Source organism: Leptothoe spongobia TAU-MAC 1115 (assembly GCF_018739885.1).
Taxonomy (GTDB): Bacteria; Cyanobacteriota; Cyanobacteriia; order Phormidesmidales; family Phormidesmidaceae; genus Leptothoe; species Leptothoe spongobia.
On record NZ_JADOES010000025.1, the window covers coordinates 1 to 57671 of the forward strand.

The 57671-nt window shown below is 48.6% G+C and carries 51 protein-coding genes (1 of these 51 running past the window's edge); 29 read left to right on the plus strand and 22 right to left on the minus strand.

Going from position 1 to position 57671, the window contains the following annotated elements:
• Positions 1-319 precede the first annotated feature (319 nt).
• Together IXB50_RS13180 and IXB50_RS13185 are read left to right on the plus strand one after the other, a co-directional pair.
• Positions 320-1519, plus strand: a complete 1200-nt coding sequence (locus tag IXB50_RS13180) for a glycosyltransferase family 4 protein (RefSeq protein ID WP_215609443.1) — start codon at positions 320-322, stop codon at positions 1517-1519.
• A complete protein-coding gene (locus IXB50_RS13185) occupies positions 1516-2493 on the plus strand; it encodes a lysylphosphatidylglycerol synthase transmembrane domain-containing protein (protein ID WP_246564481.1) in 978 nt (325 codons plus the stop codon). Before IXB50_RS13180 ends, IXB50_RS13185 begins: the two co-directional genes overlap by 4 nt.
• A 34-nt stretch (positions 2494-2527) precedes the next feature.
• Here the strand turns inward: IXB50_RS13185 and gcvP are convergent, their stop codons facing one another.
• Positions 2528-5443: an aminomethyl-transferring glycine dehydrogenase gene (gene gcvP, locus IXB50_RS13190; RefSeq protein WP_215609445.1), complete on the minus strand. Its 2916-nt coding sequence runs from the start codon at positions 5441-5443 to the stop codon at positions 2528-2530.
• A 299-nt stretch (positions 5444-5742) separates the two neighbouring features.
• Positions 5743-6135, minus strand: a complete 393-nt coding sequence (gene gcvH / locus IXB50_RS13195) for a glycine cleavage system protein GcvH (RefSeq protein WP_215609446.1) — start codon at positions 6133-6135, stop codon at positions 5743-5745.
• A gap of 280 nt (positions 6136-6415) precedes the next feature.
• Here gcvH and IXB50_RS13200 point away from each other — a divergent pair, with 280 nt between their 5' ends.
• Entirely contained in the window at positions 6416-7258 is an 843-nt protein-coding gene (locus IXB50_RS13200) for a M15 family metallopeptidase (RefSeq protein WP_246564483.1), read from the plus strand.
• Positions 7259-7338: 80 nt separating this feature from the next.
• On the opposite strand, the gene IXB50_RS13205 is transcribed toward IXB50_RS13200, so the two are convergent.
• The 6 genes from IXB50_RS13205 to IXB50_RS13230 form a co-directional block, all read right to left on the minus strand.
• On the minus strand, positions 7339-7626 hold the full coding sequence (locus IXB50_RS13205; protein ID WP_215609447.1) for a hypothetical protein: 288 nt from the start codon (positions 7624-7626) through the stop codon (positions 7339-7341).
• 87 nt (positions 7627-7713) lie between these two features.
• Complete coding sequence (locus IXB50_RS13210) at positions 7714-8652, minus strand: cation diffusion facilitator family transporter (RefSeq protein ID WP_215609448.1); 939 nt, start codon at positions 8650-8652, stop codon at positions 7714-7716.
• A 94-nt stretch (positions 8653-8746) separates the two neighbouring features.
• Positions 8747-9373, minus strand: coding sequence for a Uma2 family endonuclease (locus IXB50_RS13215; protein WP_215609449.1), 627 nt, complete (start codon positions 9371-9373; stop codon positions 8747-8749).
• Between the two features lie 8 nt (positions 9374-9381).
• Complete coding sequence (locus tag IXB50_RS13220) at positions 9382-9786, minus strand: hypothetical protein (protein WP_215609450.1); 405 nt, start codon at positions 9784-9786, stop codon at positions 9382-9384.
• Positions 9787-9790: 4 nt separating this feature from the next.
• Positions 9791-10843 carry an ABC transporter permease gene (locus IXB50_RS13225; protein ID WP_215609451.1) on the minus strand — a complete coding sequence of 351 codons (1053 nt, stop codon included), beginning with the start codon at positions 10841-10843 and terminating at the stop codon, positions 9791-9793.
• 98 nt (positions 10844-10941) lie between these two features.
• The gene (locus IXB50_RS13230; protein WP_215609452.1) at positions 10942-11469 is read right to left on the minus strand and encodes an adenine phosphoribosyltransferase; all 528 of its coding nucleotides are present in this window, start codon (positions 11467-11469) and stop codon (positions 10942-10944) included.
• Positions 11470-11626: 157 nt separating this feature from the next.
• Between IXB50_RS13230 and IXB50_RS13235 the strand changes: the two genes are divergently transcribed.
• Positions 11627-12577, plus strand: coding sequence for a M23 family metallopeptidase (locus tag IXB50_RS13235; protein ID WP_215609453.1), 951 nt, complete (start codon positions 11627-11629; stop codon positions 12575-12577).
• Positions 12578-12654: 77 nt separating this feature from the next.
• Here IXB50_RS13235 and IXB50_RS13240 read toward each other — a convergent pair whose 3' ends face one another.
• Complete coding sequence (locus tag IXB50_RS13240) at positions 12655-13149, minus strand: BAR domain-containing protein (RefSeq protein WP_215609454.1); 495 nt, start codon at positions 13147-13149, stop codon at positions 12655-12657.
• A 325-nt stretch (positions 13150-13474) separates the two neighbouring features.
• On the opposite strand from IXB50_RS13240, the gene IXB50_RS13245 reads away from it, so the two are divergent.
• Positions 13475-14032 carry a pentapeptide repeat-containing protein gene (locus IXB50_RS13245; protein WP_215609455.1) on the plus strand — a complete coding sequence of 186 codons (558 nt, stop codon included), beginning with the start codon at positions 13475-13477 and terminating at the stop codon, positions 14030-14032.
• Positions 14033-14058: 26 nt separating this feature from the next.
• On the opposite strand, the gene IXB50_RS13250 is transcribed toward IXB50_RS13245, so the two are convergent.
• Positions 14059-14775, minus strand: coding sequence for a 4'-phosphopantetheinyl transferase family protein (locus tag IXB50_RS13250; protein ID WP_215609456.1), 717 nt, complete (start codon positions 14773-14775; stop codon positions 14059-14061).
• Positions 14776-15272: 497 nt separating this feature from the next.
• Here IXB50_RS13250 and IXB50_RS13255 point away from each other — a divergent pair, with 497 nt between their 5' ends.
• The 9 genes from IXB50_RS13255 to IXB50_RS13295 all read left to right on the plus strand — a co-directional run bounded on the left by IXB50_RS13255 (position 15273) and on the right by IXB50_RS13295 (position 28691).
• Positions 15273-17093 (plus strand): fatty acyl-AMP ligase, encoded by a 1821-nt coding sequence (locus tag IXB50_RS13255; RefSeq protein ID WP_215609457.1) that lies wholly within the window; start codon positions 15273-15275, stop codon positions 17091-17093.
• Positions 17094-17171: 78 nt separating this feature from the next.
• Entirely contained in the window at positions 17172-18980 is a 1809-nt protein-coding gene (locus tag IXB50_RS13260; RefSeq protein ID WP_215609458.1) for an acyl-CoA dehydrogenase family protein, read from the plus strand.
• Complete coding sequence (locus tag IXB50_RS13265; RefSeq protein ID WP_215609459.1) at positions 18949-19236, plus strand: acyl carrier protein; 288 nt, start codon at positions 18949-18951, stop codon at positions 19234-19236. The genes IXB50_RS13260 and IXB50_RS13265 overlap by 32 nt, the downstream gene beginning before the upstream one ends.
• Before the next feature lie 153 nt (positions 19237-19389).
• Positions 19390-20853, plus strand: coding sequence for an MBOAT family O-acyltransferase (locus IXB50_RS13270; RefSeq protein ID WP_215609460.1), 1464 nt, complete (start codon positions 19390-19392; stop codon positions 20851-20853).
• A gap of 40 nt (positions 20854-20893) precedes the next feature.
• Entirely contained in the window at positions 20894-21835 is a 942-nt protein-coding gene (locus IXB50_RS13275; protein WP_215609461.1) for a hypothetical protein, read from the plus strand.
• Positions 21832-23037: an NAD(P)/FAD-dependent oxidoreductase gene (locus IXB50_RS13280; protein WP_215609462.1), complete on the plus strand. Its 1206-nt coding sequence runs from the start codon at positions 21832-21834 to the stop codon at positions 23035-23037. Before IXB50_RS13275 ends, IXB50_RS13280 begins: the two co-directional genes overlap by 4 nt.
• A 74-nt stretch (positions 23038-23111) precedes the next feature.
• Positions 23112-24923, plus strand: a complete 1812-nt coding sequence (locus tag IXB50_RS13285; RefSeq protein WP_215609463.1) for a DCC1-like thiol-disulfide oxidoreductase family protein — start codon at positions 23112-23114, stop codon at positions 24921-24923.
• Between the two features lie 110 nt (positions 24924-25033).
• Positions 25034-26320 carry a proton extrusion protein PcxA gene (locus IXB50_RS13290; RefSeq protein WP_215609464.1) on the plus strand — a complete coding sequence of 429 codons (1287 nt, stop codon included), beginning with the start codon at positions 25034-25036 and terminating at the stop codon, positions 26318-26320.
• 184 nt (positions 26321-26504) lie between these two features.
• Entirely contained in the window at positions 26505-28691 is a 2187-nt protein-coding gene (locus IXB50_RS13295) for a serine/threonine-protein kinase (RefSeq protein WP_215609465.1), read from the plus strand.
• Positions 28692-28764: 73 nt separating this feature from the next.
• Here IXB50_RS13295 and IXB50_RS13300 read toward each other — a convergent pair whose 3' ends face one another.
• Entirely contained in the window at positions 28765-29607 is an 843-nt protein-coding gene (locus tag IXB50_RS13300; protein WP_215609466.1) for a DNA adenine methylase, read from the minus strand.
• 130 nt (positions 29608-29737) lie between these two features.
• Here IXB50_RS13300 and IXB50_RS13305 point away from each other — a divergent pair, with 130 nt between their 5' ends.
• From IXB50_RS13305 to IXB50_RS13330, 6 genes are all read left to right on the plus strand, one after another.
• Positions 29738-29935 (plus strand): DUF751 family protein, encoded by a 198-nt coding sequence (locus tag IXB50_RS13305; protein WP_215609467.1) that lies wholly within the window; start codon positions 29738-29740, stop codon positions 29933-29935.
• Positions 29936-29977: 42 nt separating this feature from the next.
• Complete coding sequence (gene rbfA / locus IXB50_RS13310) at positions 29978-30400, plus strand: 30S ribosome-binding factor RbfA (RefSeq protein WP_215609468.1); 423 nt, start codon at positions 29978-29980, stop codon at positions 30398-30400.
• A 6-nt stretch (positions 30401-30406) separates the two neighbouring features.
• Entirely contained in the window at positions 30407-32044 is a 1638-nt protein-coding gene (locus tag IXB50_RS13315) for a glycoside hydrolase family 3 N-terminal domain-containing protein (RefSeq protein WP_215609469.1), read from the plus strand.
• A 240-nt stretch (positions 32045-32284) separates the two neighbouring features.
• Positions 32285-32428, plus strand: a complete 144-nt coding sequence (locus IXB50_RS13320) for a hypothetical protein (protein WP_215609470.1) — start codon at positions 32285-32287, stop codon at positions 32426-32428.
• A gap of 256 nt (positions 32429-32684) precedes the next feature.
• Positions 32685-32855: a photosystem II assembly protein Psb34 gene (psb34, locus tag IXB50_RS13325; protein ID WP_215609471.1), complete on the plus strand. Its 171-nt coding sequence runs from the start codon at positions 32685-32687 to the stop codon at positions 32853-32855.
• Between the two features lie 72 nt (positions 32856-32927).
• Complete coding sequence (locus IXB50_RS13330) at positions 32928-33158, plus strand: photosystem II protein, Psb35-related (protein ID WP_215609472.1); 231 nt, start codon at positions 32928-32930, stop codon at positions 33156-33158.
• 138 nt (positions 33159-33296) lie between these two features.
• On the opposite strand, the gene sppA is transcribed toward IXB50_RS13330, so the two are convergent.
• Positions 33297-35123, minus strand: a complete 1827-nt coding sequence (gene sppA / locus IXB50_RS13335; protein ID WP_215609473.1) for a signal peptide peptidase SppA — start codon at positions 35121-35123, stop codon at positions 33297-33299.
• A 36-nt stretch (positions 35124-35159) separates the two neighbouring features.
• Positions 35160-36221, minus strand: coding sequence for a type 2 isopentenyl-diphosphate Delta-isomerase (gene fni, locus IXB50_RS13340; protein WP_215609474.1), 1062 nt, complete (start codon positions 36219-36221; stop codon positions 35160-35162).
• Positions 36222-36989: 768 nt separating this feature from the next.
• Here fni and IXB50_RS13345 point away from each other — a divergent pair.
• The 3 genes from IXB50_RS13345 (at position 36990) to IXB50_RS13355 (ending at position 42387) form a co-directional block, all read left to right on the plus strand.
• Positions 36990-38450, plus strand: coding sequence for a carbohydrate porin (locus IXB50_RS13345; RefSeq protein WP_215609475.1), 1461 nt, complete (start codon positions 36990-36992; stop codon positions 38448-38450).
• Positions 38451-38532: 82 nt separating this feature from the next.
• Positions 38533-40794 (plus strand): tetratricopeptide repeat protein, encoded by a 2262-nt coding sequence (locus IXB50_RS13350; protein WP_215609476.1) that lies wholly within the window; start codon positions 38533-38535, stop codon positions 40792-40794.
• 303 nt (positions 40795-41097) lie between these two features.
• A complete protein-coding gene (locus IXB50_RS13355) occupies positions 41098-42387 on the plus strand; it encodes a glycosyl hydrolase family 8 (protein WP_215609477.1) in 1290 nt (429 codons plus the stop codon).
• 15 nt (positions 42388-42402) lie between these two features.
• On the opposite strand, the gene pyrR is transcribed toward IXB50_RS13355, so the two are convergent.
• On the minus strand, positions 42403-42942 hold the full coding sequence (gene pyrR, locus IXB50_RS13360; RefSeq protein WP_215609499.1) for a bifunctional pyr operon transcriptional regulator/uracil phosphoribosyltransferase PyrR: 540 nt from the start codon (positions 42940-42942) through the stop codon (positions 42403-42405).
• Positions 42943-43004: 62 nt separating this feature from the next.
• Positions 43005-43436 (minus strand): Rrf2 family transcriptional regulator, encoded by a 432-nt coding sequence (locus tag IXB50_RS13365; RefSeq protein WP_215609478.1) that lies wholly within the window; start codon positions 43434-43436, stop codon positions 43005-43007.
• Between the two features lie 583 nt (positions 43437-44019).
• On the opposite strand from IXB50_RS13365, the gene IXB50_RS13370 reads away from it, so the two are divergent.
• Positions 44020-44427: an AbrB family transcriptional regulator gene (locus tag IXB50_RS13370; protein WP_215609479.1), complete on the plus strand. Its 408-nt coding sequence runs from the start codon at positions 44020-44022 to the stop codon at positions 44425-44427.
• A gap of 59 nt (positions 44428-44486) precedes the next feature.
• The gene (locus tag IXB50_RS13375; RefSeq protein ID WP_215609480.1) at positions 44487-46004 is read left to right on the plus strand and encodes a hypothetical protein; all 1518 of its coding nucleotides are present in this window, start codon (positions 44487-44489) and stop codon (positions 46002-46004) included.
• Here IXB50_RS13375 and IXB50_RS13380 read toward each other — a convergent pair.
• Positions 45976-47298, minus strand: coding sequence for a GAF domain-containing sensor histidine kinase (locus IXB50_RS13380; protein WP_215609481.1), 1323 nt, complete (start codon positions 47296-47298; stop codon positions 45976-45978). The genes IXB50_RS13375 and IXB50_RS13380 overlap by 29 nt on opposite strands.
• A gap of 288 nt (positions 47299-47586) precedes the next feature.
• On the opposite strand from IXB50_RS13380, the gene IXB50_RS13385 reads away from it, so the two are divergent.
• Positions 47587-47892, plus strand: coding sequence for a DUF3155 domain-containing protein (locus tag IXB50_RS13385; RefSeq protein ID WP_036018428.1), 306 nt, complete (start codon positions 47587-47589; stop codon positions 47890-47892).
• A 215-nt stretch (positions 47893-48107) separates the two neighbouring features.
• Here IXB50_RS13385 and IXB50_RS13390 read toward each other — a convergent pair whose 3' ends face one another.
• The 4 genes from IXB50_RS13390 to ntcA all read right to left on the minus strand — a co-directional run bounded on the left by IXB50_RS13390 (position 48108) and on the right by ntcA (position 51761).
• Positions 48108-48626 carry a cofactor assembly of complex C subunit B gene (locus tag IXB50_RS13390; protein WP_215609482.1) on the minus strand — a complete coding sequence of 173 codons (519 nt, stop codon included), beginning with the start codon at positions 48624-48626 and terminating at the stop codon, positions 48108-48110.
• A 133-nt stretch (positions 48627-48759) separates the two neighbouring features.
• A complete protein-coding gene (locus tag IXB50_RS13395; protein WP_006515159.1) occupies positions 48760-49137 on the minus strand; it encodes a PadR family transcriptional regulator in 378 nt (125 codons plus the stop codon).
• Positions 49138-49579: 442 nt separating this feature from the next.
• Positions 49580-50980 (minus strand): DUF3084 domain-containing protein, encoded by a 1401-nt coding sequence (locus IXB50_RS13400; protein ID WP_215609483.1) that lies wholly within the window; start codon positions 50978-50980, stop codon positions 49580-49582.
• Positions 50981-51095: 115 nt separating this feature from the next.
• Positions 51096-51761, minus strand: a complete 666-nt coding sequence (ntcA, locus tag IXB50_RS13405) for a global nitrogen regulator NtcA (RefSeq protein WP_326520794.1) — start codon at positions 51759-51761, stop codon at positions 51096-51098.
• 429 nt (positions 51762-52190) lie between these two features.
• On the opposite strand from ntcA, the gene fabI reads away from it, so the two are divergent.
• From fabI to IXB50_RS13420, 3 genes are all read left to right on the plus strand, one after another.
• Complete coding sequence (gene fabI, locus IXB50_RS13410; RefSeq protein WP_215609500.1) at positions 52191-52967, plus strand: enoyl-ACP reductase FabI; 777 nt, start codon at positions 52191-52193, stop codon at positions 52965-52967.
• Positions 52968-53004: 37 nt separating this feature from the next.
• Positions 53005-53454 (plus strand): SRPBCC family protein, encoded by a 450-nt coding sequence (locus IXB50_RS13415; protein ID WP_215609485.1) that lies wholly within the window; start codon positions 53005-53007, stop codon positions 53452-53454.
• A 129-nt stretch (positions 53455-53583) separates the two neighbouring features.
• Entirely contained in the window at positions 53584-55968 is a 2385-nt protein-coding gene (locus IXB50_RS13420; RefSeq protein ID WP_215609486.1) for a hypothetical protein, read from the plus strand.
• A 58-nt stretch (positions 55969-56026) separates the two neighbouring features.
• On the opposite strand, the gene IXB50_RS13425 is transcribed toward IXB50_RS13420, so the two are convergent.
• Together IXB50_RS13425 and IXB50_RS13430 are read right to left on the minus strand one after the other, a co-directional pair.
• On the minus strand, positions 56027-56470 hold the full coding sequence (locus tag IXB50_RS13425) for an ATP-binding protein (RefSeq protein ID WP_215609487.1): 444 nt from the start codon (positions 56468-56470) through the stop codon (positions 56027-56029).
• Positions 56471-56473: 3 nt separating this feature from the next.
• On the minus strand, positions 56474-57671 hold the 3' portion of the coding sequence (locus IXB50_RS13430) for a SpoIIE family protein phosphatase (protein ID WP_215609488.1). Its footprint extends 473 nt past the window's final position; 1198 of the gene's 1671 nt are visible here — the last part of the coding sequence; its start codon lies beyond the right edge, outside the window; the stop codon is at positions 56474-56476.

A 57671-nucleotide genomic window follows, 5' to 3' on the forward strand; every position in this document is an offset into this window, starting at 1 on the left:
AGAGCACTAAGACCATTCGTATCACTTCATGTCTTTGCTGTCTTGTCAATGCGTAAGTCCTAGAGTTGATGGTTTTGTTGCAAGGAATCCATTATCTGGGCAAGCTTCGATTACCGACTTTAACCATGCATGTCCAAGCTTTTTCATTGTTGATTTAGAATATAAATCGATCTGTAAAAATGCCATATATCAGCATTTCTCGGACGGAATCATAGTTCGGATCAGCAATGGCCAACATGTAACTCAGGGCTTCTTCTAGAGAAAAACTACAGTTCTGGATGTGGACTAGGTTAATTCATTGCCGTTAAGCTAGCCATCAATGTCTCTGCGCGACAAACATATTCTTGTCCTCAGTTCAGTATATCCCCTCTCTCCGGATGGCAACCACGGTGCGTTCATCCGGGAAACAATTTTACGATTACGGCCAACGGGGGCTACGTTTAGCGTTTTTGCCCCTGCCTATGAAGGTAGTCAATCTTACGAGCTGGAAGGGGTAAAGGTTTATCGCTTTCGCTATTTTTGGAAACGGTTTGAAAATCTGGTACGGGATGGGGCCCCGACCAAATTAAAGCGGCAACCGCTCAATCTGGTTCCAGCCATGTGCTATGTGCTGTTGGGAGCATGGCAGCTATTTTGGCTATGCCGCAAGCTTCGTCCTGATATACTGCACGTTCACTGGCCATTTCCCCACGGGGTAATGGCCTGGCCTGCTAGTAAGATTTTTAATGTCCCCATGATTTTTAGTTTTCATGGGGGAGAGTTGCTGTTGGCAAGACGGTTTGGGTTTGTTGCCCACGCCTTACGGTGGCTCTTACCACAGACGACGGGGGCCACGGTAAATTCCTCCTTTACTAAGGGATTAGTTGAAAAACTAAGCCCTTCTTCAAACCCTTCTCCAGTCCAGGTGATTCCCTATGGTTTAACCGTAGAAGCAAAGGCCGTACCACCTCGACCGCCTCAGCAAGACCCAACTCTTTTATTTGTTGGTCGTTTAGATGAACGCAAGGGGGTGTCCTACCTGTTAGAGGCGCTGGCAAGCTTGAGACAAACTCGTCCTGTTCGTCTACGGATTGTAGGCGCAGGCATTTTAGAAACTGAGCTAAAGGATTACTGTCACCAACTAAACCTTGACCACTGTACTGATTTTCTAGGATTTGTTACCAAAAAAGAGTTGGTGAATGAATACGCTAGCTGTGATGTGTTTGTGCTACCTGCCATTGTCGATAGCAAAGGCGATACCGAGGGGTTAGGCATTGTCATGATCGAGGCCTTAGCCCATGGAAAACCAGTAGTCGCGACTGCGGTGGGTGGTATTCCTGATGTCATTAAGCCTGAAGAAACAGGGTGCTTAGTCCCTGAGAAAAATCCAGTAGCCCTGGCAAATGCGATTTCAGAACTGCTAGATCGACCTGATTGGGCGGCTCAGCTGGGACGGCAAGGCCTGGCTGACATTCAAGTACGGTTTGGCTGGTCTCGAATTGTTGAGCTTTGGCGTCAAGTTTACTTGCAAGCCCAATGAAACCGCTTACTGTTGTCAAAATCACTGTCAGTCTTATCCTGATTGCCCTGATTGTCACCCAGGTTGATTTTGTCGAGGCTGGACAACATATACAAACTCTTTCCTGGCCCTTTGTTGCTTTTGCCTTGCTGTTTTATACGGGTTTGCAGTGGCTCAGCTGCTGGCGTTGGCAGATGGTACTGAAGTCTCAGGGCTATCAGGTGCGTCTTCGCCCCTTGATGTCTAGCTATTTTGCTGGCATGTGGCTCAACATATTTTTACCTGGCTCTCTTGGGGGAGATGTCTATCGAGTTTACCAGGTCAGCCAACGAACTCAAGATTCTGAAGCTGCCTTAGTGTCTGTTTTTCTAGAACGCTTTACTGGATTGGCAGCGCTATCAGCCATCGCAGTAATGGGATTACCTCCTGCGTTTCAGTTAGTAGGTCGTTGGGACATTATTGCCTTGTTTTTAGGGGCCGTGGGGGCATTGGTCGGTGCAGTTTTACTGATTATGAGCCCACGGTTGTTGCAGTGGGCTGAACCTTGGCTGATGCGGTTAAGTCTGGGTGCGATCGCAGCCAGATTCACAAAAATTCAGACCCTGCTGCACCAGTTTGCCAAGGATCGCTCAGCGCTAGTCTCTTCAATGGGACTGTCTTTTATATTGCAACTAGGTATTGTTATCTATCATTTTCTCATTGCTCAACAGCTAGCTATCTCCATCTCGTTTTTGGCACTGGTGGTCTTTATTCCCATTGTGGTAGTGATTACCCTATTGCCCATCTCCCTAGGAGGGCTAGGTCTAAAAGAAGGCCTTTGGATCTATCTATTTAGTCGCGTCGGCCTGAGTTCAGAAGAAGCACTACTGCTTTCTTTAACCGTTACCTTACTAGGCTGGTTGCTGAGTATCCCTGGCGGCATAATTTTGCTGCTTGACTCAGCTGGCTACCAGCATGTGAGGGCTGCCAGAACAGAGAGTAACTCCTCCCCATAGGGGTTGGTTCTACATTGGCTCACCTATGGATGGCTTAGTCGGCTTCGTAGGCATCCATGGGTAGGCAGGAGCAGACGAGGTTGCGATCGCCATACGCTTGATCAATTCGATTTACCGTCGGCCAGAACTTCCGGTCCTTTGTCCATTGGGTTGGGTGCACCGCCTGTTCCCGGCTGTAGGGTCGTTCCCACTCAGCCGTCAGATCCACTGTCGTATGGGGCGCATTTACCAACGGATTATTATCCTGGGGTAGCTCTCCCGCCTCGATTTGACGAATCTCATCGCGAATGGCAATCATCGCATCACAGAAGCGATCTAGCTCAGCCAACGACTCACTCTCGGTAGGCTCTACCATAATGGTGCCCGCCACCGGCCAGGACATGGTGGGTGGATGGAAACCAAAGTCAATCATGCGTTTGGCGATATCATCCACATTCACATTGGCCGATTTCTTAAAGCCGCGCAGGTCCACAATGCACTCATGGGCCACCAAGCCCGCATTGCCCTTGTAGAGAATGTCGTAATGTCCTTCCAGGCGCTTGGCAATGTAATTAGCGCTAAGAATAGCGGTTTTAGTGGCATGGGTGAGTCCAGCCGCCCCCATCATCTGGATATACATCCAAGAAATTGGCAGGATACTGGCGCTACCCCAGGGCGCGGCAGATACTGCACCGACGGACTGCTCTGTACCCAACGTAGGCGTCAAGTTATGACCGGGTAAAAAGGGTACCAAATGTTTTTGTACACCAATGGGACCAACGCCAGGGCCGCCCCCACCATGGGGAATACAGAAGGTTTTGTGTAGGTTCAGGTGACACACATCAGCGCCAATGTCACCAGGGCTACACAGACCGACCTGGGCATTCATGTTGGCACCGTCCATATACACCTGACCGCCATGCTGATGAATGAGGTTACACACCGACCGGATGGTTTCTTCAAATACGCCATGGGTGGATGGGTAGGTGATCATCAGAGCGGCTAGATTGTCGCTGTGCTTTTCAGCTTTGGCAGTCAGGTCAGCGATGTCAATATTGCCATCGTCGTCGCACTTGACACCTACTACTTTCATTCCCGCCATGACGGCACTAGCCGGGTTAGTCCCATGGGCTGATTGGGGAATCAGACAAATCCTACGGTGGTCGTCCCCCCGTGTCTGGTGATACTGACGAATGACTAGCAGTCCGGCGTATTCTCCTTGAGAACCGGCATTGGGCTGGAGAGAAATGCCGGCAAAGCCCGTAATTTCTGATAGCCAGGTTTCTAGCTGCTCAAACAGTGCCTGATAACCCTTGGCCTGATCCAGGGGAGCAAAGGGATGAATCTGACCAAACTCAGGCCACGTGACTGGTACCATCTCAGCGGTGGCATTGAGCTTCATGGTGCAGGACCCGAGGGGAATCATGGCTGAGGCCAGGGACAGATCCTTCATTTGCAGCGCATACATGTAGCGCAGCATCTCGGTTTCGGAATGGTAGCTGTTGAAGACGGGATGGGTGAGGTAGTCGCTGGTGCGGGCAAGCGTTGCTGGAATGGTGGTCTCGGATTTGAGCAGCTCTAATGCTGGCATGGGTAAGTCGCCTGCAAATACCTGGAGCAGTTGAATTACGGTCTCAGGAGTGGCGGTTTCATCCAGGGCAATGCCGATGGTAGTGGCATCGATGCGGCGGAGGTTGATGCCTTGGCTGAGGGCGCGATCGCAAATCTCACCAGCCTGATCCCCTGCTTCTATGGCCAGAGTGTCAAAAAATGGCGTTTCCGGTACACCAAACCCTAGCTTATTCAGCCCTGATGCCAGTACTACTGTTAGCTGATGGACACGGGTGGCAATGGCCTTCAGACCCGCTGGGCCATGGTAAACGGCATACATGCTGGCCATCACTGCTAGCAGCACCTGGGCCGTACAAATATTACTTGTGGCTGAGTCGCGACGAATGTGCTGCTCGCGGGTCTGGAGCGTCAGCCGGAGAGCGGGTCTACCCTTGCTGTCTTTGGAAACACCCACAAGGCGACCGGGTAGCTTCCGAGCATAGGCTGTCTTGGTGGCAAAGTAGGCGGCATGGGGACCACCGTATCCCAGGGGGACGCCAAATCGCTGGGTATTACCCACAGCGATATCTGCGCCCATCTCACCGGGCGTCTTGAGTAATGTCAGACTCAGTAGATCGGCGGCCACCGTTACCAGGGCACCGGCTGCGTGGGCAGCGGCGATTACCTCGGTGTAGTCGGTGATGGCACCAGTGCTGGCCGGATATTGCAGCATCAGGCCAAATAGGGGCTGGCTAAAGTCGGGCCGCTTACCCACCACCACGTTAATTCCCAGGGGCAGGGCACGGGTTTGAATCACTTCAATGGTCTGGGGATGGCAGTCCGCCGATACCCAGAATGTCTTAGCCTTCTTAGCATCCTTGCTTTTGCAGACGCCCAAACTCAGGGTCATGGCTTCGGCGGCAGCGGTGCCTTCATCCAAGAGTGACGAGTTGGCGATTTCCAATCCGGTCAGGTCACTGACCATGGTCTGATAATTGAGCAGGGCTTCTAAACGCCCCTGGGAAATCTCGGGCTGGTAGGGAGTGTATTGGGTATACCAACCGGGGTTCTCTAGAATATTGCGTTGGATTACAGGTGGGGTGATGCAGCCGTAGTAGCCCAGACCAATGTAGCTGGTGAGCACCTGGTTTTGGTCTGCGATCGCACGAATACTCTGCAGTGCCTCGTGCTCGTTCATCCCTTCGCCCAGGGACAACGCTTGGGGTAGTCGAATCTCAGCCGGGACTGCCGTATCGATTAATCCTTCCAGGATGTCGTATCCCATTACCGACAGCATGTGGTCAATGTCTGTTTTAGTCAAACCGATGTGCCGCTCAGGAAAGTCATTGGGGGTGGCTAAATCCTTGGCCCAGTTGACGGAAGGGTTTGCAGACATCGGTTGAGACTGTTTGTAAGACATTGAGAACTCCGATAAGTAGATCTACGTATGTAGGTACGACAGTAAGCCGCTGGCAATCGTTCCCAGTGAGACTGGCAATACGTTCCCAGTCTCACTGGTAATACGTTTCCGGCGAAACTGGCAATACGTCCCCAGTGAAACTGGCAATACGTCCCCAGCCAAAAAAGCAAAAACCATCAGATTAAGATTCTGATGGCTTTAGTTAATTATTGTTACCTATTTTCTTCAGTATTTCACTAAGAATTCGTAAGCAGATTTGAAAACGCTTACCTACAGAGGCTTTGGCTAATGATTAATCACTACACCCCTTCTACCTGTTCAGCGTATTCCTCTGCCGTCATCATATCTTCATCCAATTTATCGAGATCATCAGCCTTGACCCTAATCAACCAGCCATCGCCATAGGGATCGTCCCCAATCTGCTCTGGAGCATCTAGGAGCTGGTCATTACGTTCAAGGACCTCACCATCCACAGGGGATTTCAAGTCTTCAACCGCCTTCACGGACTCGATGGTGCCAAATTTTTCACCAGCTTCAACGTTATCGCCTAGCTCTGGCAGTTCTAAGAACACCACATCACCCAGTTGGTCAATGGCAAACTCGGTGATGCCGATGGTGATAATGTCACCATCGATCTTGAGATACTCGTGGGTATCGGTGTACTGCAAATTGTCAGGATATTCAAAGGCCATGGGGGTTCCTCAGCACGTCCATAACTTGTGAAACGCCAATCATTAAACGCCTAATGCTTGCGATCGCAAGCTTCAGGCATGCTGCTCCCTGATTGGATAGCATTTATTGATGAAAGTTTGCCACGGAAGTTGGCTCAATAGATAGGGGTTGATAGACTTTCTTCTGTTTTTTTCTATGTTTTTCCAGGAATTTTCGGCTGGACTTGCCTCAAAAAAACATTGATGCCATACTCTAGCCGCAGAACAAATGACCGTACCCGTTCTGATCCCTGGTATACCCATGGCAAATTTTATTGATGATATTCCAGAAGCTCGGCGTGAAACACTGGTGGCTAGGGCCGAGCCAGTGCAGCGGACATCGTCTAGCTTTGTGCCTTGGCTGCTATTGATATTGGCTATCTTGGGTTTAGGCGGGGGCGTCGGATTTTGGTGGTTGCGCATGGGGGGGGCTAATACATCTGTAGCCGCTGAGCCTGAAGCGGCTAGTACGGAAACGTCATCCACCGCATCAGAGGCCGAGGGCGCAGCGGCAGCGGCAGTTGTCACGAGTGGCCCAGCAGTCACTCCAGTCAGTAGTGAGCCAGCGAGTAATGAGCTAGTCAGTAGTGAGCCAGATGTATACAATGACCTCTTGGGGCACCGTCCGTACGAAATTACTGACGAAAGTAGTCTGGTGACTATTTCTACGAATGCGATGGTTCGTCTCAAGCCTGAGGCAGCCGAAAAGGTAGAAATAATGATAGCGGAAGCCAGAGCTGTAGGTGTGAGTTTAGATGTGATTTCTGGGTTTCGTTCCTTAGAAGACCAGAAATACCTTTTCTTTGAGCTCAAGGCAGAACGTGGTCAGACGACTCAAACTCGTGCTGAGGTCAGCGCGCCTCCTGGATATAGTGAGCATCACACTGGCTATGTGGTGGATTTTATAGATACTTCCCAGCCTGCTACTGAGCTTAATGCGGCTTTTGAAACCACCCAGGCATTTCGTTGGTTAGAACAGAATGCAGCCTACTATGGGTTTGAAATGTCTTTCCCCAAGGACAATGAGCAAAATGTAGCCTACGAGCCCTGGCACTGGCGCTATGTAGGCAACCAAGAAAGTCTAGAAATGTTTTATCAAAACTAGACTCTCATCGGGCTGTAACCGTTAGGGTTGGGAACAACATTGGCTTTTGTCGTCATTAATGTGACCCATGCTATAAGTTGTTACTGCTTCCTTAAAAAATCCACCTGGGGTACGAGCGGATCGCTAACCACGCCAACACCCTCATAGCCCCAACGATCCAGCATTTGTTTGAGTTGCTGACCGCTGATGGGCTCCACTGCAAAGCGGTTGGCCACTTCAGTCGCATGCTGATTGACATAGCTCAGGGCTTCATAATCAGCATTAAACAACATCAGAAAACCCTTTGAATTTTCTGTATTACGTGGCTTGGCGGCCAGGTACTGACCATCTTGGGTGGAACGTAAAAGATAATAGGACTTGGTGAACATGACACCGAATATAGCGTTATTTCTAAGCTAAAAAAATTCTTTAAATGATCATATCCCTGTTGTGCACCTTAACTACTCTAATTACTGTCAGTCTGCAGGCATAGTGGCGCGATGAATCCAATTTCTATCGCACGTCACAATCAAATCCATGGCTAGGTAGGGGAAAGCATTTTGCAATTGTTGGTAAAGCTGTTCCCGCATTTTATCAACATGGGCCACGCCATAGTCTTTTGCCTGTTGTTCACTGACTTTGACATATACCTGTACATAGATCAGGCGTCCTGTCATTAAAGGTCGCAGGTGATAGTCTTCATGGGGTAAAGGCTGCAGTACATTGCCAACAATATCGTTTACCTGTTGCCGTAGTGAATCAGCTGGAGCTTGTCCCATAATTTGAGCCCAGTTGTCGCGCACAGTTTGTATGGGAATTGGCAAGACAAATAGTACTAACAAAATAACTAATGCTGGGTCAGCATAGGGGACAAGACTCTCTAAGGAGCTATGCTGCAAAAACAGAATCAAGCCAAAAGCGACAGCCACGGCCCCACTGATCAATCCGTCGATCAGCCAGTTTTTGGCATCCACATCCAGGATAGGGGAATGACTAGCTTGGGCATAGCGGTATTGCTGCCAGGCGAGGATAAGGCAGCCAGTGGAGGCTGCGATCGCATACCAAATCGCTACCCCCGCCTCAATCGGTCGTCCCCCATTCAACATCGACTCCGCCGACGAAAACAGCGCAAATATCGCCACAATAGCAATCACCAAACCCTTCCCCAGATTTAGCAACGGCTCAAACATTGCATAGCCAAAGGGAAACTCCTTATCTTCGGGTAGATAAAGTAAGCGAGCTACCCGTAGCGACAGCAGCGAAATCGCCAAGTGAATGGCCGAAAACACCCCATCAAACAAAATTGCCTCAGATGAGCTGATCACCGCAAACACTAGCCCCAGCAGCACCATACCCGCATTGCCAAAGATGGTGAGTTTGAGCGCCCGTTGTTCTAATTCCTGTTGGTGTGTCATCGGTGATCACCGTAGCGACAACCCTATCACCGTAGTGAACCCCCAAGACAGTAGTCAATTTTTATACCCCTAAAGCGTGGTTCTGATGGAGGACTCATAGGGACCGCTTTAATTGTTTAATAGCAACGCTAGTACCCTGCTCATAAGCTTGCTGCCAGCATTGGTTCACTAACTCTGGTACAGATAATTCTGGAAAGAAACGACTTTGCGAAACGGATTCATAACCATTGTCGTTGAGTCGATAAATCTGTAGGACTTTATTTTTCCAAATCCAAACCTCTAGAATTCGGTAAGGCAGATAATCTTCAGCCGCTGTGAAGCTAGTTACGTCTACCTCAACGACTAAGTCTGGTGGCGGATCTGTCTGCCAATCAATGCGCCATTTGCCAACGACCGCTTGCCAGTTATCTATATAAAAACAATAATCTGGTTCAATTCCCCCTTCTTCAGGTAAATCAATTGTGATGGGGGTGAAAGCTTCATAATCTTGCTCCCTATGCTCCAACAGTACTGTCACAATCTGATCAAGTATGTGGGCATCGCGGCCATGCACTGGCAATGGGGCCATCAATAAGATTTCTCCATCACGATATTTTATCCGCGGAATAGACGAATCTCCCCGCTGCTGAGCCAATCGCTGGTAGTCTTCCCAGCTGCCTGGCATCCGCATGACCGTACCTGGTCGTAGTTGAATTTTTTCTGGAGAAACGACAGCGTACATAGGTTGGCTCAATATCGTTCGTTGAACTCGCGGAATACATACATGTTAATAGCAGCTACTACAAAGCAGATGATGAAGATCAATACGCGGATGCCGTAAATCGGTTCATTCATCAGTTGGCCATCCTCAAAGATCGGGGTAAATGAAGGTTCTATCTTGGCCATGATGAACCCGGCGACAAAGGCGGTAATGGTGGATGTAGCCTGGGAGAGATTTTTTAACTCATTGCTAGTGTTAGGAGCGACTAAAAAACCGATCAGCCAGCCACCTGCCCAGCCGGAGACGGCAATCAGTACAGTTTGAGCAAAGCCTGGATCGTTTAGTTCGCCGTGGACGCGGTGAGCCAACCAGATCACAATCCCAAAAACAATAAACCCGACCAAGAGACCGCTATAGGAGCGAAAGGGTTGCATAGATCTAGTTCATTTTCGATAGCTTAATGCGCGGATCCACAAAGGATAGTGCCAAATCCGCGAGTAAGTTACCGATGATCAGCATGGTGGCTCCCATCATCAGACTGGCCATGATCAAATACAAGTCCTGAGACTGTACTGCCTGCAGCGTAAGTCTTCCCAGCCCTGGCCAGCCAAAGAAATATTCAGTAATAAAGGCACCGCTGAGTAGGCTGGCAAATTCAAATCCCAGTAATGTGATTAATGGGTTAATCGCATTACGCAGGGCATGGGTATAAATTACCCGATTCTCAGGCAATCCCTTAGCGCGAGCGGTACGAATGTAGTCCTGTCGGAGTACATCTAACATTTGTCCCCGCATGAGCCGCTGCAATCCGGCAAAGCTGGTAATGCTGAGGGCCAATGTCGGCAAGATCATATGCCAGCCTATATCAAGTATTTTGCCGAGCCAGGTGAGGTCATCATGGTTAATGCTGGTACGCCCTCCCACTGGGAACAGGGGAGCCGTCAGCTGGGCAAAAAATAACAACAACAAGCCGGTAATCAAAGCAGGAAAACCCTGGCCAATGTAGCTCAGGACTCTCAGGACTCGGTCGGCAACTTTGTTGTGGTTGATCGCCCCAATAATTCCTAGGGGAATTGCAATGGCCCAGGTAACAAGAATTGAGGCGATGGACAGGAGTAGTGTGTTGGGAATTCTTTCAGCTAGGACCTCTACCGCCGGACGTTGGTAGGCAAAACTCTCACCAAAATTGAGTTTAGTCACTACCTGATATAGCCACCGTAAGTACTGCTCCCCAATGGATTTATTCAGGCCAAACTGTTCTTCAAACTGCTGGATGGTTTCAGGAGAAATCTGTGGATTTTGTCGCTGGGCATCGAGAAAGTCGCCAGGGGCCAGCTGGATAATAAAGAAACTAAAGGCTGATGCTAAAAGCAGCGTCAGTAATGCCTGCAGAATTCGTTTGAGAACATACAGCGTAGTCTCACTGGTGAGAACCATCTGCAGTGTCTGTAAAGGAGAACGAGATTGGTTGGACGTTGGTTCTGCAGTCATGGGTGAGAAAACAGTTGGAGGCGGTCAGTTAGGGGCGATCAGGCGCAAAATATTGTTGTAGAGGTATTGCCTGCAATGCCTCTACAACAGAGGGTATCTCAGTATGACAGTAGCGTCGTGACCGGAACGTCGTCAGGTAACTTTTTGCGACCGTTTAAATCACTGAGTTCAATCACAAAGCTAAAGCCTGCGATGGTAGCTCCGGTTTTTTGAACCAGTTGAGCGGCGGCGGCGGCGGTTCCCCCTGTAGCTAGCAGATCATCGACGATTAGGGGGCGATGGCCGATACTGAGGGCATCTTGATGTACTTCCAGACTATCTTGACCATATTCGAGGTCGTAGGATACTTGATGTACGGCGGCGGGGAGTTTGCCCGGTTTGCGTACGGGTACGAAGCTGAGGCCTAGCTGGTAGGCAAGGGGCATGCCAAAGATAAAGCCTCTAGACTCGATACCGACGATGCAGTCTGGCTGGTGGGCGACTACTTGTTCTGCCATCAGGTCAATGCTGGCTTTTAATCCATCGGCGTTTTGTAGCAAAGTCGTAATGTCGCGGAATAGGATACCGGGTTTGGGAAAGTCAGGTATCTCGCGGATCAAGTTCCGGATATCTGCGGTGGATTTCACGGCTAGGACTGATGCAGGACGGCCTTATTCTATACCCTGCAGCCCTGTTGTTGTGGTTCTACACTTTGGTACTAACGAACGTGTCAGTTTTGTCTTGTCTTCTGGCCGGATTCCAGTAGGATAGGGGGCAGAAAATGTTCCTAATGGCCGACTGCCTGTGAATGACGTTACTCAGTCGCAAACAGCAATTCCCACCAAACGCCGATGTACCGTCACCGTATCCGCACGGGCGTGGCATGGTTCCAAGGCAGCGGCGCAGGCAGTGGGCTGTGGCAGCATTTCTGAACTACTTGAAAAGATAGGTACTGGCGAATTGGCGGTCGTTGTGGCCGATGAAGTTGGGCCACCACTCCAAGATGAGCCCATAGGATTTGACACCAAGAGTGTGGCGGAGTCATCAACGGCGCGAACAGTTACGGCTTGGCCATTGGACTCGGTGGATGAGCGCACGCCCGTGACTGCAGGCTCAAATGCTTCCCCCCAAACTACCCGCAAAGGTCTGTCTCAATTGCTAGGCAAGGTGCCTAAAGTTGTCCTGACAGCAGCCTGTGCATCACTTATTTTGCTGCCGCTTCTATATGTGTTAGACCTACGTCTTTCTGGGTCTAATACGAAGAAAGCGTCGATTGATTTAGAGAAGGCAATTACCTTGACAACGGGGGATACGGTGGCAGGGTATGACGTCACCGACCATATGCGCATTCGCCCTGTGCATCCGGTGACAGGCGCAGTCAATGTGCCCCATAACGGTGTGGATTTGGCCACTCCTTCTGGCACTCCGGTTTATGCCGTAGGCGTGACGGGTGATCAGGTGACCGTAGACTGCTGGTGGGATGTGGATGGCGGTGGCTGGGTGGCAGACCAGACGACAGAGTCCTATCCGCAACTGGTGTTTCAGTCTCTACATTTGCTGGAAAATGAGTGCCGCTCGGGCACCTTTACCAGTGGCGATGTGATTGCCCTGACTGGCAATAGTGGCCTGGGCTCAGGCGAACACTATGACTTTCGAGTAAAGCTAGATGGTCGCTATATTGATCCACCCAAGCAGTTGGTGGAAGCGGCTATCACAGGTAAGAAATTGACCCTGAATGGGATGTTAGATGAATAAGGAGCCAGAAGTCAGAATTCAGTAGACAGAAGCTATTGTCCGTTTCTCCTGACCCTTGGCCCCTGACTCCTATTTTCTTAAATCAACGGCTGATCAGGGCTACACACCGTAGACCAAAATTCGATGTCCGTACGGGATTCGAGTACGCCGATCAGCTGGCTACGATAGCCGGTCAGACGCTCTTTCTCTAATCCCTCAGCATAGGGAATTAGTTCGTCAACGGTGGCCGTAACACAGACCCAGTCTTTGGTTTCAGCGGCTAGGTTTAAACGCGCTTGCAGGGTATCGACCTCTGCTTGGATGGCAGCAAGGCGATCTCGTTCGATATAGTACTCCATGTTTGCGATCGCATTAATCGCATACTCATCCTTAGGGCGTTCTTCCAAGGCCCGCCGAAAATTCACCAGAGCCGTTTGATAATCAAACTCATTAGCATAGGTATAGCCCAGGTTCATGGCGTTGGTATAAGCATCTTCAGTTTCAGCTTGTGCCTCGGTCTGTGCCAGCACAACTGTCCCCGGTAGGACCATGGCTAATCCTAAAAGTGAGCCCAATAACCACTGCTTTCCCATAGATCGCTTCAGAGACCTCTAATCTTTTCGCTATTGTTACCACGGATTGCTGCAACTCAGAGCCCAGGTTGCCCCTAAAGGAACTCTGATAAAAACCACCAGAATTAGTTGAGCATCGCTAAGAGCACTGTAAGAGCACTGAATTAACAGGCTACCCAGGCTTATAGGTCAATGTTTCATGTTCGGTTGAACCTGTCATCGCCAGAACCCATCTTGCCAACGGCAGGATTGATTGTTACATTAGTTCATATTAATATAAGTTTACAAAAGACTGAGCTTAGTCAATCATCAGCGTAAGGCACTGTGGGATGAGCTATCTCGGTCGATGTGGCCCTCTATCTCGACCCTGGCGGTTGAGGAAACATTTGTGGAAGCATCTCAGTTAATTAGACGATATGCCGTCGGTCAGCGCCAGTTTGAGCGAGCGGATTTACGGGCGGCCCAGTTGCCTGAGGCTGACTTAAAGCAGGTTTGTTTGAACTATTCTGATCTGACCTGGGCAAATTTGAGTCAAGCCAGTTTGCAGCAGGCTGAGTTGTCGGGAGCCATGATCTGGCGGGCTCATCTAAGCTGGATTAATTTAAGTCGCGCCGATTTACGGCGTGCTTTGGTGTTACGTAGTTGTCTAGCCTTTGCGGATTTATCAGATGCATCGTTGCAGCAGGCTGACCTACGTCTCAGTGATTTTAGCCAGGCCAATTTGCGTGGAGCTAATTTGCAAGGGGCAAAGCTCTGCTTTGCAGATTTAAGTGGTGCTGATTTGTCCCATGCAAATTTAAATGGTGCTGATTTGACGGGTGCGATTTTGCATGGTGTTAACTGGCACGATGTTCGTTTGGAGGGCACAATTTCGCACCCGACGATACCGTCTGCCTTGGTCTGAGTTGGGTGAATACCTGCAGTGGATCCTTACAACTGGTGTAATCGTATCTGAGTAATCTCTAATGGCATCACCACAGCAGCTGTATAACCTTCACAGGGGATAAACACCTGTAGTTGCCATGGCTGGTTTGGTACCTTGAGCTGAGGATACGGGGTAAAGCTAACTTCAATTGCTGTGAGCGACTCGCTAATTCCCTGACCAGTCGCCTTGAGATAGGCCTCCTTGCAGGTCCAGTATTTTAAGAAGGCGTTGCTTTGCTGATTGAGTGGTATCTGAGCTAGATTCTCTTGCTCGTAGGGGGCAAGACAACGTTTGATCAGTCCTTCTAGACGATCCATCGGGCGAAGCAGTTCGATATCCAGGCCGATGCCTTGTCTGGCCACGCCACATAGGGCATATTCTCCAGAGTGGGACAGATTGAACTGGAGTGAGCCGTTATTTCGCAAATAGGGTTTCCCATAGGGACCATAGTCAAAGGCAAGGTCAACCGGTCTTTGTTGTGAGTAAAGAGCTAAAATCTGCCGCAGACTGCTACGAGCTACGGCAAATTTTCGCTGATCATCTGCAAATCGGTAGCGCTTAAAACGAGTCAGCTCATCTTCAGACAGTGTATCCAGCTGTATGGGTTGTGCTAGCGGAATACGCCATAGGTCTAAGGTGGTTTGGTTCAGGGTTTGGTAGCAGTCTGCTGAGGCTGGGATCCAATCCCTACAGTCAAGATGAGCGTCTATTTCTTGCGCCATAGCTTTGGGGATCTATAATCTCGGGTAATACCACGGTGGTAGTGGGTAGCCTAACGATGTCAACTTAATTGCTAGATAGCAAGCATCCTTATCCCTGACTTCAAGTCTGAGATTCTAAACCACGTCCAAGTTGAAACCTGGAGTTTCTCCCACGGTAAAACGACCGTTCTGGACGTGGACAAGGTTTATATCAAGTGCCTTTGCTCGCTATCAGTTCAGCGATTTTTACAAAGAAATCAATTATTTTGTTTTTTTAGTGAAGCTCCACGAATGATAGAAAAATCTCAGGTTGGCCTGTGCCAACATACATGAAATAGCTTGTATCAAATTTTATGAATATTACCCTCTAGCTTAGTTTGAGTTTTGAGGGGCTAAGGGATTGGGGCAACAGTGTTTCCAGATGTTTATTAGAAATCAATCGTAAACGTCAGTGCTGAGTAAGGCCCATCGGGGGTCATTTTTTATACGTACCAACTTAAGTATTTAATATCGCTGTTATGGTGCAATCTTTACCTCATGTCGCCACACAGTTTTCTACCCTAGTTGAATTACTGCGATATCGGGCTCAACATCAGTCAAATGATTTAGCCTACTGCTTTTTGGAGGATGGCAAGCGAGAGGGGCTGAGCTATACCTACGCAGAGTTGGATCACCAGGCGCGGGCAATTGCGATTCAATTGCGGCATGCCAGGGGAGAACGAGCTTTGCTGCTATACCCCCAGGGGGCAGAAGTTGTCGCTGCATTCTGTGGCTGTATGTACTCTGGGGTGATTGCGATTCCGGTGCCGCCGCCTGATGCCGGGAGAATGAAGCGTACATTACCTCGTCTTAGGGAAATTATTAAAGATGCTGAGGCCAGCTTAGTCCTTAGTACGGGACGCATTATTGAGCTGATTCGTAGCTCGGGGCTGGAGTTTCCTGAATTTGATTCGATGCGCTGGATTGATACTACTCAGGTAGATCAGTCCCTGGCTGATCAGTGGCAGGATCCACAGTTAGACAAAGATGTCCTGGCTTATCTGCAGTACACCTCTGGATCCACATCGACGCCTAAAGGGGTAATGCTGAGTCATTACAATCTGATTCACCATTCGGCCTATTTGCAACGTGCCTGTGGTTACGGTACTGATAGTGCCACCGTTACCTGGATGCCCTACTTCCATGACTATGGTTTGGTGGAGGGCTTGATTCAACCCATGTATATTGGTGCCCCTTGCTACATCATGGCTCCGCTGGCTTTTGTTAAGCGTCCGCTGCGTTGGCTCCAAGCTATTGGCAAGTATGGGGCCACCCATTCCCAGGCACCCAACTTTGCTTACGATCTTTGTGTTCGTCGCATTCGTGAGTCCCAGAAAGAAGGGTTGGATCTAAGGGGTTGGCAGAGTGCGGGAAATGCTGCTGAACCCATTAATCCAAGAGTGATGCGGGAGTTTTACGAGGCCTTTAAGGACTGTGGCTTTGCTTGGGAGACCTTTTCGCCAGCCTATGGCTTGGCCGAAGCTACCTTATTGGCTTCAAGTACCCCAGTGGGGGTGGCTCCGATCATTGTGCCGTTGGATGCCGCTACCTTAGAGCAGGGGCGGGTAAAACTAGCTGATGCCGATAGCATTACTGTTCGTGAAACTGTGAGCTGTGGTGAGCTGGTATGTGAGACCAATGTGGTGATCGTTAATCCTGATACCTGCGAGGCTTGCGAGTCAGACACAATTGGTGAAGTGTGGATCGCGGATGCGGGGGTAGCTCATGGCTACTGGCAACGGGATGAGGCTACACGTGATACCTTTGCTGCTTATGTGAAAGGAGGTGAAGGGCCATTTCTGCGTACGGGTGACCTGGGCTTTTTGCAAGATGGTCAGCTGTATATCACTGGCCGGATTAAGGATTTGATTATTATCCGGGGGACCAACCACTATCCCCAAGATATTGAATGGACTGTGCAGAATGTGAGCCCGGCTCTACGCCCTGATTACGGTGCCTGTTTCTCTATTATTGAGGATGGTGAGGAGCGGCTGGTGGTAGTGCAGGAAGTGGAACGTTCTCGGCAGAAAGAGCTTGATCCAGCTGAGACCATTGCTGAAATTCGTCAGGCTATCTCTGAGGCCCATGAGTTGCAGGTGTATGCCATTGCTCTAGTTAAGTCGGGCAATGTTCTCAAAACATCCAGCGGTAAAATCCAGCGTCGCGCCTGCCGTAATCGCTTTATGGCAGCAGAGTTGGACGTCATTGCTGACTGGAGTGAAAATCCGAGTTTAATGGCTGAGGTGCGAGGATTGCACCAGGAGGTTGAGTCTCTAGCAAAACAGTTAGAGACCACTTAGTCCTGGTATCAACCGCCCATTGTCAATACTGATGATCAATTAGTCCGACTTAAACACCCTGCTTAAATTTATCGCGCTATGGAAAAGCTCAAGCAATATTGGCTTGCTCAACAGCTAGAAACTGACCTGGGGGATCCGCGCGATCCCACCCAGCGGATGTCTTTTGCTCAGACAGCGGCGATTGATGAATCGGAAGAATTCCCCGATGCTGAGATTGCCTGGTTGTACGACTACAACTTGCAGGACTATTACGTACCTACTAGTAGTGGCGGTAAGTTTACGTCTTTTGAGGAGTTTGTCTCCTTTGTGCGGGTGATGTCCCGTCGGGATTTGAATATTGCGATCGCATTCACCACCATGTTCTGGTCATTTTTGACCTGGATGGCTGGTACCGACGAGCAAAAGGAAACCCTATCCCGCCAGATGCGTGACGAGCACCTCACCATGTGCTTGGCTTACTCTGAGAAAGAGCATGGTAGTGACTTAGTCGGCGGTGGTGTCACGGCTACTAAGGTGGATGGCGGTTATCTCCTCAATGGCGAAAAGTGGCCCATTAACCGCGCCACTATTTCCGGACTGACCTATGTGCTGGCCCGCACCAACCCTGAGGGTGGTAACCGGGGACTGTCCCTATTTATGGTGGACAAAAGCCAGCTTGACCCTAAGAGCTATTACAACCTGCCAAAAATCAAAACCCACGGTATTCGAGCGGCAGATATGAGTGGCATTGGCTTTAGCGACTGCTTTATCCCCGACAGCATGTTGCTTGGTCCCGAAGGCCATGGTCTAGAGCTAGCTCTAGAAGGTTTTCAAATCACCCGTGCCCTATGTGCGGCATTTTCCCAAGGCGCGGCGGACACCTGTCTACGTACCACCTTGAACTTTGCCTTGAACCGTCAGGTCTATGGCAAGACGGTGGTGGATATGCCCCATGCGCGGCGCACCCTCACCCATGCCTTTCTCGATATTCTCACCTGCGATTGTGTGAATATAGCCGCCGCCCGAGGGTTTCATGTGGTGCCTGAGCAATTCAGCGTTTGGTCAGCGGTGGATAAGTACTTTGTGCCCGTTACCCTAGAGCAAATGATGAGTGATATCTCTGTGGTGCTGGGGGCGCGGTTCTATATGCGCGATGAGCATGACCATGGCGTCTTCCAGAAGATGTTGCGCGATAGCTCGATCATTAGCGTTTTTGACGGTAGTTCCGTCGTCAATCTCCATGCTCTGATTTTGCAGCGGCGGCAACTGGCTAAGACCCGTAAACGACTCAAGCCTGAGAAAATGGCCGCAATTCAGCAGCGCCTGGCCAATAGCTTTTCCTTGGACTCTGCTCTCCCGGAATTTGCTCCCCAAAAGCTGGAGCTCTTTAGTAGGGGAGCTGACGATATTCCCCAGGGATTACCCCTGCTGATTGAGGAGCTGAAGGCGATGCATGTCGACGGTGCTCAGTCCGTAATAATTGAGGTAATTGATCTGGCCGAAATAATTTTGGCTCAGCTCAACGTTCAAGATGAGGTGATCGCCCACAGTGCTTTTGAGCATGGCCATGGGCAGTCCTACGAAAGTTTTGAGTTGGCAAAACAATATTGCCGACTCCATGCAGCCGCTGCCTGTATTTACATGTGGCGCTACAACCGACAGAGTTTAGGGGGATTTTTCAGTCAGGGCGAGTGGCTTGTGCTCTGTATACATAGGCTACTTTCCCACTTTGACGTGTCCCTCAAAACCGTGCCCTTGGAATACTACGAAAACGTGTTCCAAGAGCTTCTACGGCTTGATCATGAGGACAAAATGTTCTCCATTGTTCCCTTTCAACTGGCCCGGTCCACATCCACACCCGAGATAACTGAAAATCATGCAACAGCTTCAAACCTCCAACTCATCTAGTGCTGTCTCTCCTGCGATGGCGATTCGGCAGTGGTTGATTAGTCAGTTGGCTGAGGTTCTTTCCCTTGACCCCAGTACCATTGAGGCTCAACAGCCCTTAACTCGTTATGGTTTAGATTCGATTGACGCCGTCACCCTAGTCGGTGACTTAGAAGACTGGCTTGATTTGGAACTGCCCTCTACGCTGCTATGGGATTATCCAACGGTAGAAAAGGCTGCTAACTATCTGGTAGAAGAGTTTGATGTCTCGGTGTAGGCACGCTCCATCGATAGCCTGATGTAGCTCAGTACCAGATGACCATTGTTGATTTGGAGCATGGATCGAGCGGTCAATTAGGCCATAAATCTGAACTGGAGCGATGAAACTATACCGGGGATTAGCAACGCTCCAAATTAAAGGGGGCAACCGTTGAATTTTTCTGAGTTTTCATTTTGGTGGGTTTTGCTGCTGGTGAGCGTGCCGTTTTTTGCGGTGCGCTACGGTGCTAAGTCCCTAGGCCGTTGGCCAGACAGATGTGACAGTATCGGTTTAGCCGCCCTTTCCCTAGTTTTATTTGTCAATGCAGATAAGACGAGTTTTATTGTCTTTCTGTTTGAGATTATTTTTAATTACCTGATGGTCAAGTGGATGCTTGGCCGTGAGGGAAAACAGGCCCAGTGGATTGCCACAGCCTTGATTATTTTTGATGTAGCGGTCCTCGCCTATTTCAAATATCTAACTTTCTTTATAGAGGATGTTATTGGCCTCACCGGCGGGGTGAGTCCTGACTGGAAAGCTGGGTTTCCGCTGCCTATTTTCCAGTCCATCCCACCGGGGGTGTCGTTTTACACCTTCCAGATGGTGGCCTTTGTGGTCGATTCCCTCAAGGCCCGCCGCAAGCGTCCCATCAAGTTTTTGGACTATGTCAATTTTGTCGCCTTTTTCCCACAAATTGTGGCCGGTCCCATTGAGCGTCGGGCCTCGCTGTTGCCCCAAATGCAAGGGTTTAAGTTTAAGTTCACCGCTGCTAACTTTGACCTGGGGCTGCGGTGGCTATCCCTAGGGCTATTTATGAAACTGGTGCTGGGGGATAACCTGTTTCCCTTTATCAAGGACCTCAGCCCGGTGGCGGACAACGCCTGGCTGGTTTGGTTTAATGCGTTTTTGTTTACCCTGCGCATTTACTTTGATTTTGCGGGCTATAGCTTCATGGCGGTGGGCATTGCTCGCGTGCTGGGCATTCGCCTCACTATTAACTTTCTGGCTCCCTACACCTCCCAGAGCATCAACGAGTTCTGGCGCAGGTGGCATGTATCCCTGAGTACCTGGTTTCGGGACTATGTGTTTTTACCCCTGATGGGCAAGCGCAAGAGCTGGGCTGCATTTTACTTATTTCTCACCTTTACCCTGTCGGGTTTTTGGCATGGGGCGGCCTGGAATTTCTTGATTTGGGGGGCCTACCATGGGGCGCTGTTGCTGCTGCTGCGTTATGCGGGGCGACCCTTTAGTCGGGCCATGGGCAAGTATGTCAAACGGCCTCAAATCCTGTCCTGGGCCATGACCTTTGGGGCGGTGGTATTGGGGTGTTTATTTTTTATGGAGACCAATGTCAATGTGCTGTTGACCAAGCTGACCACCTTGGTCAGCCCTGGGGCTTACTCCCTGGGCAACTTGATGGGGGCTTTTGGTCAGTTTAGTGCCAATGAACTCGTGGCCTTGGGGTGGGTCATGCTGCTGGCGGGGATATTTTTGCTGCTTGAGCATATTGCTATATGGCAAGAACGTTCAGAATATGATCTACTGCTAAATCCCTGGGTGTCGCGGGCACTGTTGGGATTGACCATTTTGCTGTCGGCAAATATTCCATCAGAATTTATTTACTTTGAGTTTTAACGGGCAGGCTTAGGCGAAGAGCGTAGGTGTACATAGGACTATGCAGGGATCAACGGAACAAAAGGCGGGCCAAAAAATAAAACTCTGGACCTGGCTGGTGGCTGCAGGGGTGGCCTGGACTGCTGGGTTTGTGTACAACGTTCATCTGGGGGGAGAGCCTCGCTGGCTTAAGGATCTCTACCAAAAGAAAGCGGTCGCTGCCGAGGCCATTGAGGAACCTAAGCTACTGGTAACAGGGGGCTCTGGTGCCCATTACACCATTAATTCTGAGATTATTGCTGAGGCGATTGAGCGACCAGTGGTAAATCTAGGGATCGATGGTCCGGTGGGGTTGGATGTGATTTTGCCAACGGCGTTGCAGCATGTGGACCCTGGCGATATTGTGCTGTTGGTGCCTGAATATTTGATTTTGCTGGATGAAGATGGTCTGGGGGAGCGGTCAGGGCCTTTTGCGATCGCCACCGGTCAGGGGCTTAACCAAGTTCCCCCAAAACAACTGGTTCGTGACTGGATTGGAATAGGTGTACCGTCTCTGCGAGCCCTGGTCAAATCTACTAGTGATCTGATCCAGCTGGGTAAGTTTAGTGGTTACTATGACGACCCTTTGACGGTAGCCGGTGACCCCACTGTTGATAAACAGCGTCAGGGAGACTGGTGGCAATTGTCCATTAGACAATCGGTGACGGCCCATTCCATCAAACGGATTGAGCAGTTTCGTTCGGAGGTAGAGGCCCAGGGCGGAGAGCTAATTCTGTCGCTTCCCTGGGTGTATGGGGATAACACTGACACCACCAAAGCAAATATTCGTAAGACTGCTGAGGACTTAGAAGACATTGCACCGCTGCTCTACGATGCGGAGACGCTTAATATTCAATCGGATGTAACGATATTTGCCGATACCCACTATCATCTGACCACAGAGGGGCGGGTAGTGCGATCTCAACAGCTAGCCCAGCAATTGCAGGAGATATTATTGCCATGACCCTGTCTCCTCCACGACCCTTGGTGCCTGTTCCATTAACGGATTATGCCCCCAGAATTGTCATTGTGGGTGGTGGCTTTGGCGGTCTGTATACAGCGCTCTACCTGCAAAAATATCGTCATCTCAAGAACTGTTCCATCACTCTGATTGAACCCCGTGAGCGGTTTCTGTTTACCCCTCTGCTGTATGAAGTCCTCACCGAAGAATTGCTGTTATGGGAGGTGGCTCCTCCTTATAAACAGTTATTAGCGCGAACCAATATCCGGTGGCAAAGAGACTGGACTGATCACATTGACTTGGAGCAGCAGCGGATTACCCTGCGCCAGGGGAACAGCATTTCCTACGATTTTTTGGTTGTTGCGACCGGAGCAAAGACTCGACCGCTGCCAATTCCGGGTATTGACGAACATGCGCTTACGTTCCGTAGCCTGGACGATGTGGTCACGGTCAAAGCCCGATTAGATCAGCTGGCTCAGGCACCTCATCCCGTAGCCGTGACGGTGATTGGGGCCGGAGCCAGTGGTGTGGAACTGGCGACCAAGGTGGCCGATCGTCTGGGGAAAAAGGTGCAGGTACGTCTGGTGGATCGCGGCGATCAAATTCTCAGACCCTTTCCCAGGGGCCTACAACGCAAAGCCATGCATGCCCTGATGCAGCGCAATGTGGAGCTGTTACTGCAAACCGAAATTAATGCCGTGGGTCCGAAGTCGGTACGTTTAGACGATGTGGAGCTTCCCAGTCACCTGACGCTTTGGGCTACGGGGACAGAGCCAGTGCCCTGGTTGGGGTCACCGGTAAATACTAACGACCATGGACAGGTTTGGGTACGTCCTACGCTACAGCTAGGGGACTATTTTAATGTCTTTGTAGTTGGGGATGTGGCGGTGCAAAAACAGGCTATCCCGAATACGGCCCAGGCAGCCTATCAAGCGGCTGCCTCCGTTGCTAAGAATCTAGCAAGGATTATTCGGCAGCGACAACCGCAGGGATTTCACTATCTTCACCTGGGGGATATGTTGACCCTGGGTAAGGGAACAGGTGGTGTCTGGAGTTTTGGCATTAGCATCGGGGGCAAACTAGGTGGGATTATCCGTCGAGCTGTGTATATCCATCGGTTACCGACCAATCATCATCGTCTTAAGGTTGCCCGTCGTGCTTTAGGGCAAATTGGTCGTTCGATTTGGCCTTTTAAGCAGCCATAATTCGTTCAATAATCCTTTAATTGGTGGGCTATGCCCGCCCTCCTCGTTGTCCATGCATTCTCCATCCTTTTGCCATGGTTGCCCACTGGTTTGAGCCCCTTGAACGTCGTTATGGTCTTGACTTAAGGTCGTTGGCGCTATTGCGGGTGGGACTGGCGTTAGTCATCCTCGCCGATTTGTGGTGTCGTTGGGGAGATTTACTGGCACATTACAGTGACCAAGGGGTAGTGCCGCGCAGTTTGTTAGGGGAGCTGTGGCAGCCTGGCTATTGGTCAATTCATGCCCTAAGTGGGGCGGTGTGGTGGCAAGGCGTGTGTTTTGCGATCGCTACCTTCAGCGCCCTCCTGATGCTAATTGGCTACCGCACCCGCTGGGCCACAGTGTTGGCCTGGGTAATGGTAATTTCTCTACACAATCGCAATCCCCTGATAGTCTTTGCCGCTGATGATGTCCTACGGGCAATTCTGTTCTGGGCCATGTTTTTACCCTTGGGTAGCAGCTACTCCGTCGATCAGGCTTTAAATACATCGTCCATCCCCCAGCCCCAACGCATCCTGACCGGAGCTACCCTGGGGCTGATGGTCCAGCAGTGCTACATTTACATGTTCTCGGCCCTGTTCAAAACCACCAGTCAGGACTGGTGGCCCGATGGCACTGCCGTTTACTACTCACTCAGCTTTGATCAATACGTCACCCCCCTGGGGAGTTTTTTGCTGCATCTGGGGCCATTGCTGACGGTCTTTACCCTGGTCACACTGGTTTTGGAATGGTTGGGACCGTTACTGCTATGGAGTCCGATTAAGACTGATCTCTGCCGGATGGTGGCCGTTGTCGTATTTATTCTGCTGCATCTGGGCTTTGGGCTTACTCTAAATCTAGGTATTTTTCCGACGCTGAGCTGTGTTACCTGGCTAGCGTTTATTCCCACCTCTGTCTGGGATCGTTGGGCCAAACGTGCCTTTACCCCTAAACAGCTGGGGCTAAAAATTTACTACGACGCTGACTGTGGTTTTTGTAAAAAAGTTGTCCATCTGTTGCGTACATTTCTAGTTCTACCGAGCCGAGTCCCCTTACAAATCGCCCAGGGCGATCCAGTCATCCAAACTGCGATGGAAACCCACAACTCTTGGGTGATTGTGGATTGGCAGGGAGGCCACCATTACAAGTGGCAGGGCATTGCCTATGTGGTGAGCCTGTCCCCCGTATGCCGTCCCTTGGCCAAGGTGTTGCGCTGGTCGCCGCTCATGGCATTCGGCACTCGCATTTATGAAATCATTGCCAATAATCGTCGGTTTGCCGGTAACTTTACTAAGCCCTTCAATTACCAGTCCTTTACCGTCCGTCCTACCAGTGTTTTAAGCCTGGTGACGTTATTTGTGCTGCTGTTGATTACCCTTTGGAATCTACGTAGTATCACCTCACACTATGCGTTTGTGGATAATCAGCAGCTGGCACCGCTACGCCGCGTGACCAATAGTCGTACTCTACAGAAACTGGCTCCTTTAGGGCAGGCTACCCGACTCGATCAATCCTGGAGTATTTTCTCCCCTGGCCCTCCCAAAGATGATGGCTGGTATGTGGGCATTGGGACTACGGCTGATGGCGAGCGGGTCAATAGTTTGCAACCCCGACGTGACATTAGCTTTGAGAAACCTAGCCTCAAGCAGCGTAGACGGCTCTACGGCAATATGCAATGGCGGACCTATTTCATCAACCTTGGTCGCCAGCGAGGACGGCTTAGCTGGGACAGCTTTGGTCAGTATTTGTGCGTAATCAATGATGATGTCGTCGCGACACAGCTGACGTTGATGGATGAGCGCACCGTTGCTCCTGGAGAAACCCAGTCAGTTAGCCCACAGCTGGTTTTCGAGCATAAGTGTCCATAGTTTCTGTCAGTCAGGAAAGAAGCAGACTCTGTCAGTCGGCCCAATTTCGAATGGGACTTTCTTGGAGTTGATACTATAGTTCTGGCATTCCAGAGCACCTACTTATCTCCATGCAGCTTCGGGCATTTTTTCGCAACGCAGGGCAGTGGCTTTTTAAGTCACCTGACCAATCACTTGAGCAAGCCTACGAAGCGGCGTTGACGATCAAGAAAATAGAAGACGATTACTTCGACGGTAAACCTATAGACCAGGATAATAGCGACTATGGGGATAGTGCCTATCGCTATATTCAGAGTGAGGTTGAGCGCAACATTATCCTGATCAAGCAACGGATGGCAGACTTTGAAGCTGCCCGTTCCAATTTGCCCCAAGGGCGGCAAATGGAAGTACAGTCCTATGATGATCAGCAGGATGAATATACGCTGGATCTGATTGACCAGTCTGCCATCATTTTTAAGAAACTACGGTTTATTGATGAGATTTTAGACCGTTATGATGCGCTATCCAGTACGCTCGCTGCCTTAGGGACGGCTCCAAAGGGGCCCCAAAATAGCTCGAAAAATGGATCTGGCAAACCTGATAAAAGTCGTGCTGGCTTAGCCGCTCGTAGTGGTGTATTGCCCCGCTCAATTCTGCGTACGGTTGATCGAGTCAAGCAGGATCTTGATCCCAAGGCCGAAGGTGATGTCCTCAAGAGTTTTCGTAAATCCCAAGGTAAAACTAAAATCGCCCTGCGTTTTATTTTGCTATTGGTGATCATCCCCTTGCTGACGCAGCAATTGACCAAGCATTTTGTCGTGGGTCCAGTGGTGGACTGTGTACGCCAAACGACAGATGCTGAGGTGTTTCTCAATGATGAAATGGAAGAAGAAGCTCTCCATGAGCTGCAAAAGTTTGAAGAGCGACTGAGATTCGAAGTGATTTTGGGCAAAGTAGCTGCCCTGAGCGAAACCCAGTTAAAAGAACGTGTACTAGATAAGGCCTTAGATATTGAAGAGGAATATCGCGAACGCAGTGCTGATTCAGTTAAAAATGTGTTTGCCGATATTTTTGCAGTGTTGGCCTTTTCCTTGCTGCTGAGCACTTGTAAACGCCAAGTCGCTACCCTTAAAGCTTTTATCGATGAGATTGTTTATGGTCTTAGCGATAGTGCCAAGGCCTTTATCATTATTCTTTTTACAGATATGTTTGTGGGATTCCACTCGCCCCACGGATGGGAAGTTTTACTGGAAGGTATGTCGCGACATTTAGGCTTTCCGGCCAATCGCGATTTTATTTTCCTGTTCATTGCCACTTTCCCGGTGATTTTAGACACGGTGTTTAAGTATTGGATTTTCCGCTATCTCAATCGGATTTCTCCATCTGCTGTGGCGACCTATAAAAATATGAACGAATAGGAAAATCCGTGTAGGGACCTTCCATAGAAGGTCCCTACGGGGGGTGTTTATAAGAAAAATTGACAGGAGTGGTTGCATCCGGTAAAAAAACCACTACACTGACCAATTAGTCCCGGTACTTGGTAGGGGTACTCGCCCCGATAAACCGTTTAGTGGGGCGCACACACCTGTCAAGGAGCCATCAATGAGCACACCCTGGGAATCTGGCACCCCACTAGGTGCACGTTACAACGTATTGCGAGAGCTAGGGGAAGGGGGGTTCGGTCGTACCTATTTGGCCGAAGATTTGCATCGCTTTAAAGAGCCCTGCGTGCTAAAGGAATTTGTCCCCCAAATTGAGGACTCAAACCTATTGGCTAAGGCTCAGGAATTGTTTGAACGGGAGGCAAAAATCCTTTATCAGCTTGAACATTCGCAGATTCCCAAATTTCGTGAGCTGATGCGGGAGGGGGGCAAACTTTTTCTAGTCCAAGACTATGTGGAAGGGCCAACTTACCGGGGATTGCTGCAAAGTCGTCAAGACTATAACGGGCATTTTAGTGAGACTGAGATTACCCAGCTGCTTTATCAACTGCTGCCAGTCCTGGAGTATATCCATAGCTTGGATATTATTCATCGTGATATTTCCCCTGAGAATTTGATTCTTCGTGCGCAGGATGGGCTACCGGTGCTGATTGATTTTGGTAGTGTGAAGCAAATTGCCGCCACCGTTGAGCAGGAACTGTCAGCTCCATCAAGCAAGACACGTATCGGTAAGGTTGGTTACGTACCTCCAGAGCAGTTTCATTCGGGTACGGTTGATGCTACTAGCGATCTCTATGGGTTGGCTGCAACGCTAGTGGTTTTAGCTACGGGTAGAGAGCCTCAGGATTTGACTGATATGTATGATAACTCTTGGAATTGGGAGCGCTTTGTCAGTCTGGGCGAACCGATCAACCAAGTGCTTAAACAGATGTTGGCTCCTTCTCCAGTCCAGCGTTACCCATCAGCTGCTGCAGTCATGCAGGCTCTACAAGGAGACGTGGCTGGGATGATGGCGGCGGATAATGATAATGATCCCTCTGTTGTACCGGTCACGCCGCCTATCTATGTCAGTGACAATGGTGGAGCGGCTATGGGCAATGATGTTGAGGTCTATCCGACGACCGAGGCGACTCAGGTTGCAGCTCCCGACCCAGAGTCTACTACCTTAACGTCTACGAGTATTAGCCCTACTAGGCAAGATGGTAAATCGAGCCTTTTGCAGGCGTTGATTGGGCTCTTGGTGGTGTTGGGTCTGAGCAGTCTATTGATGGCCTTATTGTTTGGTCTGGGGATACGGCGACCACAATGGCCCTTTGGCCAAAGTCCGTCGGCAACCGATCCCATTCAGGAGCCGGTTGTAGGACTGACTCCTGATGAAGTGGCGCGCAAAGAGGCGTTGCTGCAGCGACGTGAATCCTTGGGGGTTAATGAAGCTTGGCTCAATCAGTGGATTAATCAGCGCTTTTACGAACAGTATCCGAACTTAAAAGGACGTCCTCTCACATCAGCGGTTGAGGATGCTCCCCTACGTTTACGTTGGGATAATGAGGCGATGGATGCGCTGGATACCCTGCAGCTACATTTGAGTACGCCTGCGCGGCGGGGGCTGGCTGCCTATGGAGCCGACGATCGAGAAAGCTGGCGTAAAACGGTGAATCGTCTCAATGTCAGTAGTCGTGCGTTAGATGATTTGGCCGATGCCAAATTTGCCACTATATTCCCCCAGGAACAGCGAGACGATATTTTAGATGAGCCCCTTGGTCAAGTCTGGTACGCCCTGGCCCAAGATAGTGTGGAAGATTTGACCAGTGGAAAAACCCTTGAATCCGTTGAATTTGAGACAGGAGCCTTTAGTAAGCGCATGACTGGGCAGCTGGCCTCAGGACAGGGGCGAGTCTTTATTCTCAAGCTGCAAGAAGGTCAAAACCTACGAATTAACTTACAGACGCCTGAAAATAGCACTCTGATGTCTCTTTATCTGCCGGTACCGTCGCAAAAAGAGCCTTTTTTGTTATCTGATTCATCAGAAACGACATGGTCAGGCCAGTTGACTCAATCGGGATATTACGAAATTGCGATCGTATCCAAATCCCCAAATCCCATTAATTATGCCCTCAGTGTTGCTGTAGACAATATTCGCAATACGCCTAAAGAGGAAACGACTGACCCGCCAGAAGGTGATTCTGGGGAAGATGATACAGAGACGCCAACGGACAGCGAAACACCTACAAACGAGACGGAGACGCCTACTGATAATGGGGCTGGGTCGGCTTCTGAGGAAGACAATCAACAGGGAACGACCGAGGAGCCATCAGACGGTGTTAACTTTGGTACTCCGTCGTCATAGCAGTTGGTGTTGAGCGCCCCTTGCTTACCTTTATGGCAAAGGGCTGAAGCACCTTGGTGAGTGCCAGCACGCTTCAATAGTTCATAACTAAAATCTCATCCACTTTGCCGCGTTTGGTTGCCTTTGAATTAATCGCTCGGGTGGCACTAACGCGGACGTGGCGATAGTCCTGATAAAGGTCCTGAATAAACTCTGTATAGGCATTGCTGAGGAGCACTTTGCAACCTCGCCTGGTGAGGTCATCAACAACTGCCTTTAACCGTTGTTGCTCGGTACGATCAAACCCATTCCTGTCATATCCTGTAAACGATGAGGTGGTGGACACGGGATCGTAGGGAGGGTCAAAATAGACAAAGTCATTGTGGCCTGCATTGGTAACGGATGCGGCAAAGTCTGCTTGCTGGATGGTGACATTGGCCTGATTTAGGTATTTGCTGACGTTTCTTAAAACGGTTTCATCAGCAATGGTGGGATTTTTGTAACGACCAAAGGGGGCATTAAACTGGCCCTTGGAGTTCACCCGAAAAAGGCCGTTGTAGCAGGTTTTGTTAAGAAAAATAATGCGGGCCGCCCGCTGTACCTTGGTTTTATCAGCAAATGTTGCTTCTCGATCCCAGCCGCGTACTTCGTAGAAGTATGTCTTTTCATTGCGATGCTGCTGGAGGGTTTCAATCAACTTATCTACAGATTCCTTGACCACCTGGTAGCAGTTGATCAGTTCGGAGTTGCGATCGCAAATCGTAGCCTTACCAGGTTGCAAAGTCAGTAAAAGCGCCCCACCTCCAATAAATGGCTCATAATAATGAGCAGAGCGAGATGGTACATACTTAAGCAGTTCAGGCACCAACTGCCGTTTGCCCCCAGCCCATTTCAAAAATGGGCGTAATGGTAGAGATGGGGAAGATAGTTGGACCATAAACTCTTAAGAATTTTCCCCTCAGGAGAACCGAGCACCTACGGTAGGATGTATAAGGCTTTTAATACTCTGTTTAAAACAAAGGGCTACTGCTGAGCCGACAAAAATTTAGACGATGCAAGTTTAGACGATGCAAGAATTTTTTTCCAATGTGTCGCGGTATCCCCGCTACTTTATTACATTTACCCTCGGTGTACTGTACAGCGTTGTTAAGCCTCTACTGCCGCTGTTCGAAAATCGCACCACTGCCATTGCTCTGGTGAGTGCTGTGGTAGCCGGCTTTATCTGTTTAAGCTTTATCCTGCGAGCAATGTTGGGATTGGCGTAGGGTGGGCATTGCCCACCACCATGAATTAACAAGGAGAAGACGATGGCAACAAGTCGTCGAGTGGCGCGGGTATCAGCGTCAATTAAACGTGAAATTAGTCAGATGCTCTTAACGGACATCAAAGACGAGCGAGTCGGTGGTGGCATGGTCAGCGTTACCGCTGTAGATGTTGCTGGTGACCTGCAACATGCCAAAGTCTTTGTCAGCATCTATGGCACTGACGAAGTCAAGGCCGAAACCATGGCAGGACTGGCGGCAGCTACGCCCTATGTCAAAGGCACCTTAGGACGACGCTTACGGCTACGGCGAACGCCTGAAATTATTTTCAAAGAAGATGTTTCATTTGAGCAGGGGACCCAGGTACTGAACTTGCTCAGTAAGTTGAAACATGATCGTAGCGACGTTGATGAAGATGGAATTCCGACTGTAGTACCCAGTGCCATTGAGGATGAAGATGGCGTGTAGGCTCTAATGCTAAAGCCCATCTTGCCCGATCCAGATAGTCTGTCCCTATCGCAGCTAGTGGCCCAGATGATAGTGGTGCGTACCACTGGGCATTTGTTTGATCACGAAATTGAATATCCAGCTTGGGAAGCGACCCACACCCAGATGGAAGAATACATTACCGATTTGGGTGTAGGTGGTGTAATCTTGCTCGGTGGTAGTGCGGCTGAAATATCCTTACGCTGTCAGACTCTCCAGACGATGGCAGAGGTTCCGCTTCTGATCGCGGCAGATATTGAAGAAGGTGTGGGTCAGCGCTTTAGCGGTGCCACTTGGTTTCCGCCGCCAATGGCATTGGGAGAAATTGCTCGCACGGATTTAGACTTGGCGAAAACCTATGCTTACCAATTTGGGCGGTGTACGGCCCTTGAAGCGATGGCCATTGGCCTGAACTGGGTGTTGGCTCCGGTGGTGGATGTGAATAATAATCCAGCCAATCCGGTGATTAATGTGCGGGCATTTGGGGAAACACCGGAGATTGTGACTCAGCTGACCCAGGCATTTATCCAAGGGGCGCAGAAATATCCGGTACTGACGACGGCAAAACATTTTCCGGGGCATGGGGATACATCCATAGATTCCCACCTGAGCTTGCCGGTCATAGAACACGATTTAGGCAGGATTGATCGGGTGGAGTTGCGGCCATTTAAAGGGGCGATTTCCCCTGGGAAGGGTAAGTCTGTGGATAGTGTGATGACGGCTCACATTTGTCTGAGTGCTTTAGATAAGCAGTATCCTGCGACGTTATCGAAGCCGATTTTGACTGGGCTCTTGCGGCAGGAGCTAGGGTTTGATGGGCTGATTGTCACCGATGCGTTGGTGATGGGGGCGATTACGGAGACCTATGGTCCCTATGAGGCGGCTGTATTAGCAGTCGAAGCGGGTACTGATGTGGTGTTGATGCCTGCGGATGTGGAAGGTTGCATTCAGGCGATTTGTGAAGCGGTGCGGGTGGGGCGCTTAGACAAGGACCAGATTCGGGCTTCGGTGGAGCAGATTTGGCGAGCGAAGCATAAGGTATCAGGACCATTGGGCACTGGGCCGACCTGTCATGATTGGGAACCTGCGGAGCCGGTGACCCAAGTACAGCAGTTGGCACAGCCAGAGACGTTAGAGCTGGCGAGGACTATTTTACAGGTGTCTAGTCGGCAGGGGGAGACTGGGTTTAAGCCAAAGGAACAGGGACAAAATGTGATTTTGGTGGATGATGTTTTGAGTGCTCGGCAGTTTTTGCCGAGGACGGCCCCGGCAATTACTGAGCCGATGGGGTGGGGGTATGAGCGGATGCTATTGGATAGTCGGTCGTCGCAGTTGCCGAGGACGGGGTTGCCGACGTTGGTGCAATTGTTTGTGCGGGATAATCCATTTCGGCGGGGTGAGCCGGTGGTGCAGTTGGCTCGCAAGTATTTGGAGATGCTGGCAGGGGATTTGCAGGCGGTGGTTGTGTATGGCAGTCCTTATTTGTTGGAGAAGTTGTCGCTGACGGATGATGTGCCCTGGGTGTTTAGCTATGGTCAGATGCCGATGGCACAGTCGTTGGCGTTGGAGACTCTTTTAGGTGAGGCGGTTGCTATTGATGCGGTAGATCGGAGTTTTACGGATTAGTGGATTGGATCGTCTCATTGGTCAGATATCTACCAAATAAAAAATAGGCTAAACCCTTGACGATTTTCTTGAAAATGGTAACAATGGATACAGAAATAAGACGTTCGTGACCCGTTTATTGTTTGTTTTTTCAATGAGTGGGCTCATGGAAGTAGGCAACAGTGCTCTTAGGCACTGCAATCCGAAGGAACGCACCTCAATTTCTAAACACACTTACGTTGTATTGAGGAAGTTAATCCCATGACATTACATCCCGTAACGCCCCTAACCTCTGTTCAAAACAAAGGACGACTGTTGAACCAGTCCCATCGACAGCAGTCCCGCAATCGTCAGCGTTCCATGCTGATGCGCACCATTCAACAGGTTGCCCCCGCCCAAATTTAATCACTGTTATCTCTCCTTTCTTTAAACCTGCAGGGGCCTGATCAATTGATCAGGCCCCTGCAGGTTTAAAGAGTTCTTGCCACTCTGTGTGTCCTGTGGATAGGCCCCATGGCGAGGCATAGAGAGTCCTATGGCTAAGCATAGAGATAATTCGCATGGTAAATATACCTAATTTGTCAAGTAAGTTTGCAATTCGTAATATTATGCGTTACATTAATTTACATAAAGACCCACTCATAAAAAAGGACATCAAATCATGTACACCACCACCGACGAAACAGGCCGGCTCAACAACTACTCCACTGAGCCCGAGATGTATCTAGCTTCCTATCCCGCGCCTGAGCAGCAGCGTCGTTATATGCTCCAAGGTGGTATCGCCACATTGCTTATTAGCGCTTTGATGCTTACAGCCCTAGCCGTTAGCTAGTTCATCTAGATCGTATCGACAGTCGACGCGTGTTCACTTCGCGACACATTTTAAAAATAAGGAGACAAAACAATGTTTGGTATCTTATTGGCCGTAATCCTTGTTGGTTGGGTTGCAGCATCCATCATTGGTACCCAAGCCTACTTTTTCGGAGAGCAGTCTAAGCCTATTCACGAACGCAACTGGAACTCTGAAGGCTTCGACAATCTTGCCAAGCTGGTAACCGGTCGGGAGACTGATTTCAACGAGCGTATTTATCCCTTTAGCGGTGACGCTTATACCAGCAAAATTGCTAACAGCTAGTTACCTTAGTTTCAGGTATTAGCTACAAACAAGTTCGAAGGGCATTGGTTGCTAGGGGAATTCCTGGGCTAATGCTCTTTTTATGTCAATTCTTACGGCTCCAACGTTAGCGCCAAAGGCATTGTCAGGTTTTGCGGTTTATTCAATTTCTGTTGTGAACGGCAGTCGCATATACATACCCTGAGGATCGTTGAGGGTTTTTAGCAGACTCAACTCTTCTCGTAGTTTCATTGCTTCTTGGGAAATGGGATCCTGAGCCCAGGGCAATTTTGCAACAATACCTGCGCCAAAGAGGCTATCGAGAATTTGTTCTTCCAGGCTAGGGGGCTTAGGTAGTTCTTCCACCTGCCAATCTTCTAGTTCGGCGGCGGCAGCGGCAGCGTTAATGGCCTCATTGAGGCCGCCCATTTGGTCAACTAGATTGGCGCTTGCGGCATCGGTCCCCGACCATACCCGGCCTTGGGCCACCTGATTGATCGTTTCCTTGGGTGTTTCGCGTCCTTCGGCGACCAGGGTTAAAAAGCGATCGTACAAAGTATTGACAAACCCCTGTTGGAGCTTCAGTTCTGCTTCACTTTGGGGGCGACTGACGGTATCGATATCGGCTAGCTTGGCGGTTTTGATAACATCCCAGGTAACGCCGTTACGATTGGCGATTTCTTTGAAGTTTAGCCGTAGACCGTACACACCGATGGAGCCTGTAACTGTGGCGGGAGTGGCAAAGATCTGGTCGCCAGGAGCTGAAATCATATAGCCTCCGGAAGCGGCATAATTGCCCATGGAGACGATGACGGGCTTCTCTGCGGCTAAAAGTTCTACCTCACGGGCAATGATTTCAGAGGCAATGGCACTCCCCCCCGGACTATTCACCCTTAGCACCACGGCTTGAATATCCTCATCATTACGGGCCTGACGCAATGTCTCTGATAGACCACCAGAGGTGATCAATCCAGGGGGGGAGCCCTCACCATCAACGATTTCGCCATTGGCATAGATAACGGCAACGGTGTCTTTGCTGCCAAAGATATTGGTATCTAAGGTTTGGCTATAGCGATAAAGGCTGATCTGAGTAAAATCATCCTCATCTTCATCCCATTTTTCATCGGTTTGGTCTGTCAGTTCCCGTAGCTCAGACAGCACATCATCATAAAAGGCAATATTATCAATCAGTCCAGCAGACTTGGCTTCGGCGGCAGGGAGCAATCCTTGATTCTCAGCAATGGCTTGAATGGCGTCTGGGTTTTTGCCTCTTGCCTCACTGGTTGTGGTTAAAAATTCTTGCCATAGGTCAGTCAACAATGCTTGGGTCTGCTGCTTTTCCTCGGGACTGCTGGTGGTACGGGTGAAGGGTTCAATGGCGGATTTGTAGCGACCTGCCCGCAGGACTTGTACACCTATGCCATATTTACTGAGGGCTCCGGCTAGAAACTGAATCTCTGCTCGAAAGCCGTTAAGCTCCATTACGCCTGCTGGATTGAGATACAGGGAATCTGCCACAGATGCTAGATAATAGTCCCGCTCACTCCAAATGGCGTTGTTGGCGAGTACTGGTTTACCTGAGTCGGTTTTAAATTTTTCTAGGGCTGCTCGTACCTCTTTGAGGGTGGCAAATCCGGCATTGGTGTTGCCGGTGAGGTAAATGCCGGTGATATTGTCATCGGTGGCAGCTGCTTCTAGGGCTTGGAGAGCGCTGTGTAGAGAAATGGCTCGATAGGTGTTGCCATAGAGGGTTTCTTCTAACACCACACTAGGCCCAGAATAGGGAACCGCATCAACAATATCGGTGGCCAGATCAAACACTAAAACTGAATTTTTTTTGACTTCAGGTTCAGTTTCGGTGGCAGCTGAGTTAATAAAAAAGCCTGCCAGCCCTAATGCACCCACACCGAGTAGGGCGACTAAGCTGAATAGACCAACTAGGGTGCCCAGTGCACTGGCAGCCGCATATTTAAGAAAGTCTCGCATGGTGTGGGTGGAGAAAGATGGGTGGTTGATTCTAGTTTAAGGTATATGCTGGAGTACCTGGGCCTGCTTGAGGTCCTTAAGGTTTCCTTGGCCAGTACAGAATAGAGCAGTCTTGAGTTCGGCAATCAGGATATCGCTCAGGGTGTCGAGGGCGGCCTCAGAATGATCGGCGGCTTTGAGAAAAGGTAAAGCCATGCCAGCAATATCTGCGCCGAGGGCTAGGGTTTTGGCGACATCTAAACCGTTACGTAGACCGCCGGATGCAATCAGGGGTATTTTGGGTGCGATCGCACGTATGCCAACAATACACTCAGCCGTCGGCATGCCCCAATCCGAAAACGTTTGCCCCAAACGTCGCTGTTTGACATCTTCAGCTCGTTCACTTTCCACCCGTGCCCAGGATGTCCCCCCAGCTCCGGCGGTATCGATGGCTGAGATACCTATATTAATTAGCTTTTGAGCCAGATCACCTGAGATGCCATTACCGACTTCCTTGGCAATGATCGGTATCGGTAACTGAGCACAGAGGGTTTCAATCTTGGCCATCAGGCCGCTAAAGTCTGTATCCCCTCGGGTTTGGACACATTCTTGTAGCGGATTTAGGTGCAAAATCAGTGCATCGGCCTCTAGCCAGTCCACCACCCGTTGACAGTGCTCCAGACCATAGCTGTAGTTTAATTGTACGGCACCCAGGTTAGCGAATAGCAAGGCATTAGGGGCATAGTGCCGCACATTAAATGTGTTTGCCAATTCAGGTCTTTCGACGGCCACTCGCTGGGAACCCACCCCCATGGCTAACCCAAACTTCTGAGCTGTGACCGCCAAACGCTGGTTGATCAAGCGCGCCTGTTCTGTACCACCTGTCATTGAGGAAATTAGCAAAGGGGTGCGTAGAGCTTTGTCCAGAAACGTAGTGCTAATATCCACCTGGTCGTAGCTCAGCTCAGGTAGCCCACAGTGGATAAAGCGATAGTTTTCCAGACCAGTGGTGATCTGACGGCATTGGACATCATCTTCCAGGCAAATACGTAGATGGTCCGCTTTGCGATCCTGGATGGTAGCAGGGGTGCTCTCATCCAAGCTAATGGTTTGGGCCACGGCGTACTCTCAATATTTTTATTGGTTTTTACCTTATCTAAGGTACGCTCTCGCCTGAATCAGTCATCGTTAGTCAATGTTTATTCACGCTGCGGGTCGGAAAAATCACCAGGACCCAAGACCATGCACTGACGCACACATTACTCAAGATTCTAGGCCTAATGCCTAATTTTGAACTGCCTATCGCCTTTCCCAGGATTTATGAAGGGCCAATAAAGTAATTGATGTACAGAAGTTAGAGTATGTAGTTTTTAAATTAAGCAGACTAAGGGTTTGAGCAAATCTTGGAACAAGATGATTAATTAATCATCTTGTTATTCCAGGGTAATGATGACGATTTGACCCGATGGGATAACTATGGTGTGAATACCGATGGTAACTCTGTCCGTCAAGCGCTCATGTAGTGATGCGGTGCGAGGGTAAAAGCCGTTGCTGATTTAGAGGATGAACCGATCTGTTAGAAAGGCCATGTACCGGCATCTTGCAGATGAAATCATCATTTGGAGCAGCAACGCCGGATAAAACCTATCTAGAAAATTGCTGTTGCTGATTTATGAGGATGAACCGATCTATTAAAAATGCCATATGACGGCATCTTTCAGATGAAATCATCCCGAGGCTCAGCAACGCCAGAAAAAATTAGCGGTTACTGATTTAGGCGGATGTGTTGGCTGGGAATGTTGCTACTTGCGAATGTTCCAGCGCTTAATGCACATCGGCGATCGGTGACAAACATACTTAAACACGAACATTTTATTGGAAAGGACTATGAGGGATATCGCTAGGAATTTTCAGGCACTGCCGCTGGTGTCTTGGATGGTATGGATAGCCATGGCGGTAATTGCAGCTCCAGTGATGGCCTTACCGACAGAGAGTATTTTTGAGGATTTAGATTCTGAAAGTATTAGACTGGTTGCCTCTAAATTTGAGGAAATAGCTCAGCAATCTGAGTTTGAGGATCCTGCAGCAGTAGATTCTGCCGATATCATCATCAAATTAACTGATCCTGAAGATGACGCTTTAGCTGATGACGCTAACGAGGCTACTGTTGAGACTGCTAACGATGCCGCTGCTGGTGCCGCTGAAACAGACCCAGCTTTCTTGGTGCAAGAAGACTCCAGCGAGTTGGCGAGTCCCTCAGATCCCTTTTTCTTTGATGAAAATTCCGTTGAAGCTCCTGGGGAAGGTGTGCTTGCGCCCCTATCGGAGACAGAGGAGTTGCCAGATGGTATAGCGGAAGGAGAAGCTGAACTGGACGATGCTCCCCTGACACCTCCTCAGCTAAGGCTTCAGACTGCGGCTATTCAAGAAGGGGATGACTTTTCAGCGCGAGCGCGGGTATACGGTCACTATTTTCTTCGGTCCAATGTGGCCGTTGTCGGTGCTGTTGATTTGTCCACTGGCAATGCCTTTTCGGATACAGACTCCACTGGTTTCAATATTAGTGAGCTCTTTGTGGTTGCTTCTCCCCCTAATGCCCCTGAGCTGCGAGGTGCGGTGGGACTGATCGAGCTGACGTCATTTTTTGACCGCAATAGTTTTGCTAAAGACAGTCTGACCCACTTTATTAATCCTGTGTTTCAGACAAACCCTGCCCTGGCTACTACACAGCTTGAGTCTCAGCCTGCGGCGTTACTTCACTGGCGACCCATTGATGAGGTGATTCTTAAGGCGGCGGCGTTTTCGTCCGGTGGATTTGATGACTTAGATTTTGATGCTGTTGCTGGTGAAATTGGTGTCAATCTTGGCAATTTGATTGTACGCGGCACCTATGTCAGTGCTACTGATGATGGTGATCGTGACGGTATTCCCGAGAGTTTCCAGATAAACCGCAATGGGGTATTTGGACCCCAGGAGGGTGACCGGGAGGTTTCCTATGGTATCAACGCCGAATGGTTTATTCCCGAACTTAATGCCGGATTGTTTGGCCGCTATGGGTATCACAGAAACTCTGACTTAGATATTTCGGGAGATACCTATAGTTTTGGTGTGAACTTTCTGGACCTATTTATTGATGACGATCGCTTTGGCATTGGTTACGGTCGTCAGCTCAGCGATGACGATCGCCGCCAGGGTGATCGCCCTGATGTATTGGAAACGTTTTACGATATTCGGCTGGCACCGAATGCACGAGCTGCCATTAGTTGGCAGCTGCGGGATGAATTTTCTGAGTCGGTATTGGGATTTCGCATTCGCGCCGACTGGGACTTATTAGAACTTTTTGATTGATTGGCATTGTTTGCCCCATATAAGGGCGTTGGATGCAACGCCCCTACAAGAAATACATAGGAATATAGGAAGCATTCTTGTTATGAACTGGTATCGTCGTACGCTGGGCCTGTGTCTCAGCCTTAACCTACTGGCCTCTACTCCGCTGGTCCTGGCTCAACCGGTATTGGCCCAATTCCCAAATCTGGATAATCAGCCCACTCTGGTCCGTGAGGGCTATGCTCTATTTGAAAAAGGCTGGATTGATCCGGCTCTGGAAAAGTTTTTACAGGCGGTGCAACAGTACCCTAATTCTGTACCTGCCCAACTAGGTTTGGCTCGGTCCTATTTAAAACTTGGGCAGGATGCCAATGCATTTGAGGCATTTCGACGGCTAACGATTCTAGAGCCCACTAATGTTGAAGCTCTTGAAACATTGGGTTTGTTAGGTAGTTATCGCCCTGAGTGGCGTAATGTCGGGATTGATGCTCTTACGAATTTGTTGGAGCAGCCTGGATATGAGCGGAATGCTGAGGTGAGAGCCCAACGGGCCCTGCTTTTATTTTATCAAGGGCGTCTGCTCGAAGCTGTTGCTGATTACGATATTGCCCTGGAGCAGACACCCAGTCTATCTACTCAGATCGGCGCAGCCCAGGTATTTGCCTATGGTGGACGCTCTGGCCAATCCATCGAATTGTTTGAAAGTTATGTTAGCTCGGGACAAACTCTAAAAGTTTATGAGGCCCAGGCCTATAGCTTTGCTCTTCGTCAGCAGAATATGCCCAGTGCTGCCATTGATGTGTTGCAGCCATTTCTGGATGCTAATGGGAATCCCAATGAGCAGGCTCAGCTAAAGGCAGAGTTAGCGGCGTCCTATGCTGCCAATGGCCAGTATGAGCGTGGTCTGACGCTGCTCGATACCATTCAAGGACAGCCCTTGATGGTCGCTCGGGCACTTAGGGGCATGAGCTTCTACACCGATGCTCCTGAGGTCCAAACACGAGCCATTGCTGCCTATAGAGAAGTGTTGACCAGTTCAAGTTTGACGGTGGGCACTGCCCGTGAAGCGGCTGATGCTCTTAGTGTTTATCCCAGCAGTCGCCCCACAACGCTAGCTACCTATCGGCAGCTGGCGGCCCAATATCCTGATGACATCAGCCTTGATATACAGGCCAGTATTTGGGAGCGTCAGTTGGCCCAAATTTCGGCCCAGGAACTGCGGCAGCGGCTATTGACTGTCACATTGCCTGAGAATCCTACTCAGCTGCAGTACATTGCTAGCAGCTTAGCCAAGTTGGATCCTCCCGATGCTGAACTGGTACCATTTTATCAGGATGTGTTGGCAGCCACTTCAGCCGAACCCTTCCTACACTATCGTCTTGGGCAGATTTATCTTCAGCAAAATAAGCTAGAGCTGGCTCAAGAGCAGCTGCGATTGTATGCGGGAGATGATCCGGCTGTGCTTTTGTTTCAGGCTGAGCAAGCTCGTCGCCTGGACGATAGTGACACTAGTATCACTATCTATCAGCAGCTGATTAATGACCCGACTAGCAGTAATCAGGTTATGACCGGTGCATTACAGGGCTTAGCCGGTATCTACCAAGGCCAAGGGCGTTATACAGAGGCACTGGCCCTATATGAAGAAATCATTGCCCTCAATTCTGGCAACGATACCAAAATTCTGGGCCAGACTAGTTTGGCTTACCAGGGTAAGTTTATTTCGGTTGAAACGGCTGAATCTGTTTTAGATCAGTGGTTGACTACACATCCTGCCAACGAACAACCGCCTGAACTGTATAGCCTGGTCGGTGCGTTGCCCGCTGATCCTGACCGCAGTGGCCTCTATGAGTCTTTGTTGGCTGCAAACCCAGGTTCTCTGCTGATTCGTCAGCGGCAGATCCAAGTGCTAGCGATGACGGATCCCGATGCGGCGAATGAAGCGGCTGCTCAGCTGGTGGCTGATAACCCTGATGCTCCTGAGGTTTATTTGCTGCAAGGACAGATCGCCCAAGATACGGGTAAGCTATCTACGGCGTCCAGGGCCTACGAAACTCTGCTGGAGCGAAATCCTGAGCAATTTGATGCGATTGTAGGGTTGGCTGGTGTGCGATTCCAACAGCTGCGATATCAAGAGGCGCGTCGTTTGTATGATCAGGCGATTGAGATGGCCCCGGACGATCTCAATCTACGTCAGACTTCGATCAGTTTAACGGTGGCTCAAGATCGTCCTTTGCAGGCTTTGGAGGAAATCAATGCTTTGCAAAGTCAAGTGCCGTCCAGTATTGCCCTACAGCGTCAAGAAAGACTGATTAAAGAAGGCTTGCTGTTACATCGAGGCTTTCAGCCGGTTTGGGAGCGTTATTAATGTTTTTGGCATTTGGCTGTATGTGAAATTTTAGGTTTAACCCTGGAAGTGATTTAAGACATGGTTTAAACCGTTTCTATGCTTAGAACCGTAGGTTTTTGTAAGCAGAAGCCTACGGTTTTTTCATAGAGCATGGAGCTGATGTGACACTCAAAGGTCCTAATGCATCACCATCGCAGTCATAGAAAGCTGTGTCAGGATAGGACATATATGAATTTTGCCCATATCCAGAGCAGTTTTTTGGACTGCTGGTTTCAGTCTGGATATGGTTTATGACAAACCAGTTATGAGGATGGGACCACCATGGTGTCGAGAGAGGTTTTTAGATGGATGCGGCGTTGGGGCTGTCTGGTCTTGCTGGGACTGATGCTGAATATGGCCATTGTCAGTTGCTTAGCTCCGGTGCGATCGCAAGCGGCCTATGAATTACCCACTGAGCTGCCCTCAACAGTAAAGATTGCCATTGGTCCATCCCCCTTAAATCGCTCTTTTTTTGAAACCACCTGGGAAAACTATCGAGATCGCTTTATCCAAGCCGATGGTCGAGTGATTGACTGGGAAAATGATGATCAGCGCACCACCTCTGAAGGCCAGGCCTATGCCATGCTCCGCGCTGTGATCATTGATGACCCTGAAACGTTTGATCGAGTCTTGACCTGGGGCGAACAAAATCTGGCGCGTCGTGATGATGATGTCTTACTAGATCATCTATGGGCCTGGAAATGGGGACCTGATGCGACTCCAGGGGAGGCGAAGAAATGGGGGATTTTAGATCAAAACTTTGCCACCGATGCCGATATTGACGCGGCTACCGCATTAATTCTGGCATCCCGTCGTTGGAAAAAGCCTGCCTATCTAAATCTAGCCAAAACGAAACTCAATGATATTTGGGAGTTTTCCACGGCTGATATTACTTTAAAGGACGAGCTGTCTGGTCGCTACCTGTTACCTGGGCCCATCAGTGCATTCCATCCGTCGCCAGAGACCTGGTATCTAAATCCGTCCTATTTTGCTCCCTATGCCTTTCGGCTATTTGCCCAAGTAGATCGACGACGAGACTGGTTAGAGTTAGTCAATACTGGCTATAGGATGCTCGAAGAAAGCGCCCAACTATCGGAGCTAGGACTACCCAGTGATTGGGTCTTGCTCCACAACAAAAATCCCCACTATCGAAAGCTACCAGCTGATGCTCCCCTCAAAAGCCTGTATGGCTTTGATGCCTATCGTGTGTGGTGGCGAGTGGCGCTAGATCTGATTTGGTTTGAGTCTGCTCCAGCAGGACATTATCTGAACGATCATCTTTCAACTTTATTGGAACAGTGGGAACAGTCACAACAGTTGCCAGCTCAGATTGATCTGGCTGGTGAAGCCATGGTTGATTATGGAGCTACATCCCAATATGCCATGGTGTATCAGGCTGCACGTCATCTGGATGCTGGTATAGCAGAGTCTATTCTGAAAAATAAGCTGACACTGGTAAATCCTGATGCTTTTTGGGATGGCGATTCTGCCTATTACACCCAAAACTTAGCTTGGTTGGGTTTATATCCCCCAGAGTGGATATCAAAAGTCTGGCTAAGTGCTGCGAGATGAGCTGTAGCAGGCCATCTAAACTGGTTTTAGTAACTCTACCGTATCCTTCTCATCTAAGGGCATCAGCTGTACATTGACCAGTTCCTCACGGGCCGTGGGTAAGTCTCTACCGATAAAGTCGGGATGAATCGGTAACTGGCGATGTCCTCGATCGATCAGGACAGCTAGGCGGATCAAATTGGGCCGACCATAGTCAATCACGGCATTAAGAGCAGCCCGAATAGTACGACCACTAAAAATAACATCGTCTACGAGCACCACTTTTTTGTCAGTAAGATCGCAGGGCATTTCACTCTTCGCCGGAGTACGGGTGCCGATTTTATCGAGATCGTCTCGATAAAAAGTAATGTCTAGCTCCCCGACGGGTACTTGGATGCCTTCAAGGCGTTCCATTTGTTGGGCGATGGTATGAGCTAAGGGGACACCACGGGTATGGATGCCGACTAAGACTAAGTCGGCTAGGTGGTCGGTCCGTTCAATGATTTCAGAGGCCAAACGGTTTAGCGTACGGCGAATCGCCTCTGCAGAGAGAATTTCAACTACCTGATCGGCCATAGTGTAAGGCGAGAAGTGGTGTGGTTTATTAACCATAACTAAGAGTCAACACTTGACAAGCCCTAAACCATAAAGTTTGTGTCTTCACCTTGGGCCGCTTGCCAACTGCGGGCGTCGTAGTAGAGCTCTTCAAGGGAAATGCTGTAGAGTGATTCTCTCAGTTTTTCCTGTAGTCTTCGCCACAGGGTGAGGGTGACCCAATCTTCTGCTTTTGCTGGGGTAGTGAGTTCCAAAAGACTGATGGGTTCTCCTACAGCATCTAAAATTTGACCTAGGTAAATTTGATTTGGAGATTTGGCTAATCGATAGCCTCCCCGTGCTCCTCGTACTGATTCGACTAACCCTGATCGACGTAGTTGAATTAGTAATTTCTCTAGATAGGGTGCGGGCAAATTTTGTCGTTGGGCAATCAGTTTAACCGGTGTTAAATGGGGGTGCAAACTGAGATCAAGCATCGCTTTTACACTGTAATGTCCGCGAGTTGTAAGTTTCATGGTTGGGGCGGATACTCAACCGAGTTTAAGCTTTAGAAATAGACTTAATCTAGCTCTAGGTCAATAGGATAAGCCGGGGAGAAACAGAGGACAATTAACATAAGAAGCTTTCATAATGGTCAGACTCTAGGGAATTTACGAAGTAAATCAACAGGTAAATCAACTCTTAATACAATTATCAAGAAATAAATTCAAACAGTGCGCACAAAAGTATTTTAATCATGTATGATTCTGCTCGTTATCTATTCACGACTAATAGATAATGTTTAGGTAATAGTGATGGGTGAGGAGCTTCAACTTTCTGAAGCAATAGCTTTAAAGAGTTTTGAAGCAAAATAAATGGGGCATTACTCATGGATACCTTCCCAGATATCTATGGATTAATTTTGGTTATTGCTGATCCTTGATATAGATTCTGTATGAGGTGTTGAGCAATAAACTGCGTTCACATTCAGAACTATAGTTTTTCGTAGGAAGACTTAGGGATTATTGTGATGCTGTTTAGCGGTCACAACAGCCAGAGGCATTTCTTAAATCAGTGATGACAATTTTTCAAATGTGTTCATGTTAGAGATGTGGGTGAATGGCTAAACTGTCAAATTCAAATCCATTAACTGGTAAGACACTACTTAAGAAAGTTAAAGACTTAGAGCATCTCTCTAGAGAGGAAAAAGCTAAAGCCTGTGGCTATTACACGGTGACAAAGAATGATGTTGTCCGTGTGAACATGATGAAATTTATGAATGCGCTGATTGATGCTGAAGGCATTCAATTAGATAGTATTCAAACGGGTAATGGTCGCGGTGGGCGTAGTGCTAGCTATCGAATTACTGTGCAATCGAACGGTAATTTATTGATTGGTGCCGCTTATACAAAGCAGATGGGTTTAAAGCCTGGCGATGAGTTTGAAATATCTTTGGGGCGTAAGCACATTCGCCTGAAGCAGCTAAATGTTGATGGTGATGACGATACTGATGATGCCGATGAGTAAGCAATAGGTATCATGTCATCGTTGGTTGACTGAATTTTTAGCTTTAATTCAGAAAAATTATGGGGTTGCCAGTAGTTTTAGATATTGCCTTAGGGCTGATGTTTGTTTACATGGCCCTGGGTTTGATTGCTAGCGAGGCTCAGGAAATTGTTAGCACCATGCTGCAGTGGCGGGCTGAACATCTCAAGTATTCGATTGAGCAGTTGCTAGCAGGTGGTCAGTCTGCTGATCGACGAGCGGCACGCAGGTTGGCTGATCAGATCTACAACAGTCCGATGGTGCGTGATTTAAATTACGAGGCTCAGGGGGTGATTGCCCGTTCAGCTCGACAAATCATTCATGTTGTTGGTCGTATTTATCGGTTGCTAAGCCGCACTCGCAATGTGTTTGGTGATCAAACCTCTGGTCCTTCTTACATACCGTCAGAAGCATTTGCTACCACATTGCTGGAATCCTTACAGTTGGAAGGGTTGCAAAAGTCGGTGGTAGAAGTGCGCCTCAAACGGTTGCTGCAGGAACGTATTATGCTGCCTTTAGGGGATACTCTCCATACGTTACGGGCGGCCATTGGTGATGGTGCTCTGCTGGATGTGGAGCTGCGCAATCTGGAGGCTTCCCTAGAAAAAATATTTTTAGACTATCGGACCGGTCGGACTGGCTTGGCTCAAATTGCCGATCGAGTATTAGCGGAGCTTGATCATTTTGCTGATCAAGGGGCGCAGATTTTGCCTGAGAGCTATGGGGCTACCCAGGCATTTATCAGACGGTTGGGGTATTTGCGATCGCAGCTAGCAGGCGGCATGGATATGTCCGAAGGGCTAGTGCGGCAGCTGCAGCCTACTCTTAAAGAATTGTTAGCATTGATAAATTCCAGCGATCGCAATGAACGTTCTGGTGAACTTGCTTCTGTACGCCAAAGCCTTGAAGGTAAATTACCGTTGCGATTGAAGGAAAGTCTTAGCCTAATAGCTGAGCGCGTTACCCGTAGAACCGGCAGAGCAGACGATCAACTCAAGGTGTTCCAGCAAGAATTGGAACAATGGTATGACCGGGGAATGGATCGTGCCGGTGGGGTGTATCGTCGAAATTCCAAAATCGTCGGTATTTTGATCGGTATTGCCATTGCAGCGATTGTCAATGCTGATACGTTTTACATGGCCAATCGCTTAACTGTGAATCAAGCTGTACGTACTAGTGTTATCCAAACCATTGATCAAGTCCCGCTAGAGACAATGCTGTCTCAAAGTGATGACGCTAATTCTAATAACACTGGTTTAAGTGCCCTGAGTGATGATCTGCAAGACCTGGGTAATGCGGTACAAACCACACTGTCAGACTACTCGCTACCCATAGGACGTTCCCCTAAATTGCTAGCTACCCAAGCTGTCCTAGAAGCAGATTGGGCTTTACCCATACCCCGACGCTGGTTTGGATGGGGCTTAACGGGTATTGCCGTTTCTATGGGGTCAAGTTTTTGGTTTGATGCCTTACGTCGTGTCATGTCAGTACGTACGTCAGGTTCTAAGCCTACTCGTACATCAGCCACAGCTAATGATGAGTCGTCGGTAACCAGATAATAAAGACCGTACCAATGCTGTCCATAGGCTCCAGATACTGATGCAAGGGGACAGGCAACCAGGGTGGTTGACTTGCACCAACCATAAGAGGACTAATCAGCTCTATTTTTCCTCCCATTTGGGTAATTAGGTCTTTGGCAATTGCTAGCCCTAAACCTGTCCCTGCAATGTTTCCCTGAGCCTGGACACCTCGATAGTTGCGTTCAAATAAACGCGCCTGGTCTGCTGTGGGAATACCAGGACCACTATCACCAACAACTATGCCACTATAATTTTCCCGAGTTAATTCCCCTAAAAGCCAAACCCATGAGTGGGAGGGAGCATACTTAAATGCATTGTCCAGCAAGTTAGCAACAACTTCTTGTAATGCCTGGGCATCAATTGTTACTAACGCCTGGGAAAAACTATTGAGGGGAGAATGCCAAAATTTTCGGTGACGTTCGCTGGCTGCGGCTACTGTGACTGTAATTAAGGGTTCCAGCACATTTCCCAAAAACTGAGGGGTAAGTTCCAATGAGCGACCTAATGCTGGTAGCAGTGGCTTGTGCTCAGTTGTACTATTGCTTTCCGGGAGTAATGGCGGATTGATGGCCTTACCGATATCAGCATCACCGATATCAACAGCTGCATCAAAATCAGTCACCAATTCTTTTAACCGCTGGCTTTCACGTACAATGCCATCAGCAAGTCTATAGTTAGGGTCTTCCTGGGAAAGGCGACGAAGCATCAATTTGCCGAAGGTGCCGATGGCGGTTAGAGGATTGCGAAACTGATGTAATAAGTTATGAAAAACCTCCGATTGTTCCCCTTGTAAGGTCTGTTTGCTTTTTAGTCGCTGGTGTAGCCATTGATTTTGCTGGTCTAAGAAACAGCCAACAGCTAGGCTGACCGACATCGTTTGCAAGTATTGCCGCTCGCTTGCTTGCCAAGGTCGATCTGAACGCAAGATGACCAGAACACCCAGAACAATTTCCTGGTGGATTAATGGCAATACCAACCGCTCTACTGCTGAATTAATGTCTGGATTGGAACGTGTTGTATCAGTTAGCTTTCCAGCCGATAAGGTATCTATGGTCATGCCCGATGCAGGCAACGCCCCCCGCTGGATCATCGGATTCAATAGCTCGTTGAGATCGGCAAATTCTGGAACTTGAGCGATGGGGACCAAAATGGGCTCAGATTCGGCATCGACACCTAGGGTTAGATAAATAACAGACGATATATCACCGAATGTGCGATGTAAAAGTTCCAGGTGAGCCTGACATAGATCTACTAATTCGGCGCTGGCTGGCATGGTCTTGCCTTGAATCGGTCAATGGAGCAATGATTTGAGTATTTCCCTAATCCGGATAAAATTTTCTAAACTTTAACTTTTATCAAGATAATCAAAAAACTTGTAAGTCCTTGTATAGCTTCCAATTTTTAAGATGGATGCTTCAAGCACACTTTCAATGGATACCCCACAATTTTAAGAGAAGTTGAAAATCTAAGGCACAACCGATATACTTTGCTGGGTTAAGTGTTTTTGTAACTATCAATACACGAATCCGCTATTCAAATTATGCATGGGAGGTCAAGCAACTTGGCACGAAGACGCAAGCGTAAAAGTCGTCGTCGCCTTGAAGGGCGTCGTATTTTAGAATCAGTTCCTCAATACAGCATTGAGAGCGGCGAGGCAAAGCCTGTAACTGCTGCTCGGAATTTTATCCACTCTGAAGGGATTCAACCACCTGCTGTCTTGCTAGTTAAACGTAACGAGCATACCACCGACCGGTACTTTTGGGCAGAAAAGGGGTTGTTCGGTGCCCAGTATGTTGAGGAGAATCATTTCTTATTCCCTAGCCTTCGTGCATTGATTGGTGAAGAAGAAGAAGCGGTTCTAGGCTAAAAAGACAGGTTAAGTGCATTTACAGCACTTAACCTGTTCAAACAAAACCTATAAAAGATTACCAGGGAGGCGTGACATTTGTGCCTCCCTTTTTAGTCGGTATTTCTTGATTACTTTGCGCTCACTAAAAAATATATGGCTATATCAGTGGTTCGAAAACTCACACCAGTGCTTGTATACTGCCTTGCTAAATTTGCTGCAGTCTTCGTCCGGTTCTAGCTAAAAGGTTTCTGAGTCCTAAACTGAATAATTTCATCCCGATGCCCGCGTATGGTTAACTTACAGCTACCGTTGATTTCATGAATGCGAAATGAAATTTCTTCTTCGCGCTTAGCCCGTTTCCAATAGAGGATGGCAACTGTCGGAGATAGTAAAACTAAGGCAAAGAAAATCACACCATAGCTTTTGAACAGGGTAGCTAATACCAAGGCAAAGCATAAAAGTGCCACAGCTGCTAGAAAAGTGAGAAAAATAGCTAGAAAAACACTGGGTCTGACTAAGCCAACCAGCTTGACTGAGGAATCACCTTCTGAGTCTGCATCATTTTCTAACAGACGATATGCACGATTTTCAAAGTAGTCAATTAACCGTTGGTGTAATACCTCTGGGGATTGATCGCTCGAAAATTCAGCAATTTCGGTACGATCTTTGGTAGATGCCTTAATAAAAAAGAACAACCCAACTCCTAACAACATCGTTAGAAAAAAGGTTGACTGACTGACTGCACTTTCCACAAAAGCTATCCTTAGCTAATTAAAACAACAACTACTGAAGTCACATTGACTATACCCCAGTAGTTGCTCAATAGTATTTGCTTGTAGTTAACTGGCTAGAGCTATTCCATCGGTTAATGACTTGCCCACCGATTTATGAACTCATCGCTCGACGTCTGGGCGTAGTATTGCGCTGGCCAAGGATATAGCGCTGCCAAAGCTCAGCTAGCTCCCGTGCCTTGGTTTGCCAATCAGGACGTAAACGATACATCCGACGAGGGCGGCCACGACCTTCTACTTTTTTCCAATAGCCCATAATGGCACCCTGATTTTCTAGGAACTTGAGGGCGCTATAGAGCACAGTATCTGACAATCGATAGTCAGGATACTCATTTTCTATAGCATGGATTAGTTCCGTCCCGTAAGAATCGCGGCGTATGAGTACTGAGAGTACATAACAAACAGCTAATTCTTTGTTGAGATACAAAGGCGGGGGATCTTCAAAGAATTGATAAATGTCCTCGAATTTCATGACGTATTGCTCCGGCTGCAATAGGGATGGGGTTAAAACAGCTTAATTACCGATGATTTATGGATGGAGCATTAATTATATTGAGTCCCACCTAGTGGAGGTATAAATTGGATTTGTCAAGACCTTAACCAGGGTAATTGCATATAGCTACCGCTAGTTACGTCATAAGGTGGTCTTCATAAAGACCGTACCTAACTGTTCATTCTAGATGGATAGTCTCGATGGATAATGCACACCCTTAATGTATTTAAGGGCAATATCCTAAGGCCCCTAAAAGGCTATTTCGTGAAAAAAAATTATTAAAATCTAAGCTTTATTTTAGACGCTAAAAAATACTTAGTGGGATTAGCTCCTTATATAGTTACTATCCGCAAACAAAATATAAACTTGCTTGAGATTTCGATAATAATCTCCTGTTAGAGTTTCAAGAAAATTGGGCAAATCACGGCTCATTATCTAATGGAATTGGCTCAGAGAGCTGGGTTTGAAATAGACGTTGGCCATTACGACTGGCGACTAGTTCCAGAGCTAAAGGGCCAGTGGTGAAGATTTGCTTACCGGCAATAGCTTCAATTTCTAAAGGGGCACCGTAGTTTTGCACTTGGTTAAGGAAGTCAATCACAGGTCCACTTAACCCACCAGCAACTCGAGGATTATCGACGATGATGATACCTTCTAAGCTGGCTCTGATTTGAGCACTAGTAACCAATGTTCGTAAGGCTTCCACCAGTGAAGAAGTGCTGGGATAGGCGACTTCAATGGGGACACGGGCCAGGGTTTCTCCCTGGTCGAAAACAATGCGATTTAGTTTGGCTACAAGCGAAACTTCTACACAGGGGGGATTTTCCTGTTGAACAACACAGGGTTCTCCGACGACATAGTTGCCTGAAACACCGACACGTATCACATACTGTTGACCGCCCGTGATACTTCTGGCTGTTTCTCTAACAACTTGAGGGTTAACTCGTAAAATTCGGACTGCTTTGTTAGGTGCGTCGGGCCAGATTTCATTTAATGCCAGACGATTGGCTTCGGCTAGTAATTGTTCGATTTCGGCGGTAGCAGCTGTCAGGGATTGGGGGCTAGTGATCAGTAGGGCCAGGGTTTGATTGCGACTGATAGCTACATTGCCTGCTCGTAATTTCAGAAATTCAGATTCTAGACGTTGGATTTCGTCCTCTAGAAAGGCTTGTTCGGTTTTAAGTCGTTCCAGTGCAATTTCCCGTTGGGCAATTGACTGATCCCGCCGTTGTAATTCTTGGTTGCGATCGGCCAGTGCCCGATCTCGTTGGGCGATTTGTTGTTTTACTTCAGCTTGTTGACGTTGTAATACTTGTCGGTCAGCTTGTAGTCGACTGATTTCTCCTTGCAACTGGTCAGCTTGTTGGGAGACGATACTTAGCTGTTCTTGGGTTTGGCCTAGACTTTCTCGAATGACGGTTTCACGCTGGGTGGCCTCGTCTAAGAAGGTAATGACTTCGGTTAGTTCACCTTCGGCATCAATCTTTTGGCGGGTGACAGTATTGAGGGCCTTTTCTACTTCGGTTTTGGCTTTTCGTGCATTTTCTAGGGCAGTGCGGGCTTCTGATAAATTGACTTGGGTTTCTTCAAATTCAAAGAGCCCTTTGCGCAATTGTTCGCTAGTCACCAGTAGCAGTCCTAGGGTTGATGCGGAAATTACACTGCCGGTCAAAATGCTGACTACGGTAGCTGTTTGACGAGGGCGCAGATTGAATAGAGAAAGGCGGGCTTTGCCCACACGCATGCCAATACGATCGCCCAGAGTAGCAATAAGGCCACCAAGGACGAGCAAGGTCGTAATTAGTATTAGACCAACGTCCATCTAACGTCCATCCAATGGATTAAGGCACCTGAGCAGGCTCTCGTATAGGTTACTCGATTGTTTGTCACTGTGGTGACGAATCCATCAAGATGGCCACAGGGGTAATGTTGATGACCTAAGTAAACTGCTGACTGAGAGCGACAGGGTCGTGAACAGTGATTTTCTTTTTATGAATGGAGATCATCGTATCCTGGCGCAGATCGCCCAAGAGGCGAGTGACAGTTACGCGAGTGGAGCCAATGGCCTCAGCAATGGCCTGGTGAGAAAGCTTAAGGTCGATGGTAATGCCGCTGGTGCTGGGTACTCCAAAATCACGACAGAGAATTAGTAGAAAGCTAACGAGTCGAGATCCCATGTCGCGGTGAGCCAGGGTTTCAATCATCATCTCGGTCTGTAAGATGCGAGATGATAACCCCTGTAGCAACATGATAGAAAGTTCTGGATGTTCTTCTAGAGCCTGCTTTACCTGCTCAATGGGCATAGACATGATCTCAACCGGTGTAAAGGCAACAGCATGGTAGAAGCGATCGGAGCGATTGCCTGTTAATAGAGAAAGGACCCCAAAAACACTATTTTCGCGAAGCAGGGCCACTGTAATTTCTTCACCAGCTTCATATACTCTAGAAAGTTTGACGGCACCCTTGAGCAAAAAATATACTCGCTCGGCTGGATCGCCTGGAAAGAAAATCGTCTTGCCACGTTCGTAGGTTTCGGCTACAGGAGGGAAAGAGCCTGTGGATAGCTGCCGTAGTAGATTGGCAAGAGGTTTCTCTGGAGTCACGGTGGTTGGTGAATGAGATCGCAAAGCTATAGCAGGGAGAGGTTAACGTTAGCTGAAAATCGTAGGGAATTAGCTAAGATTTCAGAATTTAAATCGATTAGCAGCGATGACTGCAAAAGAGAAAAATTCTATTTAAGACCAATTAGTCTTAAATAAATGAGCATCTCAATGAAATCCATTTATATAGAGCCAATTGGTAAGATTTTCTGACTTTAGACCAATAAAACCTAAGTTCGTCGGGAGTTTTGTATAAGGTTACACAAAAAAACTGCTTTTTCAGTGGCCCCATCGTAGGTCTATCTATTGATGGCGAACTACCGGAGTCGATGGTAAAGCTATCCATGGGGCCCCATTTTTCAGTATGCTCCTATGGGTCATGCCATGAGCTTGGCCGTCATTAATTTTTCGATACAGCTCCACCCAACTATCATGTTAGACCTGACTGGAAAGAATGCCCTGGTGACCGGTATTGCTAATAATCGTTCTATTGCCTGGGGAATTTCCCAGCAGTTGAGCAAGGCTGGCGCTAATATCGGTGTAACCTATCTACCTGACGAGAAAGGACGGATGGAGAAAAAGGTGCGGGACTTGACGGAGCCTTTGAATCCCAGTCTGTTTCTGCCCTGTAATGTTCAAAATGATGATCAGGTTACGGCTACCTTTGATGCAGTTAAAGAAAGTTGGGGACGTTTAGATATCCTGATTCATTGTTTGGCATTTGCTAATCGGGATGATCTGACTGGTGATTTTAGCGACACCTCTCGTCAAGGATTTCAAACCGCTCTTGAGATCAGCGCCTACTCCCTAGTGAAACTAGCTCAGCAGGCCAAGGCATTAATGACTGAAGGAGGCAGCATTGTTACACTGACTTACTTGGGTGGTGTACGGGTAGTGCCTAACTACAACGTGATGGGGATTGCTAAGGCGGCCCTTGAGATGAATGTTCGTTATCTTGCGGCTGAATTAGGTCCAGGTAATATTCGGGTAAATGGAATTTCTGCCGGGCCCATTCGTACTTTGGCATCATCAGCAGTGGGCGGAATTTTAGATATGATTCACCATGTAGAAGAAGTTGCTCCCCTCCGTCGTACAGTCACCCAAGCGGAAGTGGGTAATGCGGCCACATTTCTATGTAGCGATCTAGCCTCGGGTGTGACAGGTCAAATCCTGTACGTTGACTCTGGTTATGAAATCATGGGAATGTAATTGGCTTCGAAGGTTTTTTAAACTAGCCTATATCCCCATGGCAAATTGGCTTGAGCATAGCGTATATGTCGATGTGGAGGCCCCCATCGATTTGGTCTGGGCCCTATGGTCAGACTTAGAGCAGATGCCCCAGTGGATGAAGTGGATTGATTCGGTAGAGTTGCTATCTGATCAGCCAGAACTGTCTCGATGGAAGCTGGCATCTGGTGTCTGGGAGTTTACTTGGTTATCGCGCACGGTCAAAGTGGTCCCTCACCAAATTTTGCAATGGGAATCGGTGGATGGTTTACCTAACCGTGGTGCTATTCGTTTTTATGGTCATCATGGGGGAAATAGCACCGTTAAAATGACGTTGTCCTATTCGGTGCCTCTGGTGCTAGCTCGGTTTATGGAGAATGGCTGGCTAAGACGGATTGTTGATTCTACATTGCAGGCGGATTTAGAGCGGTTTCGACAAAAAGCTGAACAGGTTACCAAGGCTGGCTGAACAGCTGGTTGAGATTTTTGTCGTTGCTGGTTTATAAGGATGAATCGCTCGATTAATGATGCCATTAATCAAGGTTTTTCAGATGAAACCCTCCTGGGCATCAGCAACGCAGGTTTTTAATTAGCAGTCATGAGTTTTGACATGCAGCGAGCGGAGACATGTTTACAGTCTCTCGATCTAGTTACATTATTTCAAGATGTGTTGGGCTGGACTGCTCCGTCAGAGGGGCGCGCGATCTCAACAAGAGCGTTTAATCAGCCTTATCGAGCCCATTGCATTGCTCAACGAGACGACGTCAGGATTTGGGAAATTAAGCTAAATACGCCCACTGACCTGAATGCTAAGCTCAAGGCCAGACTTTATCAGTCAATCCATAAGAAATACCCACAGCCACTGCTAATCTTTATCGATCGCCGATGGGGCCGTAGCCTTTGGTACTGGCAAAGTAGCCCCCATCGGTCTCAGTCACTAGTGTTTATTACCCAGCAGCCATTGATGGGCTGGTGTCCTCGACTAAGTTATTTAGCGACTTATACCCCTGTCTCAGGTGCTCTTGATCTACAGCCAAAAGCGCTCCATTGTGAAGAACTTACCCAGGAGCTTGCCCAGCAGCTTAGACAGCTAAGTGAAAGCATTACGGGTATCAGTGATAGCAGAGATCGACGTTGGTATGCCGCTTTGCTATTACAGCGTTTAATTATTATCCATGGCCTGCAGCTGCGAGGATTGCTCGATAACGATATTTGGTATCTACATAATCATCTAGGACGTAGCCAACAGCGACAGCCGGATATCTTTTTTCGTCAGGTGCTTCAGCCTCTGTTTACCCAAGGTTTTTCATTACCTACTGTAGAGCGGCCTCGGAGTATGAGCTGGAGTGGTCAAATCCCTTATTTAGGAGATGTGTTTTACACTCATCCCTTGGAGCACCAATATACCGATATCAACATCGTTGACGCGCCATTTGAATCACTTTTAGTCTGGTTTGAAGCCCCCCTGTGGCAACAGGTTAGTAACTGTTGGCAGACAAGTTCTCTGGGGTTGGCGTTTGAGCAAGTGCTGACCCATGAAGAACCTAAAAATTGGGCGAAAAGCTCTCAAGCACAGGGACGCTGCTGTGATCTGGTGCTCAATCAGTTTATGCTTCGGCATCTGGGGATTCCCCCAGACGATGCTGCCCCTGATTTCTGGGATCTTCTCTTTTTGGGGAATGTCGGACATTTACGTCAGTTAGTACAGAAAATTTTGCCCCAGTTTTCAGTTCTGGATCCAGCTTGTGGAGTGGGTACGCTGCTAATTGAATTACAACACCGGTTAGTTGACATTTATAGTGTATTGATTGGTCAGTTACAGCGCTCTCTAGATAGTCAGCTTGATATTTGGTTGAAAGGGTTACAAGCTGAACATCCTTCACTATTACAAACAATCTACCTTCGCATCTTTAAATACGGTCTTTATGGTGTAGATATCGATCCGGCCATGGTTGATAGTGCTCGCCTCCAGCTGCTGCTGGGGTTGGTGGTTATTGCACAACACCCCGAAGATGTTGAACCCTTGCCCAATCTTGATTTTAATATTGTTGTTGGCAATAGCCTAATTGGGTTTATTCGGGTAGATGAGGCTGGTTTTGATCGGCTACGGGCTGCAGAAACTTTGTTACAGGGGAATTTGCTGCAACCCTTGGCAGCGGAAAGCTATCGTACCATTCTCTTGGAAAAAAATATTGCCCTTGAACACTATCGCTCCCGTGCATATCTCCTGGAGGAGTTGCAACACGATATTCCCCACTATGCTCAGCTAGAATTTTTTCGAGAACAAATAAACAATCTTGATGCTCAGGCCCAGGCCAAGCTGGATGAACTGTTGCTGGCTGAATTTAGTCAGATTTTGGGAATTCGGTTTAAAGTGGCCCAGCTGATTGAGTCGCCCCAGCAACGGTTGCTACAGATTGAGGACTTAGCCGTGTTGCGGCCTTTTCACTGGGGGTATCACTTTAGTCATGTTTTAGAGCAAGCCAATGGGTTTAATGTGATTCTATCCAGTCCGCCCCAGGGGGTATTTCGTCCAACTGTCCAAGAGTTCTTTCAAAAATTTTGTGACTTGACGGCTAGCAAAAATCTTGATGCTCGTACATTTAAAACGGCTAAGCGGTCGTTACTCAATGCAGATTCCGAAGTCGCAAATACTTGGCTTTCTTTTCAGAGTCAATATTCCTTGATGACAGATTACTTTTATCGTTCCCCTCAGTACGATCACCAAAGCCCTCTACTCAAGGGTCAGCGTCAGCGGACTCAGTTGCGTCGACACTGGCTATTTATTGAACGGTGTTTTAACCTGTTGGCTCCTCAAGGTGTCTGTGGGTTAATTATCTCCAATGATATTAAAGATAGCCCCCGAGGTGTGGCGCTTCGGAGTCTATTGGAAAACCAAGCCATCAGTAGTAACGTGCAGGGGAGTTTGCCTGATACGCAACGGTCATCTGAGCAATATTTTTTATGGTTTTGTAAAAAGTGAATTGTTGTGTTGTAAAGCCGCTCATTGTCATATCTGAAATCATTCACTTGTCGCATCACTATTTTGAATAATCTATAGTTACCCCCAAATCTTTTTCTAACGTTAAACAGTTGCGACCATCGCCAACTCGAAGTTGATAATCGACGCGATCCATTAGCTGGTGCAAAATCAGCCAGCCATATCCCCCCTCCTGATGGTCGCTAGGGGTGGGAGCTTGATAGTCCCGAATGTCAAAGCCATGCCCTTCATCCCAGACTTTTAGAGATAAGAAGCTGCCTTCGATTCCCAAATGTAAAACGACTGGGAGATCGGGACGATCTTGATGGGCATGGCGAACAATATTGGAATAAACCTCGACGATTACGAGTCGTAATCTACTTTCGACTTTATTCCAATCTAGGTCGGCAGTATTGCCTAGTTCAGCCTTGAGAGAACTGAGTAGCCAATCTTCTACAACAGCTAAAAACTTTAAATCACTGGGGATAGCGAGTTCGGTCTTCATTAGTTAAAACGCCACCTCCAAAGACAAGATAGTTTGATCGTCATGCTGTTCACTGTCTGTCGTATTCAGTTGAACCAATAGATGCTTAAGGTCTAATCCAGTTGTTTGCTCCAAAAGTAGTTGCCATAAACCTGCTTGATTAAGCATCTTTTGCTGTCCATCGATGGTTACTAATGCTTCGGTAATTCCATCACTGGCCAGTAGTAGGGCATCCCCTTCGTTTAGGCTGAGTCGACCTGCTTCTGTTCGCCATCTTGGCAAAATTCCCAAAGGAACGCTGTTGCCTTCTCTTAGGTACGTAGGCTGAGGTGGTATGGCAGCTCCCTGAACAACGTTTTTTTGTGACCAGACTAAGGGATAAATATGGCCTGCATTGGCATACACGAGCTCTTTGCTGGTTGGGTTGTATTGTACGAGCACCATGGTAATCATGTGTTCGTTGTTTACTAAATCAGCATTAAGTGCCTGATTGAGATTGGCCATTACCTTTTCAGGGCCGGGTGGTTGACTGATAGATAATTCTCTTCGTAGGAGCGATATGGCACTGGCCATAAACAGAGCTGCCGGGACGCCTTTTCCAGAAACATCTCCTACGGCTAGCCAGATATCGCCCTGGGGATGAATAAAGACTTCATAGAAATCACCTCCCACAGCTCGGGCTGCCTGACATTTTGCCTGAATCTTGATGCCAGGGATGTCAGGCCAAACCTGATGAAGTAACTTATTCTGGATTTGCCTCGCCACATTTAATTCTGTCTGCATCTGTTCAGTTTGGCGCTGGACATGGTTGTACAGCTTGGCCTGGGAAATGGCCATGACGACTTGTTCAGCGATGCTATTAAACAGATTGATCGTGTTGCTGTCCCAAGTGCCAGCAATTTGATAGAGAGCAATAGATGCTAAGGGGGTGTCTCGATAAGTAAACTTTGCAGCTAGGCGAGTGAGAGCAATATTGTCATGGGGAAATTTATCTAAAACCAGCTCTTGGCAAGGTGCTCCGCTCTGAGCCAATGCATCAATTATGGAGTCATCTGTCTTCGCATAGGTGACAGGTTGGGGGGGGTGTCCTGGTTGAATAGCATCAACTGGATATAAAACAGCGTAATCAGCGTCGAATGCCTGGCCCAGAGCTTTTACCACCGTTTGCAGCGTGTTTGCATAATCCAGTGAGCTGCGAATCGTTGTGGTGATTGAGTTGTAT

Excerpts from the sequence above, each read along its gene's own strand:
- IXB50_RS13305 (WP_215609467.1), top strand. The coding sequence starts at position 29,738 with ATGCAAGAATTTTTTTCCAATGTGTCGCGGTATCCCCGCTACTTTATT.
- IXB50_RS13370 (WP_215609479.1), top strand. The coding sequence starts at position 44,020 with ATGGCTAAACTGTCAAATTCAAATCCATTAACTGGTAAGACACTACTT.
- IXB50_RS13350 (WP_215609476.1), top strand. The coding sequence starts at position 38,533 with ATGAACTGGTATCGTCGTACGCTGGGCCTGTGTCTCAGCCTTAACCTA.
- IXB50_RS13365 (WP_215609478.1), bottom strand. The coding sequence starts at position 43,436 with ATGAAACTTACAACTCGCGGACATTACAGTGTAAAAGCGATGCTTGAT.
- IXB50_RS13220 (WP_215609450.1), bottom strand. The coding sequence starts at position 9,786 with ATGCAACCCTTTCGCTCCTATAGCGGTCTCTTGGTCGGGTTTATTGTT.
- IXB50_RS13415 (WP_215609485.1), top strand. The coding sequence starts at position 53,005 with ATGGCAAATTGGCTTGAGCATAGCGTATATGTCGATGTGGAGGCCCCC.
- gcvH (WP_215609446.1), bottom strand. The coding sequence starts at position 6,135 with ATGGCCTTTGAATATCCTGACAATTTGCAGTACACCGATACCCACGAG.
- IXB50_RS13320 (WP_215609470.1), top strand. The coding sequence starts at position 32,285 with ATGACATTACATCCCGTAACGCCCCTAACCTCTGTTCAAAACAAAGGA.
- IXB50_RS13250 (WP_215609456.1), bottom strand. The coding sequence starts at position 14,775 with ATGGCGCAAGAAATAGACGCTCATCTTGACTGTAGGGATTGGATCCCA.
- rbfA (WP_215609468.1), top strand. The coding sequence starts at position 29,978 with ATGGCAACAAGTCGTCGAGTGGCGCGGGTATCAGCGTCAATTAAACGT.
- IXB50_RS13345 (WP_215609475.1), top strand. The coding sequence starts at position 36,990 with ATGAGGGATATCGCTAGGAATTTTCAGGCACTGCCGCTGGTGTCTTGG.
- IXB50_RS13215 (WP_215609449.1), bottom strand. The coding sequence starts at position 9,373 with ATGTACGCTGTCGTTTCTCCAGAAAAAATTCAACTACGACCAGGTACG.
- IXB50_RS13425 (WP_215609487.1), bottom strand. The coding sequence starts at position 56,470 with ATGAAGACCGAACTCGCTATCCCCAGTGATTTAAAGTTTTTAGCTGTT.
- IXB50_RS13245 (WP_215609455.1), top strand. The coding sequence starts at position 13,475 with ATGTGGCCCTCTATCTCGACCCTGGCGGTTGAGGAAACATTTGTGGAA.
- IXB50_RS13380 (WP_215609481.1), bottom strand. The coding sequence starts at position 47,298 with ATGCCAGCCAGCGCCGAATTAGTAGATCTATGTCAGGCTCACCTGGAA.
- IXB50_RS13400 (WP_215609483.1), bottom strand. The coding sequence starts at position 50,980 with ATGGACGTTGGTCTAATACTAATTACGACCTTGCTCGTCCTTGGTGGC.
- IXB50_RS13205 (WP_215609447.1), bottom strand. The coding sequence starts at position 7,626 with ATGTTCACCAAGTCCTATTATCTTTTACGTTCCACCCAAGATGGTCAG.
- IXB50_RS13330 (WP_215609472.1), top strand. The coding sequence starts at position 32,928 with ATGTTTGGTATCTTATTGGCCGTAATCCTTGTTGGTTGGGTTGCAGCA.
- IXB50_RS13265 (WP_215609459.1), top strand. The coding sequence starts at position 18,949 with ATGCAACAGCTTCAAACCTCCAACTCATCTAGTGCTGTCTCTCCTGCG.
- IXB50_RS13180 (WP_215609443.1), top strand. The coding sequence starts at position 320 with ATGTCTCTGCGCGACAAACATATTCTTGTCCTCAGTTCAGTATATCCC.
- IXB50_RS13295 (WP_215609465.1), top strand. The coding sequence starts at position 26,505 with ATGAGCACACCCTGGGAATCTGGCACCCCACTAGGTGCACGTTACAAC.
- IXB50_RS13260 (WP_215609458.1), top strand. The coding sequence starts at position 17,172 with ATGGAAAAGCTCAAGCAATATTGGCTTGCTCAACAGCTAGAAACTGAC.
- IXB50_RS13355 (WP_215609477.1), top strand. The coding sequence starts at position 41,098 with ATGGTGTCGAGAGAGGTTTTTAGATGGATGCGGCGTTGGGGCTGTCTG.
- IXB50_RS13275 (WP_215609461.1), top strand. The coding sequence starts at position 20,894 with ATGCAGGGATCAACGGAACAAAAGGCGGGCCAAAAAATAAAACTCTGG.
- IXB50_RS13255 (WP_215609457.1), top strand. The coding sequence starts at position 15,273 with ATGGTGCAATCTTTACCTCATGTCGCCACACAGTTTTCTACCCTAGTT.
- IXB50_RS13375 (WP_215609480.1), top strand. The coding sequence starts at position 44,487 with ATGGGGTTGCCAGTAGTTTTAGATATTGCCTTAGGGCTGATGTTTGTT.
- IXB50_RS13420 (WP_215609486.1), top strand. The coding sequence starts at position 53,584 with ATGAGTTTTGACATGCAGCGAGCGGAGACATGTTTACAGTCTCTCGAT.
- psb34 (WP_215609471.1), top strand. The coding sequence starts at position 32,685 with ATGTACACCACCACCGACGAAACAGGCCGGCTCAACAACTACTCCACT.
- IXB50_RS13315 (WP_215609469.1), top strand. The coding sequence starts at position 30,407 with ATGCTAAAGCCCATCTTGCCCGATCCAGATAGTCTGTCCCTATCGCAG.
- IXB50_RS13240 (WP_215609454.1), bottom strand. The coding sequence starts at position 13,149 with ATGGGAAAGCAGTGGTTATTGGGCTCACTTTTAGGATTAGCCATGGTC.
- IXB50_RS13285 (WP_215609463.1), top strand. The coding sequence starts at position 23,112 with ATGGTTGCCCACTGGTTTGAGCCCCTTGAACGTCGTTATGGTCTTGAC.
- IXB50_RS13280 (WP_215609462.1), top strand. The coding sequence starts at position 21,832 with ATGACCCTGTCTCCTCCACGACCCTTGGTGCCTGTTCCATTAACGGAT.
- IXB50_RS13185 (WP_246564481.1), top strand. The coding sequence starts at position 1,516 with ATGAAACCGCTTACTGTTGTCAAAATCACTGTCAGTCTTATCCTGATT.
- IXB50_RS13300 (WP_215609466.1), bottom strand. The coding sequence starts at position 29,607 with ATGGTCCAACTATCTTCCCCATCTCTACCATTACGCCCATTTTTGAAA.
- IXB50_RS13395 (WP_006515159.1), bottom strand. The coding sequence starts at position 49,137 with ATGAAATTCGAGGACATTTATCAATTCTTTGAAGATCCCCCGCCTTTG.
- IXB50_RS13225 (WP_215609451.1), bottom strand. The coding sequence starts at position 10,843 with ATGACTGCAGAACCAACGTCCAACCAATCTCGTTCTCCTTTACAGACA.
- sppA (WP_215609473.1), bottom strand. The coding sequence starts at position 35,123 with ATGCGAGACTTTCTTAAATATGCGGCTGCCAGTGCACTGGGCACCCTA.
- gcvP (WP_215609445.1), bottom strand. The coding sequence starts at position 5,443 with ATGTCTTACAAACAGTCTCAACCGATGTCTGCAAACCCTTCCGTCAAC.
- fabI (WP_215609500.1), top strand. The coding sequence starts at position 52,191 with ATGTTAGACCTGACTGGAAAGAATGCCCTGGTGACCGGTATTGCTAAT.
- IXB50_RS13200 (WP_246564483.1), top strand. The coding sequence starts at position 6,416 with ATGGCAAATTTTATTGATGATATTCCAGAAGCTCGGCGTGAAACACTG.
- pyrR (WP_215609499.1), bottom strand. The coding sequence starts at position 42,942 with ATGGCCGATCAGGTAGTTGAAATTCTCTCTGCAGAGGCGATTCGCCGT.
- IXB50_RS13210 (WP_215609448.1), bottom strand. The coding sequence starts at position 8,652 with ATGACACACCAACAGGAATTAGAACAACGGGCGCTCAAACTCACCATC.
- IXB50_RS13290 (WP_215609464.1), top strand. The coding sequence starts at position 25,034 with ATGCAGCTTCGGGCATTTTTTCGCAACGCAGGGCAGTGGCTTTTTAAG.